This is a genomic window from Streptomyces sp. NPDC005151 (assembly GCF_053599875.1).
Genome location: NZ_JBSFYR010000060.1, coordinates 1 through 46,533, shown reverse-complemented (window position 1 = coordinate 46,533; position 46,533 = coordinate 1). Strand labels below are relative to the sequence as shown.

General features: G+C 69.7%; 38 protein-coding genes and 8 pseudogenes. 18 read left to right on the top strand and 28 right to left on the bottom strand.

What is annotated here, in order from left to right; translation table 11 throughout:
• Window positions 1–235 precede the first annotated feature (235 nt).
• The 12 genes from ACWD6R_RS27110 to ACWD6R_RS27055 form a co-directional block, all read right to left on the bottom strand.
• Complete coding sequence (locus ACWD6R_RS27110) at window positions 236–1,597, bottom strand: aldehyde dehydrogenase family protein (protein WP_451821098.1); 1,362 nt, start codon at window positions 1,595–1,597, stop codon at window positions 236–238.
• A gap of 37 nt (window positions 1,598–1,634) precedes the next feature.
• A complete protein-coding gene (locus ACWD6R_RS27105) occupies window positions 1,635–3,410 on the bottom strand; it encodes an asparagine synthetase B family protein (protein ID WP_451821097.1) in 1,776 nt (591 codons plus the stop codon).
• A gap of 75 nt (window positions 3,411–3,485) precedes the next feature.
• A complete protein-coding gene (locus ACWD6R_RS27100; protein WP_451821096.1) occupies window positions 3,486–4,022 on the bottom strand; it encodes a hypothetical protein in 537 nt (178 codons plus the stop codon).
• 99 nt (window positions 4,023–4,121) lie between these two features.
• Entirely contained in the window at window positions 4,122–5,033 is a 912-nt protein-coding gene (locus tag ACWD6R_RS27095; protein WP_451821095.1) for a hypothetical protein, read from the bottom strand.
• The gene (locus tag ACWD6R_RS27090) at window positions 5,030–6,223 is read right to left on the bottom strand and encodes a hypothetical protein (protein WP_451821094.1); all 1,194 of its coding nucleotides are present in this window, start codon (window positions 6,221–6,223) and stop codon (window positions 5,030–5,032) included. The genes ACWD6R_RS27095 and ACWD6R_RS27090 overlap by 4 nt, the downstream gene beginning before the upstream one ends.
• Window positions 6,220–7,284, bottom strand: coding sequence for a hypothetical protein (locus tag ACWD6R_RS27085; RefSeq protein ID WP_451821093.1), 1,065 nt, complete (start codon window positions 7,282–7,284; stop codon window positions 6,220–6,222). Before ACWD6R_RS27085 ends, ACWD6R_RS27090 begins: the two co-directional genes overlap by 4 nt.
• The gene (locus ACWD6R_RS27080) at window positions 7,281–7,964 is read right to left on the bottom strand and encodes a cupin domain-containing protein (RefSeq protein WP_451821092.1); all 684 of its coding nucleotides are present in this window, start codon (window positions 7,962–7,964) and stop codon (window positions 7,281–7,283) included. The genes ACWD6R_RS27085 and ACWD6R_RS27080 overlap by 4 nt, the downstream gene beginning before the upstream one ends.
• A gap of 292 nt (window positions 7,965–8,256) precedes the next feature.
• The gene (locus ACWD6R_RS27075; protein WP_451821091.1) at window positions 8,257–9,069 is read right to left on the bottom strand and encodes an ABC transporter ATP-binding protein; all 813 of its coding nucleotides are present in this window, start codon (window positions 9,067–9,069) and stop codon (window positions 8,257–8,259) included.
• A complete protein-coding gene (locus tag ACWD6R_RS27070) occupies window positions 9,066–10,073 on the bottom strand; it encodes an ABC transporter ATP-binding protein (protein ID WP_451821090.1) in 1,008 nt (335 codons plus the stop codon). The genes ACWD6R_RS27075 and ACWD6R_RS27070 overlap by 4 nt, the downstream gene beginning before the upstream one ends.
• A 5-nt stretch (window positions 10,074–10,078) precedes the next feature.
• The gene (locus ACWD6R_RS27065) at window positions 10,079–10,966 is read right to left on the bottom strand and encodes an ABC transporter permease (RefSeq protein WP_451821089.1); all 888 of its coding nucleotides are present in this window, start codon (window positions 10,964–10,966) and stop codon (window positions 10,079–10,081) included.
• The gene (locus tag ACWD6R_RS27060; RefSeq protein ID WP_451821088.1) at window positions 10,963–11,916 is read right to left on the bottom strand and encodes an ABC transporter permease; all 954 of its coding nucleotides are present in this window, start codon (window positions 11,914–11,916) and stop codon (window positions 10,963–10,965) included. The genes ACWD6R_RS27065 and ACWD6R_RS27060 overlap by 4 nt, the downstream gene beginning before the upstream one ends.
• Complete coding sequence (locus ACWD6R_RS27055; RefSeq protein ID WP_451821087.1) at window positions 11,913–13,556, bottom strand: ABC transporter substrate-binding protein; 1,644 nt, start codon at window positions 13,554–13,556, stop codon at window positions 11,913–11,915. Before ACWD6R_RS27055 ends, ACWD6R_RS27060 begins: the two co-directional genes overlap by 4 nt.
• A 131-nt stretch (window positions 13,557–13,687) precedes the next feature.
• On the opposite strand from ACWD6R_RS27055, the gene ACWD6R_RS27050 reads away from it, so the two are divergent.
• On the top strand, window positions 13,688–14,755 hold the full coding sequence (locus tag ACWD6R_RS27050) for a LacI family DNA-binding transcriptional regulator (protein WP_451821086.1): 1,068 nt from the start codon (window positions 13,688–13,690) through the stop codon (window positions 14,753–14,755).
• Window positions 14,756–14,786: 31 nt separating this feature from the next.
• Here the strand turns inward: ACWD6R_RS27050 and ACWD6R_RS27045 are convergent, their stop codons facing one another.
• Complete coding sequence (locus ACWD6R_RS27045; protein WP_451821085.1) at window positions 14,787–16,421, bottom strand: amidohydrolase; 1,635 nt, start codon at window positions 16,419–16,421, stop codon at window positions 14,787–14,789.
• 196 nt (window positions 16,422–16,617) lie between these two features.
• Window positions 16,618–18,339, bottom strand: a complete 1,722-nt coding sequence (locus tag ACWD6R_RS27040) for an IclR family transcriptional regulator domain-containing protein (RefSeq protein WP_451821084.1) — start codon at window positions 18,337–18,339, stop codon at window positions 16,618–16,620.
• A 168-nt stretch (window positions 18,340–18,507) separates the two neighbouring features.
• Between ACWD6R_RS27040 and ACWD6R_RS27035 the strand changes: the two genes are divergently transcribed.
• The 3 genes from ACWD6R_RS27035 to ACWD6R_RS27025 all read left to right on the top strand — a co-directional run bounded on the left by ACWD6R_RS27035 (window position 18,508) and on the right by ACWD6R_RS27025 (window position 21,250).
• Window positions 18,508–19,266 (top strand): CoA transferase subunit A, encoded by a 759-nt coding sequence (locus ACWD6R_RS27035; protein ID WP_451821083.1) that lies wholly within the window; start codon window positions 18,508–18,510, stop codon window positions 19,264–19,266.
• Window positions 19,263–19,904: a CoA transferase subunit B gene (locus ACWD6R_RS27030; protein WP_451821082.1), complete on the top strand. Its 642-nt coding sequence runs from the start codon at window positions 19,263–19,265 to the stop codon at window positions 19,902–19,904. The genes ACWD6R_RS27035 and ACWD6R_RS27030 overlap by 4 nt, the downstream gene beginning before the upstream one ends.
• A gap of 167 nt (window positions 19,905–20,071) precedes the next feature.
• Window positions 20,072–21,250: a 4-hydroxybenzoate 3-monooxygenase gene (locus ACWD6R_RS27025; protein ID WP_451821100.1), complete on the top strand. Its 1,179-nt coding sequence runs from the start codon at window positions 20,072–20,074 to the stop codon at window positions 21,248–21,250.
• A gap of 10 nt (window positions 21,251–21,260) precedes the next feature.
• On the opposite strand, the pseudogene ACWD6R_RS27020 reads toward ACWD6R_RS27025, so the two are convergent.
• Window positions 21,261–21,371 (bottom strand): annotated as a pseudogene (locus tag ACWD6R_RS27020) (MaoC/PaaZ C-terminal domain-containing protein); the annotation flags it as partial.
• Window positions 21,372–21,685: 314 nt separating this feature from the next.
• On the opposite strand from ACWD6R_RS27020, the gene ACWD6R_RS27015 reads away from it, so the two are divergent.
• Together ACWD6R_RS27015 and ACWD6R_RS27010 are read left to right on the top strand one after the other, a co-directional pair.
• Window positions 21,686–21,919 carry a hypothetical protein gene (locus ACWD6R_RS27015; RefSeq protein ID WP_451821081.1) on the top strand — a complete coding sequence of 78 codons (234 nt, stop codon included), beginning with the start codon at window positions 21,686–21,688 and terminating at the stop codon, window positions 21,917–21,919.
• 105 nt (window positions 21,920–22,024) lie between these two features.
• On the top strand, window positions 22,025–22,099 hold the full coding sequence (locus tag ACWD6R_RS27010; RefSeq protein ID WP_100661309.1) for a 50S ribosomal protein bL37: 75 nt from the start codon (window positions 22,025–22,027) through the stop codon (window positions 22,097–22,099).
• A gap of 165 nt (window positions 22,100–22,264) precedes the next feature.
• Here ACWD6R_RS27010 and ACWD6R_RS27005 read toward each other — a convergent pair whose 3' ends face one another.
• The 8 genes and pseudogenes from ACWD6R_RS27005 to ACWD6R_RS26970 form a co-directional block, all read right to left on the bottom strand.
• Window positions 22,265–22,771: a TetR/AcrR family transcriptional regulator gene (locus ACWD6R_RS27005; RefSeq protein WP_451821080.1), complete on the bottom strand. Its 507-nt coding sequence runs from the start codon at window positions 22,769–22,771 to the stop codon at window positions 22,265–22,267.
• 113 nt (window positions 22,772–22,884) lie between these two features.
• Window positions 22,885–23,328, bottom strand: a pseudogene (locus ACWD6R_RS27000) (site-specific integrase); the annotation flags it as partial.
• Window positions 23,329–23,508: 180 nt separating this feature from the next.
• Window positions 23,509–23,913 (bottom strand): annotated as a pseudogene (locus ACWD6R_RS26995) (type 1 glutamine amidotransferase domain-containing protein); the annotation flags it as partial.
• Window positions 23,909–24,109, bottom strand: a pseudogene (locus ACWD6R_RS26990) (PadR family transcriptional regulator); the annotation flags it as partial. The pseudogenes ACWD6R_RS26990 and ACWD6R_RS26995, both read right to left, overlap by 5 nt.
• Before the next feature lie 115 nt (window positions 24,110–24,224).
• On the bottom strand, window positions 24,225–24,680 hold the full coding sequence (locus ACWD6R_RS26985; protein ID WP_451821079.1) for a MaoC family dehydratase: 456 nt from the start codon (window positions 24,678–24,680) through the stop codon (window positions 24,225–24,227).
• A gap of 74 nt (window positions 24,681–24,754) precedes the next feature.
• Window positions 24,755–26,275, bottom strand: a complete 1,521-nt coding sequence (locus ACWD6R_RS26980) for an acyl-CoA synthetase (protein ID WP_451821078.1) — start codon at window positions 26,273–26,275, stop codon at window positions 24,755–24,757.
• A gap of 9 nt (window positions 26,276–26,284) precedes the next feature.
• A complete protein-coding gene (locus ACWD6R_RS26975) occupies window positions 26,285–27,154 on the bottom strand; it encodes an amidohydrolase family protein (RefSeq protein WP_451821077.1) in 870 nt (289 codons plus the stop codon).
• A gap of 14 nt (window positions 27,155–27,168) precedes the next feature.
• Entirely contained in the window at window positions 27,169–28,071 is a 903-nt protein-coding gene (locus tag ACWD6R_RS26970) for an SDR family NAD(P)-dependent oxidoreductase (RefSeq protein ID WP_451821076.1), read from the bottom strand.
• A gap of 164 nt (window positions 28,072–28,235) precedes the next feature.
• Here ACWD6R_RS26970 and ACWD6R_RS26965 point away from each other — a divergent pair, with 164 nt between their 5' ends.
• The 4 genes from ACWD6R_RS26965 to ltrA all read left to right on the top strand — a co-directional run bounded on the left by ACWD6R_RS26965 (window position 28,236) and on the right by ltrA (window position 33,408).
• Window positions 28,236–29,093: a PaaX family transcriptional regulator gene (locus ACWD6R_RS26965; protein ID WP_451821075.1), complete on the top strand. Its 858-nt coding sequence runs from the start codon at window positions 28,236–28,238 to the stop codon at window positions 29,091–29,093.
• A 137-nt stretch (window positions 29,094–29,230) separates the two neighbouring features.
• Window positions 29,231–30,625, top strand: coding sequence for an NAD(P)/FAD-dependent oxidoreductase (locus ACWD6R_RS26960; RefSeq protein ID WP_451821074.1), 1,395 nt, complete (start codon window positions 29,231–29,233; stop codon window positions 30,623–30,625).
• Window positions 30,626–30,750: 125 nt separating this feature from the next.
• The gene (locus ACWD6R_RS26955; protein ID WP_451821099.1) at window positions 30,751–31,680 is read left to right on the top strand and encodes a transposase; all 930 of its coding nucleotides are present in this window, start codon (window positions 30,751–30,753) and stop codon (window positions 31,678–31,680) included.
• Between the two features lie 360 nt (window positions 31,681–32,040).
• A complete protein-coding gene (gene ltrA / locus ACWD6R_RS26950; RefSeq protein ID WP_451821073.1) occupies window positions 32,041–33,408 on the top strand; it encodes a group II intron reverse transcriptase/maturase in 1,368 nt (455 codons plus the stop codon).
• Window positions 33,409–33,706: 298 nt separating this feature from the next.
• On the opposite strand, the gene ACWD6R_RS26945 is transcribed toward ltrA, so the two are convergent.
• Window positions 33,707–33,862, bottom strand: a complete 156-nt coding sequence (locus tag ACWD6R_RS26945; protein WP_451821072.1) for a hypothetical protein — start codon at window positions 33,860–33,862, stop codon at window positions 33,707–33,709.
• Window positions 33,863–34,459: 597 nt separating this feature from the next.
• Between ACWD6R_RS26945 and ACWD6R_RS26940 the strand changes: the two genes are divergently transcribed.
• Both ACWD6R_RS26940 and ACWD6R_RS26935 read left to right on the top strand, forming a co-directional pair.
• On the top strand, window positions 34,460–35,014 hold the full coding sequence (locus ACWD6R_RS26940) for a TetR/AcrR family transcriptional regulator (RefSeq protein WP_451821071.1): 555 nt from the start codon (window positions 34,460–34,462) through the stop codon (window positions 35,012–35,014).
• Window positions 35,015–35,486: 472 nt separating this feature from the next.
• Window positions 35,487–35,621 (top strand): annotated as a pseudogene (locus ACWD6R_RS26935) (transposase); the annotation flags it as partial.
• 60 nt (window positions 35,622–35,681) lie between these two features.
• On the opposite strand, the pseudogene ACWD6R_RS26930 reads toward ACWD6R_RS26935, so the two are convergent.
• Window positions 35,682–35,879: pseudogene (locus ACWD6R_RS26930) on the bottom strand (hypothetical protein); the annotation flags it as partial.
• A 324-nt stretch (window positions 35,880–36,203) separates the two neighbouring features.
• Entirely contained in the window at window positions 36,204–37,499 is a 1,296-nt protein-coding gene (locus tag ACWD6R_RS26925) for a PIG-L family deacetylase (protein WP_451821070.1), read from the bottom strand.
• A gap of 762 nt (window positions 37,500–38,261) precedes the next feature.
• Between ACWD6R_RS26925 and ACWD6R_RS26920 the strand changes: the two are divergent.
• Window positions 38,262–38,843, top strand: a pseudogene (locus tag ACWD6R_RS26920) (amino acid permease); the annotation flags it as partial.
• 146 nt (window positions 38,844–38,989) lie between these two features.
• Here the strand turns inward: ACWD6R_RS26920 and ACWD6R_RS26915 are convergent.
• Window positions 38,990–40,273, bottom strand: a complete 1,284-nt coding sequence (locus ACWD6R_RS26915; RefSeq protein ID WP_451821069.1) for a DUF6056 family protein — start codon at window positions 40,271–40,273, stop codon at window positions 38,990–38,992.
• A 762-nt stretch (window positions 40,274–41,035) separates the two neighbouring features.
• Between ACWD6R_RS26915 and ACWD6R_RS26910 the strand changes: the two genes are divergently transcribed.
• From ACWD6R_RS26910 to ACWD6R_RS26890, 5 genes and pseudogenes are all read left to right on the top strand, one after another.
• Window positions 41,036–42,451 carry a glycosyltransferase gene (locus ACWD6R_RS26910; protein WP_451821068.1) on the top strand — a complete coding sequence of 472 codons (1,416 nt, stop codon included), beginning with the start codon at window positions 41,036–41,038 and terminating at the stop codon, window positions 42,449–42,451.
• Window positions 42,452–42,511: 60 nt separating this feature from the next.
• A complete protein-coding gene (locus ACWD6R_RS26905) occupies window positions 42,512–44,011 on the top strand; it encodes a DUF6056 family protein (protein ID WP_451821067.1) in 1,500 nt (499 codons plus the stop codon).
• Between the two features lie 578 nt (window positions 44,012–44,589).
• Window positions 44,590–44,931, top strand: a complete 342-nt coding sequence (locus ACWD6R_RS26900; protein ID WP_451821066.1) for a hypothetical protein — start codon at window positions 44,590–44,592, stop codon at window positions 44,929–44,931.
• Window positions 44,932–45,344: 413 nt separating this feature from the next.
• Window positions 45,345–45,836 (top strand): SMI1/KNR4 family protein, encoded by a 492-nt coding sequence (locus ACWD6R_RS26895; protein ID WP_451821065.1) that lies wholly within the window; start codon window positions 45,345–45,347, stop codon window positions 45,834–45,836.
• A 165-nt stretch (window positions 45,837–46,001) separates the two neighbouring features.
• Window positions 46,002–46,181 (top strand): annotated as a pseudogene (locus tag ACWD6R_RS26890) (transposase); the annotation flags it as partial.
• Between the two features lie 24 nt (window positions 46,182–46,205).
• On the opposite strand, the gene ACWD6R_RS26885 reads toward ACWD6R_RS26890, so the two are convergent.
• Complete coding sequence (locus ACWD6R_RS26885) at window positions 46,206–46,424, bottom strand: DUF4326 domain-containing protein (RefSeq protein WP_451821064.1); 219 nt, start codon at window positions 46,422–46,424, stop codon at window positions 46,206–46,208.
• Window positions 46,425–46,533 lie beyond the last annotated feature (109 nt).

Below are 46,533 nucleotides of genomic sequence, written 5' to 3'. Positions count from 1 at the left end.
GCAGGGGAGACCCCATCCGAGGGCCTTCCGGCGCCTTGGAATCGCACGCACCAGACCGCGTCCGCTTTCCGATCGAAGGTCACCCGACAGGCTCTTAGCCTTGCGGTGGGGCAGGCATGCCGCAGCCTGATGCGTTCAGTCGCCACGTGTACTACCCGGCCGCAGGCTGGGGAGCAGCGTCACATGCTCGAGCGCGTGGCGGGTGCCGCCCGCCGTCGTCCGGTGGCCCTCTGCCTCAGCTCTCGCGCAGGCCGGGCGTCAGCCGCACCGTCACCGTCTTGGGCCGTTGGTACTCCTGGAGCGCCAGCGTGCTCAGGTCCGTGCCGTGGCCGGACGAGCCACGCCCGCCGTGCGGGAGCTCCGCCGTCTGCACCAGATGGCAGTTGAGCCAGGCCTCGCCCGCGTCGAGGCGGGCCGCGAGATCGAGCCCCGTGCCGAGGTCGGTCGTCCAGACGCTGGCCGCCAGGGCCTGGGGGACACAGTTTGCCAGGCCCAGGGCCGCCTCCACCGTGTCCGCGTGCTGGACTGTGAGGAGCGGGCCGAAGACTTCCTCGGTGACCGTCGGGTCGTCGTGCGGGAGATCCGCCAGGAGAAGGGCCGCGCGCCAGTGGCCGTGCTCCTCGCCGGGCGGGGTGGCGATGTCCGCCGCCAGCAGTCGCTTCGCGGACGAGGAAGCGACCAGGGCGTCGTAACGCGCCACCTGGTCCGGGTTGTTCAGCGGGCCGAAGTCACGGCCTGCCAGCCGGGCCCCCATCGCCTCCGTCAGGCGGGCGACCGTCGACTCGTAGTTCTCCGTGAGCGTGATGACCCGGGCCGGCGCCGCGCAGCTCTGGCCCGCGTTGTACGTGGCTGCTTCCGCGAGCGACGCATACGTGTCCACCGGGGCGTCCGGGAGAACGACGGCCGGGGCGTTGCCGCCCAGCTCCAGGCTGATCCGGCGCGTCCCCGCCCGCGCCGCCACATCCAGGCCCGCCCGCCCGCTGCCCGTGAACGCGACCATGTCCACCGGGGACTCGACCAGCAGCCGACCTGTCCGCCGGTCTCCCGGAAGGGACTGGAGCACGCCCTCGCCCAGGGTCCGCTCGGCGTGCTCCGCCAGCAGTTCCAGCGTGTCCGGGGTGGTCTCCGCCGGCTTCACCACCACCGTGTTGCCTGCGGCGAGTGCCGGGGCGCAGCGCCAGGCCGCCATCATCAGCGGGTAGTTCCAGGGGACGATCACCCCGACCACGCCCATCGGCTCCCAGCGCACCCAGCTCTCGTGCCCGGTCACCAGTCGGCCCGCCGCCGGGGCTGTCCGGGTCCGTGCCGCCGTCGCGTAGAAGCGGAACAGATCCGCCACCTGTTCGATCTCGCCCGCCGTCTCCGGATCCGGCTTGCCCGTACCGGCCCGCTCACGAGCCGCGTACTCCGCCGCGCTGTCCTCGATCAGCGTCGCCAGCCGGTCCAGACGTCGCGCCCGGTCCTTGGGGGTCAGGGCGCTCCATGCGCCGAGCGCCGTACGGGCCGCCGCCACGGCCGCAGCCACCTCGGGCTCGCGGGAGGCGGGAGCGGTGCCGCGGGGACGTCCCGTGCGAGGGTCGGTGAGTTCAGTGTTCATCGTTGCTTCCCGCTCGTCGCTTCCTGCTGCTCGTTTCTCACAACGCGTACGACCGCAGCCACAGTTCCAATGTCAGCACCAGCCACAGCTTGCCGCCCTGACGGGGCAGGAGCGTGCCCTCGCCCTTCATCCAGGCGCGGATCGTGTCCGGGCGGAACAGGCCCCGGTGGGCCGACTGCCGGCTCAGCAGCAGATCGTTTCCGAGGTCGCGCAGCGGACCCGTCAGCCACTGCTGCACCGGCACCCGCATCCCGCTCTTCGGGCGGTCGACGACCGTGTCGGGGAGGAGGTCGCGCACGGCCTCCTTGAGGATCCACTTCTCCGCAGAGCCACGGAGTTTGTACGTCGGCGGCGTCGCGAACGCGTGGTCGACGACCCGGCGGTCGAAGAGCGGGGCCCGGCCCTCGACGCCCTGCGACGCCGTCAGGCGCTCCACCTTGGTCAGGATGTGGTGTGCGCCCTTGGTCCGCAGATTGCAGTGCAGGAGCTGGTTGAGGAGGTGGCCCATGCGGTGCGGGCTGTCGACGCCCGGTGCCAGATACGGCTCCACGAACCGCTGGGGGCGCGGGGCGTCCCGCAGTGCGTCCAGCGTCTGCGGGGTCAGGAGCGTGGGGAGGTCCGTCCAGCACTTGCGGTACGAGCGAAGATACGCCGTCGCCCGGTCCTCGTCCCAGGGCGCCCCCGCTTCTCGGTGCATCTCCTGCACCAGCATCGGGAGGTTTTTCGGGCCGCCGAACACGGGGTCACCGCCCTCGCCGTTGAGCACCACCGACGCGCCGTCCGCGGCCACGGTCTCCGCGAGCAACAGGTTCGGGACTGTCAACGGATCGCCCACCGGGCTGTCCAGGAGGGCAGCCGCCTCCGCGAGCCGTGAGGCGACCGTCTTCCCCGACACGTTCAGGACCCGGTGGCGGGTATGGCAGTGGGCAGCCACCAGGCCCGAGTAGCCCAGCTCGTTGGGGAGTTCGTCGCCGAAGCTGATCGAGTACGTGTGCACCGGATGGCTGTGGAGCTTCGTCGCCAGCGCGGTGACGAGGGAGCTGTCGATCCCGCCGGAGAGAAGGACTGCTGCCGGCTCCGCCTCCGGGAGCCTTTCGGCCGTCGCCTGCTCCAGGAGCGCCCGCAGGGCCAGGACATGCTCCGTCGGATCCTGCGGCACCGGCTCCGCGATGTGCTCGTGGGGCTCCCAGTGCACGGTCTCGGTGACCGCGCCGTCCTCCGCCAGCCGCAGCACCCGTCCGGGCAGGACTTCCCGCACGCCGGTCAGGAGCGTCTCCTCGCCCGGCAGATAGGCGAAGGTGAGGAACGAACGGACCGCGGACAGATTCATCGAGGTGCCGAGCGCGGGCCAGCGCCGCAGCGCCCTCAGCGAGGTCGAGGCCGCCCAGGCCCCTTCGGCGCGGGCGTAGAAGACCGTCCGGGCGCCCACGTGGTCGCGGATCAGGATCAGGTCCGTGCCGTCCAGCACGGCCAGCACGAACATGCCTTCGGCCAGCGCCACTCCCGCGTCGCCGAGCCGCGCCCAGCAGCGCAGCAGCAGTTCACCGTCGGAGCAGCGGGCGGGTACGGGGGTCCCCTCGGCGTGCAGCGCGGACAGGAGGGCCGGGCGGTTGTGGAGGGTGACCTCACCCACCGCCGTCAGGCCGAATGCCGTGAACGGGCCGTCGGCGCGGCCGGGTTCGTCCGCGATCAGCCCCAGGGCAGCCCCGGGGACGTCCACGGATGCCCGGCCGGTCCCGGCCGCACCCATCGCCTCGACATGGGCCCGGGCCTGCCGGGTGGTCGGGGACAGGCAGACGCAGAAGCGTGCCATGGATGGCTCCTCTCCTCGGTGTTCCGTACTGCTACCGCCGCTCCTACGGCTTCTGGTGGCGCCGACGCGGCCGGCTCAGCCGAAGTCGTCGTCGCTCCAGGTGTCCCCGCCGTCGTCCCAGCCCGCGTCCCAGTCGTCCGTCCCGCCGCCACCGGAATCGCCGCTCCCGCCCGAGTCGCCCGAGGACGACGACTGGCTCTGCGCCTGCTGCCGGCGGAGCTCCTCTTCGTCTTCCGGGCTCATGCTCAGCGGCGGCAGCTGGGCGGCGGTGATGGCGAGGCCCGCTGCGCCCAGGCCCGCGAGCATGACGCCCATCCTGCCGCCGAACGACGTCCGGTTGACCATCACCGTCTCGCCGCGGCCCCACAGGGTGCGGCCGTATCCGATGTCCCGGGCGTATGTCACCGTGTCGTCGGCGAGGACCCGCTTGATGATGTGGTTGCCGAGGAGTTCGTCGATGCCGGAGGCATTCCGGTTGTCGTGCCAGCGCACGAGGTGACGGGAGGAGCTCTCGCGGTGGCGCCACTCCTCCCGGCCGTCCTCGTAACGCCGGTGGACGCTGCCGTCGGCGAGCAGCTCGTCGGAGTAGCCGATCTCTTGAGGTCGGATCATCGTGTGCGTTCCTCGGGTCTGTGGGGCGGTCGTGGCCGCGGGAAGAGGGGCTCGCTGGGACGGGTCACCCCGCGGATCACGGGCGGGTGACGCGGCGGATCACAAGGCGGGCCAGGTCAGGAAACCCGTGGTGCGCAGCCCGCGCAGTTCGGACCACATGGAGTTCCGGGGCGCTCGCGGTCCCCGCGTGAGGCGCAGCACCGTACGCACCAGGCGGGGCGGTGAAACGGCCGCGACCTGCGTGAACCGTCCCCGCGCCAGCCATGCGGCCTCCTCGGGCCGCAGCCCGGGCGGCCAGGGCTCCAGCGGCGGAGCCGGTGCCGGGCCGCGGCCGGTCGGAAGGCGCAGGGCTGCCGCATGCCGGGGCACGAGCCCGATCGACGTGACCCGCATGCCGGGGACCGGGCCGAGAGCGGCCCTGACCCGTGCCGGGAGCCCGATGCCCTCCGGGCTCGCGTCGTGCAGCACATGGACCGTCGCGCCCTCGGCCCGCTCCAGCGCCGCGACGAGGCGCGGGTCGAGTGGCAGGGCGTCGGGCGCCGCGAGGACGGGGCAGGCCGCCTCCAGGTGCACATGGTTGGCGAGCAGCATCCGGGCGATCGAGCGGTCCTGGCAGACGAGAAGGCGGGGGAGCCCGTAGGCGTAGAGGTCGGGTTCGGCGGCATCGGGTGCGGACAGAGGCTGTGACGGCGCGGACGGGACCGGCGGGAGGAGGCCGTCCACGGTCTCCCGGCCCCGTGCCTCCAGCGCACGTGTGAACGTGGGCAGCCGCAGGGGAGGGGCCGGGGTGCGCGGGATGCGGCGGAGCAGGGTCGCGGCCGGGCTCAGGACACGGCAGGTCTCGTAATAGAGCTGCCGTTCCGTGAACGTGATGCCGCCCGGGCCCGCGGCGCGCGCGGCGGCGCCGGTGATCGCGAGGTCGAGGAGTCGGGCGCCCGGCCCGCGGCCGGTACGGGGGTCCCGGGCCATGGAGGTCCCGATTCCGGGAGCCTGGAGGCGTCGCGGCGTCATGCGGAGCTGGTGCCCTTCTTCTTGTACGTGCCGGTGCCGGTGCCGGTGCCGGATGCCCGCGAGGTCCTCGGGGTCCGCGGCGCCTGCGGCCAGGTGAGGAAGCCGTGCGAGAGGGCCTCACGGGGGGTGGGCCGCGGGGCGGCCAGCGCCCGTTCCACCGCCCGTACGGCGATCGATTCGAGGACACGCGGCGGCACGGCGGCGAGCGGACTCCAGAAGCCCTCGCCGAGCCACTCCGCGTCGGCCTCGGGCAGGCCCGCGACCGTGCGGAGCTGTTCCGCGTCGGCGAGCGGATCGTGCCGGGCGAGCCGCACGACGCCCTGTCTGCCCCTGGCCGCGGAGACGGGGAGGCCCGCGTCCACCACGACCCGGTCGGGCTGGGCGCCACGGATGAGCGGCGCCAACAGGACACCCTGCGGATCGGCGTCGTGCAGGACCACCACCGGGAGCCCGCTGCGATACTGCGCGAGCGCGCTGAGCGCCGCCGCCAGGACGGTGGGGCGCCCCTCGGTTCCGTCGGCTTCGGCGACCTTCACGAGGACGGCCTCCAGACGGGCGGGGATGCCGTTGGCCGTGAGGAAGAGGGCGACCACGCGGTCCGTGCAGAGGATCGCGGCCTTGGGCCGGGACACCGGAACGGACGCACCGGAACGGTTCGCCCCGCGCGGCCGGGGCACGGGGCCCGCGTCGTCGACGACGCCTTCCGGCAGTCCCCCGTACACCGCCGACCAGGAGCCGTTCATCAGGGCACGGAAGGTCTGTTCGGCGGGAATGATCTGCGCATGAGGCAACTGACCGGGGCGGCGCCGCATGGACGACGCGACGACGAGGGCGGCGCACGCGGCGGCGCCGGCGAGGAACGCGAGCAGTCCGCCGGTCAGGACGGCGCACGCGACGAGGGCGGCGGCCACCGGCAGGGCCACGAGCCAGCGGATCTTCGCCGGCACACCCTCCGGATCCCGCCCGGCCCAGGCGTAGTTACGGCTGCGGGACAGGTACCAGAGCTGGGTGAGGGTGATCTTCAGGCGGCCGTGGTCGGTGGCGCGTTCCGCGATGCCCCGGATGCGGATGTCGTGCATGCCCTTGCCGTGCACCGCGGGGTCGAGCGCGAAGCGCTTCCCGCAGTGCGCGCATATTCTGCCGTTGCGCTGCTTGCCCGTCAGCGAGGCGGCGCAGCGGGGGCAGATCATCGCTCACCCGCGTGGTCCTGAGCCCCTGAACCCGGCCAGGTCATGAACCCCACGGACGCGGCGCGACGCCGCTCCGGATCGACGCTCCGCACGACCTGTTCGGCGACCCGGGTGACGGCGGCGAGCAGCCGGGCGGGGGGCATGCCGACGAGCGGGAAGCGCCAGCCCTTTCCCAGCCACCTCAGCTCCGCCTTGGTGAACTCGCCCAGCTCGGTGAGGAGCGCCATGGTCTCCCTGTCGGGCTTCCCCTGCTCGTCGCGGTAGGGCACGGCCTGCGCCAGACCGCGGACGGTGCGCAGCGGCAACCCGGCGTCGATCACCGTGCGTTGCCCCAGACTCGCGCGGACGCGCCGGACGAGAAGCTCCCCGTGCGCGTCGGCGTCGTGGAGCACGATCACCGGGCCCCGCGTGGGCAGGGCGCGGACCGCGTCGAGATCCTCGGCGAGCGCGATCCCGTAACGGGCGGGCAGGCCGTCGGCGTTGAGGAAGGCCGTGATGGAGCGGTCGGGGCACAGGAGTACGGCCCCGGGCTCAGCGCCGGAAGGCGCACGAGTCCTGGCCCGAGAGGGAACGGGAGGGGCGTCGTCGACCACCCCGGGCGGCAGCCCGCCGTACACGTTCCGCCAGGGCGCGAGCGCCTCCGAACGGAACGCCGCACGGCTCATGACCGGGAAGCCCCGGCCCGCACCGGCGGCTCGTGCGAGGGCGAAGCCCGCGGAGACGAGCAGCAGGCCGCCCGAGATGAGGGCCAGGTACACGCTCCCGGTGAAGATGCCGACGACGCCGACGACCAGGCCCGCGAAGAGTGAGGTAACCGCACACCCCGGCGCGAACGTGCCCTTTTTGAGGCGCCTGCGCGAGAGCGCGTACCACAACTGGTCCGGCGTCACCGCGATTCTGCCCTCCTCCGTCACCTTGGCGACGATCCTGTGCACCCACAGGTCGCTGAGGCCGAGGGAGTTGGTCTTGGGGTCGAGCGCGTACGTGCGCCGGCAGTGGGAGCAGGTGTTGTTGGGGCGCTCCTTGCGGAGCAGGTTCTTCTCGCAGTGCGGACAGATCACCGGCGGACCTCCAGTGCGGTCGCCACACGGCGCAGTCGTGCGGCCAGGCGCTCGCGGACGGTGGCGGTGGCGATGCCGCGGTCCTGCTGATGGCGCTCGATGTCGCGCAGGGCGGCGGCGAGGGCGCGATAGTCGGTGGCGGCGGCTACGGCCACCTGGCCGGCTGTCGGGGTGTCGCCCGCGGCGCGGCGCTCGGCCTCCCCGGCGGTGATCGCGTAGTCCTCGTGGTCGATCCCGTAACCGGTGTTGGCCGCGAGGATCGTCAGCGGATCGGTGCCCCTGTTCGCGAAGGAGTGGGGCATCATCTCCGGAATCCGTATCAACATCCCGGGAGCCAGCGGGACTTCGGTAACCAGGTCGCGGTCCGCGTCGTAGAGGCCGCACGTCGCGTGGCCGAGGCTGAGGACGAAGTGTTCACCGCCATGGGCATGCGGGGTGAAGGCGCTGCGCGGCCCCACGACACCGAGTTTGACCGTGGCGTTCGAGGGGCGCTCGGGGGAGGTCGCCGCGTCGCCCACCAGGTAGTGGGCGAACTGCCCGTCATCGATGAAGCGGAGAAACTCCCGCTCGGGTCCCAGCTCGCGGGCGCCCTCGCGGTCGGCCAGCCCGATGCCTCCGTCCGGCCTCAGGTGGTACAGCTCCACAGCGCCGGGGAGCGTGCCCCATGCTCCGCCCGGCATGGCGTCGGATATACCGTCATGCGGTCTCCCGGACATCGCGCCTCCCCCGTCTTCCTGTGCGCGGCGCGCGCTTCGCAGGCGCATCGTATGGCCTTGATCCACAACAAGGGGAGCCTTTGGACCGACTCTCGGGCAAAGCGCGAGGGAACGGCGGGCGAACGCGCGTGGCAAGGAGGGGACGGATGACGGCCGTCATCGCGGCGATCCGGCCCGAACGCGATGCCCGGCGCCTCGGTCCGGAAGCGGGCGGGCACGCCTGACCGCCGCGAGGCGGCGGTCAGGCCGGTGTCCGTCAGTCGAGGGCGCGGCGGCCGGCCGTCGCCAGGCTCGGGTCCCAGCCGCGACGCGGTACGGAGTCGAGGAGCAGACGGGTATACGGATGCTCCGGGGTGTCCAGTACGCGATGCGTCGGGCCCGCCTCGACGACTCGGCCCGACCTGAGCACCATGACGTCGTCGGCGATGTGCCGGACCACCGCGAGGTCGTGGGTGACGAAGAGGTAGCCGATGCCCGACTCGCGCCGGATCGTGGCGAGCAGGTCGAGGATCTGTGCCTGGATGGACACGTCGAGCGCCGCGACCGCCTCGTCGAGGATGAGGACGCGGGGTTCGACCGCCAGGGCCCGGGCGATGGCGACGCGCTGGCGCTGTCCGCCGGAGAGCCGCCGGGGCAGGGCCCCGGCCTCCCGTTCGCCGAGGCCCACCTGGTCCAGGAGTTCGGCGACCCGCGAGCGACGGGCGGCCGCGTCCAGCCGGGTGTGAAGGCGGAGCACCTCGTCGACGCAGTCGGAGACCGTCACCCGTGGGTCCAGCGAGAGATACGGATCCTGGAAGACCATCTGGATCTCGCGGGCGCGCGCGAGCCGTTCGGCCCGGCTCCGGGCGCGGGCGGAGCGGTCCCGGCCGTCCAGGCGGACGGTGCCGCCGTCCGGTCGTGCCAGGCCCACCAGCATCCGTACGGTCGTCGTCTTCCCGCTGCCGGACTCGCCGACGATTGCCAGCGAAGCCCCCGGTGCCAGGATGAACGACACGTCGTCGACCGCCGTGTGGTCCCCGTACCGCTTGCACAGCCCCTCGACCACGAGCCCCTTCGTCGTGCCGGTCACAGCGTGATCCCTTCGTCGGCGCGGTGGCACGCGGCGAGTCCGTCGCCGTACCGCGCCAGTACGGGGGGCTCCTCGGAGCAGCGCGGTTGTGCGTGGGTGCAGCGGGCCGTGAAGGCACACCCCGGAGGTGCCTCGGCGAGGGAGACGGGGCGGCCCGGGATGGGCCGGGGGGCCGGTGCGCCCGGTTCGATGCGGGGGGTGCAGGCGAGGAGTCCCGCCGTGTACGGATGGCGGGGCCGGTCGAACAGCTCGTCGGTGCCCCGGGTCTCGACGATCCGGCCCGCGTACATCACGTACACGCGGTCGCAGATGGCCGAGGCCAGTTCGAGGTCGTGGGTGACGAAGAGAAGCCCGGTGCCCTGCTCGGCCCGCAGTCGGGTGAGGATCGCGATGATCTCCGCCTGGGTCGTGACGTCCAGGGCGGTGGTCGGCTCGTCGGCGACCAGCAGGGCGGGCTCGGCCGCGAGGGCCGCGGCGATGACCACCCGCTGGAGCATTCCGCCGGAGAACTGGTGCGGATAGCGGCGCAGCGCGCCCCGCGGATCGCGGATGCCCACGGTGTCGAGGAGTTCCTCGGCCCGTGCGGTGGCCGCGGCGGCGGGGCTGCCGGCCGCGCGCAGCCCTTCGGTGAGGAAGTCGCCGACGCGGCGCAGCGGATTGAGGGAGGCGCGCGGGTCCTGGAAGACCATGGCCACCTGCCGGGCCCGGAGCGCGGCCAGCTCCGTACGGCTCATGCTCAGCACGTCACGGCCGGCGACGCGTACCTCTCCGCTGGTCCGCGCGCCTTCGGGCAGCAGCCCGAGAACGCTGCGGCAGGCCACCGACTTGCCCGAGCCGGACTCGCCGACCAGCCCGACCGTCTCCCCGGGGAGGACCCGGAGGCTGACCTCGTCCAGGATCGGCCGGGCAGCCTGCCCGGCCGGCAGGCGTACGCCGAGGCCGTGCATCTCGAGCACGGGGGAGTCGTCCCCGGTGCCACGCACCGAAGTGCTGGTTTCGGTCATGGCGCTCACCGTTCCCGCTTCGCGATCCGGTCGGCGAGTCCCTCGCCGACGATGCCGAACGCCACCACGGCGAGGACGATGCACGCCGACGGCGCGAGGGCGGGCAGCATCGCCCCCTGCTGGAGGGCCGACTGACCCTCGTTGATCATGGCGCCCCAGTCGGCGGTGGGCGGCTGCACACCGAAGCCGAGGAAGGAGAGGGCCGCCAGGTCCATCAGGGCGTACCCGAAGTTCATTGCGGACTGCGCGAAGACCGTCGGAGCGATGTTGGGCAGCAGGTGCCGCAGGCAGATCGTCCAGCCCGACCAGCCCTGCACCCGATACGACTCGATGTACGGGCGGGCCTTCTCCTGCTGCGCGATGCCGCGCACCAGCCGTCCCACGTACGGGGTGTAGGCCACGGCCATCGCGATCACCGGTGCGGTCATGCCGGAGCCGACGACGGCCACCAGGAGGATCGCCAGGAGCAGCCCCGGGATCGCGAACGCCATGTCCATCGACCGGGACAGGACCGCGTCCGCCCAGCCGCCCCGCCAGGCGGCGACCACGCCGAGCAGGGCACCGAGGAGGGTGGAGACGCCGACGACGAGCAGCGGTCCGAGCAGACCGGTCCGCGCGCCGTGGATCAGCCGGGACAGGATGTCCCGGCCCGACTGGTCTGTGCCCAGCAGGTGGTCTCCCGTGGTCCCGACCAGGCTCGCCGAGAGGTCGAGCGACTCGGGATCGTACGGTGCGAGGACGGGGGCCAGGACGGCGACCAGGACGAGCGCGAACAGGACCGCGACGGCCGCCGTGAACAGCGGGCCCTGGCCGAGGACTTGGAGGCCCCCCAGACCGGGGCGGCGGCGCAGCGCACCGGGTGCGGCGGCCGGGGGAGGTGCGGTGGTGGTCATGAGGAGCCTTCCCCGTGGAGGGACAACCGGGGGTCGATGAGCGGGGCGACCAGGTCGACGGCAAGGTTCACCACGACGAAGGCCGCCACGCTGAGCAGCGTGATCGCCTGGACGACGGCGAAGTCCTTGGCCGTCACCGACTGCACGAGCAGGGAGCCGATTCCGGACACGTCGAAGGCGGTCTCGACGATCGAGGTGCTGATGAGCAGACCGGCGAGCATGGTGCCGCCGACGGTGACGACGGGGCCGAGCGCGTTGCGCAGCACGTGCCGGCGGACCACGGCCCGCCGTGCGACACCGCGGGCGCGCGCCACCTCGACGTGATCGCGCCGCAGTTCGTCGAGCATCGCCGAGCGGGTCACCCGGGCGAGCAGACCGGCGAAGGTCAGCGCCAGCGCGAAGGCCGGCAGCGTCAGGTGGTACAGCCGGTCCGTCAACCCCTCCGGGGTGCCGCCCGGCCCCGGGAACCAGCCCAGTTGGACGGAGAACAGCGAGACGAGCGCCATGGCGCTGACGAACGAGGGCGTCGCCGTGGCCACGCCCGTGCCGAGAAGCACGACGCGGTCCACCGCGCCGGGGCGCAGCGCGGCGAGGATGCCGGCCGCCACCCCGAGGACGGCGACCAGCAGGGCCGCGTACCCGACCAGCAGGGCGGTGCCCGGAAGCCGGGAGCCGATGAGGCTCCCGACGTCCTGGTGGAACTGGGCGGACCGGCCGAAGTCGCCCTGCAGCACGGCGCCGAGCCACTTCGCGTACTGCGCGGGCAGCGGGTCGTCCAGGTGGTACTGGGCGCGCAGCGCCGCCGTGGTCTCCGGCGTCGCGGGGCGGCCGTGGAGCAGGAAGGACACCGGGTCGCCGGGGGCCAGGTGGACCGTGCCGAAGACCACGAGCGAGGTCACGAACAGTACGGTCACCAGGCCGAGGAACCGTCCGACGAGGTAGCGGGTCATGGCTTCGCGGCCCCGATCGTCGCGGCCCACGGGTAGTACAGCTGCGCGATGCCGGTGGGGGCGCCGGTGATCCGGTTGCCGAAGAAGACCGAGTAGGGCGCCTCGTACAGCGGGATGATCGGGAGCTGGTCCATCGCGATCCGCTGGAGCTTGGCGGTCAGGTCCGCCCGGGCGGCCGGGTCGGGCTCCGCGTTGGCCCGGTCGAACACGGCGTCGTACGCGGCGTCGGACCAGTTGCCGTAGTTCCCGAAGTCGCCGGTGCGCAGGTACTGGTAGAACTCCAGCGGGTCGGGGGTGTTGTCGTATCCGTTGGTGATGACCAGGTCGAGGCCGTGGCGCGCGTTGGGGTCGACGAAGATGCTGCTGTACGCGTCGGGGCTGACGGCCTTCAGCTGGACGTCGAGGCCGATCTGCCGGCCGGCTGCCTGGACGGCGTTGGCGACGACACTGACCTCCGGCGCGAGCGAGCTCGTGGCGATGGTGACCTTCCGGCCCTTGGCGCCGGCTTCGGCGACGAGCTTCTTCGCGGCCGCCAGGTCGTACACCGGCTCGGGGAGGGCGTCGAAGTAGCCGGCGGTCTTCTCCGGGGCCAGTCCCCATGCGCCGCGCGCGGCGGGGGCCTTGGCGGGGACGCCGATGCCGCCGGCGGCGGCCTTGATGATGTTCTTCCGGTCGAGCGCCATGGACAGGGCCCTGCGGACCTTGAGGTCCCCGAGGGTGCCCTTGAAGTCGAGGACAGCGAGGTCCGCCGCGGCGGTGTTGGGGCCGAACAGCACGGTTCCCTTGCCGCTGGAGCGCAGCTGCGCGAGCGAGGACGAGGGCACCATGTACCCGCCGTCGGCCGTGCCCGAGAGGAAGGCGTTGGACCGGGCGGCCGGGTCCTCGATGAAGGTGAACGTCACCTTGTCCGTTTTCGGGGCCAGTGACGTGTCCCAGTAGGCGGCATGCTTCTTGAGGGTGATGGAGTCGCCCTGGGCCCAGTCGGCGAGGGCGTACGGGCCGGTGCAGTCGACCTTCCCCTTGGGGCCGCCGTAGTCCTTGCCGGCCTTGGCCAGGAAGGCGGCGCTCTCGACGGTGCCGGGGGAGGCGGCCATGAGTTCGTTGAAGAGGACGTCGGGGTTGCCCAGCCGGATCGTCACCTCCAGGGGGCCGGTCTTCTCGATGGCGTCGACGTTCTTGAACGCCGACGCCCAGGGGGATCCGGTGGCCGGGTTCATGTGGCGCTTGAGGGAGGCGACCACGTCGTTCGCGGTCATGGTCGTTCCGTCGTGGAACTTCACCCCCGGACGCAGCGTGTACACGAGCGTCTTGGGATTCGGCTGGGCGTACTTGACCGCGAGGCCGGGTTCGATCTTCATGTCGGGAGTGACCCGCAGCAGCTGCTCGCACACGTTCGCGAGCACGGTGTTCGGCGGGTAGTCGTACGCCAGGGCGTAGTCGAGCGTGTAGGGCTCGGCGTAGAGGGACCACGTGAACGAGTCCAGGCGGCCCTTCGCCGGCGGCGAGGTCGGGGTGACCTGGTAGGCGGGGCCGGTGCCCTTCCCGGAGGACCGAGGAGTGGTGGCGCCGGAACAGGCGGTGGCGGTGGTTGCGACGGCGACGGTACAGACGAGCAGCGCGATGGCTCTGGGCATGCGCATGGAGACCCACCCCTTTACGGGTGTAGTGACGGGCGCTGAGGGATGGAGTGAGTATTGATGCGGGAACGTTCCCGCACAAGGCTTTGCGGGAACGGTTTTGCCGAGGTCGCGAGGGTGGCAGCATCAGCCCCATGACGAATGCTGCTCCAAGGCGTGGCGGACCTGCCTCGCCGCCCACCCCACCGCGCGTCCGGCTCGTCGACGTGGCCCGCGAAGCGGGACTGTCCAAGACCACCGTCTCGGCGGCCCTCAACGGCACCGGGCGGCTCTCCCCGGCCGTACGGGAGATGGCCAGGGAGACCGCGCGGAGGATGGGCTACCGGCCCAACGCCACCGCGCGCCAACTGCGCGCGGGACGGGCCCGGTTGATCGGATACGTGGTGGGCGAATTCGCCGGCGCCCCCTGGACGTTCCTGGAGTCGCCGTACTTCGCCCAGCTGACGAGCGCCACCGCGGCGGCGGCACTCAAGCGCGGCTACGCGCTGGTGCTGCTGCCCGCGGGTTCGTTGCACAGCGAGTGGGCCGAGCTGCCGCTCGACGCGGTGATCGTCGCCGACCCGGTCGGCGGCGACCGGATCATCGACGACCTGATCGCCGCCCGGATCCCGGTGTTCACCGACCGCTCCGCCGAGGGGCGGCCGGGGGCACACTGGGTGGACGTCGACGTCGTGGCGGCCGTGCGGGAGACGCTCGACCACCTCGAGGCGGAGGGCGCCCGGCGGCCCGCGCTGGTGCTGCCCGACAGCACGACACGGTTCCACGCGGGAGCGCTCGCCGCCTACCGCGACTGGTGCGCCGAGCACGGCGTGCCCGAGCAGGTCGTGCTCGCTGCCGAGGCCGGCAACGGACCGGTCGTACGAGCCGTCGAGGAGGCCCTGACCGGGGCCGACCGGCCCGACGCGCTGTTCGTCGTGGCCGAGGCGAGCCCGCCCCTCGTCCTGGAGGCGGCGCGCCGCCACGGATGCGACGTACCCGGCGACCTGCTCGTGGTGTGCGTCAGCGAGGACACGACGGCCACCCACACCCGGCCTCCGATGACGACGCTGAGCCTGGGACCCCGGGAGGTCGCGGAGGCCGGGATCCAACTCCTCGTCGCCGCACTGGAGCAGGGAGGCGGCCCGTCGGCCGGGGTGCTGGTGCCGACCCGGCTCGAGGTACGGGCGTCCTCGCTGCGTACGAGCACGGCCCGGGCGGACTGAGCGCGGTCCGGGCGCGGTTCGGGCGGCTCGCTCATGCGGAGTGCACAAGCGAGCCCCCGACATACGTCCGCAGGACCCGTGCCTCGGCGATCTCCTCCGGCGGCGCGGTGAAGATGTCGCGGTCCATGACCACCAGGTCGGCCAGGTTACCGGGGAGCAGACTGCCGGCGTCGTCCAGGCCGTTCACATGAGCGGTGCCGGCCGTGTACGCGGCGACGGCCGTCGCCAGGTCCAGGCGCTGCTCGGGGAGGAAGACCCGGCCGTCGGTGGCCCCGGGCTCCCTCCGGTTGACCGCCACGTGGATGCCCTCGATCGGGTCCGGGCTGCTGACAGGCCAGTCGCTGCCCGCGGCGAAGGTGGCGCCCGCGCGCAGCAGGTCGCCGAACGGGTACTGCCAGGCGGCGCGTTCGGGCCCGAGGAAAGGGATGGTCAGCTCGTCCATCTGGGGTTCGTGGGCGGCCCACAGCGGTTGGATGTTGGCGATGGCGCCGAGCCGGGCGAAGCGCCTGATGTCGTCGGGGTGCACGACCTGGAGGTGGGCCAGGTGGTGGCGGTTGCCGCGCCGGCCGTTGGCCTCGATCGCGGCTTCTATCGCGTCGAGTGCCTCGCGGACGGCCCGGTCGCCGAGCGCGTGGAAGTGGACCTGGAAGTCGAGGGCGTCGAGCCGGGTGACATGGCCGCGCAGGGCGTACGGGTCGACGAAGCTCAGACCGCTGTTGGCGGTGGCGCAGCCGCAGCCGTCGAGGTACGGGGAGGTCATCGCGGCGGTGAAATTCTCGGCGATGCCGTCCTGCATGATCTTCACCGAGCCGGCCCGAAACCGTCCGTGGCTCAACTTCTCGCGCAGCGCGACCAGTTCGTCGATCTGCTCGGCGCCACGCTCGCGGTCCCACCACAGCGCGCCGGTGACCCGGGCGGTGAGCGAGCCGTTGCGGGCGGCGGTCAGATAGGCATCCGACGGATCAGCCTTGCCGTTGAACACACCGAGCAGGGCGTCCTGCCAGCCGGTGATGCCGAGGGAGTGCAGCAGCTCCTGCGCGCGCAGCAGACCCGCGAGCCGGTCCGCGGAGGTGCTCGCCGGCACCAGCCGGGAGACCAGCGCCGTGGCGCCTTCCTGGAGCATCCCGCTGGGCGAACCGTCCGGCTCGCGCTCGATGCGGCCGTCGACGGGGTCGGGGGTGGCGGCGGTGATCCCGGCCAGTTCGAGCGCCCGGGTGTTGGCCCAGGCGCCGTGGTGGTCGCGGTTCGCCAGCAGGACCGGGCGGTCCGGGACCACGGAGTCGAGCAGTTGCCGGGTGGGCAGTCCGCCGTCGAAGCTCTCCATCGACCACCCGCCACCGGTGATCCACGCGTGGTCGGGGTGGGCGTCCGCGTAGGTCCGGATCAGGGCCAGGTACTCCTCGACGCCGACGGTGCCGGTCAGATCGCACTCGGCCAGCTCCACCCCGGCGTACACCGGGTGGATGTGGGCGTCCTGGAAGCCGGGGAGCAGCAACTTCCCCGTGAGGTCGACGACTTCGGTGCCGGGGCCGATGAGCTCGCGCACGTCGTCGTGCCCGACGGCGGCGATCCGGTCGCCGACGACAGCGAGTGAGGTGGCCCGGGAGCGGGCCGGATCGGCGGTGAAGACGGGTCCGCGTGTGAAGACCAGATCGGCCGTGGTCATACGGGTCCTCCAGGACATGAGGGAACGTGAGGTGGGCGCCATGGAAGCGGCTCCAGCGTTACGCGTCAACGGTGTTGTCATAAGGCCGGCGCGTGGTCAGCCGCGTGGTTCCCGAAAGCGAGCGGCGGCGCCGTCCACGAGCGTCCCGGCGGACGGCTCCCGGGACCGTCGCGCCCGGGCCCGGCGGCCGTGAGGATCAGCCGGTGGGCACGGGGGAGAAGCGGCCCACCGCGGCGAGGTCGGCGCTGATCCGCGCGGCGGTCTCCAGCAGATGGGGGAGGAGCGTCGCCAGGCTCTCCTCGCCGGGGGCGCGGCCGGCGTGGAGCGCCACGTTGACCGCGGCCACCACCTGGCCGCTGCCGTTCGTGACCGGCGCCGCGATCGAACGCAGCCCCTCCTCCAACTCCTGTTCCACCCACGCGTAGCCGCGCCGGGCGGTGGCCGCCACCGCGTCGGCGAGGGCCTCGGGGGTGGCCACTGTGCGGGGCGTCAGCGCCTCGGGCGTCACCTGGGCCAGCCGCGCCGCGCGCCGGTCGTCGGGGAGGGCCGCGAGCAGCACCCGGCCCATCGAGGTGGCGTACGCGGGCAGCCGGGTGCCCACTGTGATGTCGATGTGCATGATCCGGGTGCTCGCGACCCGGGCGACGTAGCGGATGTCGTCGTCGTCGAGCACGGCCAGGGAGGCGGACTCGTGGACCCGGCCGACCAGTTCGGCGAGGTGCGGGGTGGCGATCCCGGCGAGCGTCAGGCCCGAGAGCCGGGCGTAGCCGAGCTCCATGACCCGCGGCAGCACCCGGAAACCGTCCGCGTCCTCCCGTACGTACCCCAGGTGGCACAGCGTGATGAGCGACCGTCGGGCGGTGGCGCGGGGGAGCCCCGTGAGGCGGGCGAGGTCGGCCAGGCGGGCCGGGCCGTCGACCGAGCCGAAGGCGCACAGCACGTCGAGACCCCGGGCGAGCGACTGGAGGAAGCCGGCGCCGAGTTCCTCCTTGAGCGCGCTGCCCGGGTGGGGCGGGCGGACCGCCGCGGCGGTGGCCGGCGTCCCGGTGGCCGACGGGGTGCGCAGGGCAGCCTCCATGGCGGCGGCGGCCGCGCGCAGCGGGGGCAGAACCCGCGCCGTCAGGGACTCGGTGCTGTGCCGGCTGGTGTGGCTGACCACGCTGACGGCGCAGACCACCGCGCCCGCCGGGGCGCGGACCGGCAGCGAGACGGCGATCAGCCCGGGCTCGATCAGCCGGCTGTCGACGGCGAATTCGTCCTCACGTGCCTGCCGAACCCGGGCGAGGAAGTCGGCCTCGACCTGCTCGGACGCGGACTCCGCCCCGGCCGGCCGGGGCGGCAGGGCCGGGAAGCCGGTGTCCAGCGGGTCGTGCAGGCGCCGAGCCCGCCACCGCTCCCGCTGTACGTCGTCCCAGTCGGCGGCGAACAAGGCACCGGGCGCGCAGCGTTCGGCGGGCAGCAGATCGCCGACCCGGAACGAGATCGCCATGGCCCGGCGGCGGGCCGCCTGGGCGATGAAGCGGACCCCGTCGCCGTCGGGAACGGCCACCGACACCGACTCGTCCAGCTCGTCGGCGAGGGCCTCGGCGTGCGGGCCGAGGGCTTCGAGGAGGGCGCAGCCGGCCAGATAGGCGTTGCCCAGCTCCGCCGAGCGCGGGGCCAGCAGCAGATCGCGGTCCTCGGTCCGCAGGAACCCGAGGCGGACGAGCGTGGTGGCGACCCGGTCGACCGTCGAGCGGGCGAGCCCAGTGGTGCGGACGAGATCTCCGGGGCGGTGGCGCGTCCCCGGTCCCGCGGCCACGGTGCGGAGCACGGCCAGTCCGCGCTCCAGCGGTCCGACCAGCTCGTCGGGCGCCGTCGTGGCCTCGGGTGCCGCCGGCGCCTCGGGCGCCGTCGTCACCTCGGTGAGCTGGGACATCGTCCGGCCTCCTCGGGGCGTCGCGGGCTGATCACCGTGCAGAAACCGTACCCGCTGCCGTTGACACGGCCCGAAGTGTGGGCGGACACTCAGCCCGCCGTCAATTATGAACGAAAGTTCACCAGGCGAACACCCTCACGATGAACCCCGATTGAAAAGGGTCGTTATATGGACAAAGTCATAGCGACGGCTGCCGAAGCGGTGGCGGACATCGGAGACGGCGCCTCGCTCGCCGTCGGAGGTTTCGGGCTGAGCGGGGTACCGGACGTCCTGATCCGCGCGCTGCACGCCCATGGCTCCGGCCGGCTGAGCGTCGTCTCCAACAACTGCGGCGTCGACGGCGGCGGACTGGGTATCCTGCTCGCGGCCAGCCGGATCAGCCGTGTCACCGGCTCCTACATCGGCGACAACAAGGAGTTCGCCCGCCGCTACCTGGGCGGCGAACTGGAGCTGGAACTCACCCCGCAGGGCACCCTCGCCGAGCGCCTGCGGGCCGGCGGCTGCGGCATCCCGGCCTTCTTCACCCCGGCGGGCGTCGGCACCCAGGCCGCCGAGGGCGGACTGCCCTGGCGGTACGCGCCGGACGGCGGCGTGGCGGTCGCCTCCCCGCCCAAGGAGTCACGCGAGTACGACGGCAGGGCGTACGTCCTCGAACACGGCATCACCACCGACTTCGCCCTGGTGCGCGCCGCCCGGGGCGACCGCCACGGCAACCTCGTCTTCGCCCGCGCGGCTCGCAACTTCAACCCGCTCGCCGCCATGGCGGGCCGGATCACCGTCGCCGAGGTCGAGGAGCTGGTGGAACCCGGCGAGCTGGACCCCGACCAGGTCCACCTCCCCGGCGTGTTCGTGCAGCGGGTGCTGGCACTGACCCCCGAACAGGCCGCCGACAAGGGCATCGAGCGAAGGACGGTACGCACCCGATGAGCTGGACCAGGGACGAGATGGCGGCCCGCGCCGCCCGGGAACTCACCGACGGCTCGTACGTCAACCTCGGGATCGGACTGCCCACTCGCGTGCCGAGCTTCCTCCCCGAGGGCGTCGACGTCGTCCTCCACTCGGAGAACGGACTCCTCGGCGTCGGCCCGTACCCGTACGAGGACGAGGTCGACCCCGACCTGATCAACGCGGGCAAGGAGACGGTGACCGTCGTACCGGGCGCCGCCTTCTTCGACTCCGCGCTCTCCTTCGGCATGATCCGCGGCGGTCACATCGACACCGCGATCCTGGGCGCCATGCAGGTCTCCGCCCGCGGTGACCTTGCCAACTGGGCAGTCCCCGGCAGGATGGTCAAGGGTATGGGCGGGGCGATGGACCTCGTCCACGGCGCCCGCCGGGTGATCGTTCTCATGGAGCACACCGCCAAGGACGGAGCCCCCAAGATCGTCGACACCTGCACGCTGCCGCTCACCGGCCGGGCCTGCGTCCACCGCGTCATCACCGACCTGGCCGTCCTCGACATCACCGACGACGGACTGCGACTCGTCGAGACCGCCCCCGGCGTGACCGCCGACGAGGTCGCGCGCCGGACGGCCGCCCCGGTGAAGCCGAAGGAGACCCGGTGACCGGCACCCCGGCGCCAGCCACGACCAGGGACGTCTACACCGTCGACGCCGTACGGACTCCCGTCGGCAAGTACGGCGGCGCGCTGTCCGGCACCCGCCCCGACGACCTCGCCGCACACGTCGTCAAGGCCGCGCCCAGCACCCCTCTTCCCTCTCTTGGAGTCCTCATGCCCCGTACCACCGTAGGAATCATCGGCGCCGGCCCCGCCGGACTCCTGCTCTCCCACCTGCTCCACCGGCAGGGCATCGACAACGTCGTCCTCGAACTGCGCAGCCGCGACTACGTCGAACGCCGCCAGCGCGCCGGCATCCTCGAACAGGACACCGTCGACGTGCTGCGCGACTCCGGGGCCGGCGAGCGGATGGACCGCCAGGGCCTGGAGCACCACGGCATCGAACTGCGCTTCGACCGGCGCTCCCACCGCATCGACTTCCCGTCCCTCACCTGTGGCCGGTCGGTCATGGTCTACGCGCAGACCGAAGTGGTCAAGGACCTCATCGACCGGCGCCAACAGGACGGCGGAACCGTCCTGTTCGAGGCGGAAGCGCTGTCCGTCGACGGCATCGAGACCGACCGCCCGAGCATCCGCTACCGCCACGAAGGCGCCGAACACACCCTGGACTGCGAGATCGTCGTCGCCTGCGACGGCTTCCACGGCATCGGCCGCCGCTCCGTGCCGGACGGCCTGCTCACCGTGACGGAACGGACGTATCCCTTCTCCTGGCTCGGCATCCTCGCCGACGTCCCGCCCTCGTGCGAGGAACTGATCTACGCCCACCACGAGCGCGGCTTCGCCCTGCACAGCATGCGCTCGCCCGAGGTCAGCCGGCTCTACCTCCAGGTCGACCCGGACGACAGCACCGACAACTGGCCGGACGAGCGCATCTGGGACGAGCTGGAGACCCGCTTCGCGGTCGACGGTGACTGGACGCTGCGGCGGGGACCGATCACCGAGAAGAGCATCACCCCGATGCGCAGCTTCGTCGCCGAGCCCATGCGCCACGGGCGCCTCTTCCTGGCCGGCGACGCGGCTCACATCGTGCCGCCCACCGGGGCCAAGGGCCTCAACCTCGCCGTCGCCGACGTCACCCTGCTCGCCCAGGCCCTCACCCGCTACCACGCCCACCAGGACGAGTCGCTGCTCGACGCCTACTCGGAGACCGCGCTGCGCCGCATCTGGCGGGCCGAGCACTTCTCGTACACGATGACGACCCTGCTGCACGGCGACCCCGCCGACTCCGACTTCGACCGCGCGCTGCGCCTCTCGCACCTGCGCTACGTCGCCCGCTCCGAGGCCGCTTCAGCCTCCCTCGCGGAGAACTACGTGGGGTTCAAGGAGAGCTGACGTTGCAACACCACACGGGAGACAGCGTGAGGTAGCCGTGGGCGATGGTGCCGCCGAGCGGCCCCGCCTTGGCGCGCTCCACGTCGACGTGGATCCACTGGTGGTCGTCGGTGGCGTCGGCGTCGGCGTAGGCGAGCACGGCAAGGTCACCAACATCGAGGTGGTCACGGCCGAGGGTGACACCGTCCGGTCGAACCAGGACCAGGCGCGTATCGGCGTCGAGAAGAAGTCGTGGCACAGCACGCACTGCTCAAAGCCGAAGCCGTGCCACGACAGGAACCTTTGCCACTCGACGTGACGCGACCTGCTCGCAGGTGACCGGCGAACCATGGGCACCCGCCACGACCCGGTGGCGGGTGCCCATCCGCATTCGGTGCGGGGGATGGTTGGTCCGCTCGACATGTGCGCGGCGCGCCCCTGCCACACGCTGTAAGCATGACCAACGATGCTGGAGAGGCGTTCCACCCCACCCCCGTCGTCGTCCTCGGCGTCGTGCCGGGCGACCCGCCGTACCGCATGGTGGAGGTCAACGGAGTGTTGGCCGGGCCTGCCTACGACATGGTGGATGTGATCAGGCTGGCGCACCAAGCGGGGGTGCCCGAGATCGACTTCGACGATCCCGCGGTCGTGAGATGGGTCGGCGGAGACAAGTACAAGTGGGTGCCCTGAGCGGGCGGGTTTCTGACGTACTCGCAATGCTCCTGATGCAGACGCGTCCGGCTGGACCTAGACTGACGATCGCCCGAAATGCACCGAATCTGGTAGAAATGGACTATGGCCAAGCGAGGAAACAAGCGACGCGCCCGCAAGAAGAAGAAGGCCAATCACGGCAAGCGCCCCAACGCCTGAGCTCACCGAACACACGACGGCGCGGGGCGACGGGTCATCCGGACCACACGCGCCGGTCACTCACTCGGCGCCGACCACGCTGCGGACGTATCACCGACGTGGGCGGCACGACCCGCCGGAACAGCACCGATAACTCATCCGGCACCAACCGCACAACCATCTCCGTCATGCACGGGCCGTCGTCGCGACGGGCGTGTCGAGCAGTCCGGCCATGAGCGCGTCCGACGCCCGCGGCAGCAGCTCCCGGGCGTCCACCGCTTGTTCGAGGGCGATGACGAGGGCGATGCAGATGTCGGCTGCCTGCTCGGGCTCGACGCCTGCCGCGGTGCCGGTCTCGGTGAACAGGTCGGTCAGGAGCCGGCGCAGGGCGTCGGTGAAGGCGGTGCAGATCCCGCCGGACAACCGGGCCTTGTTGTCGAGGAGTTCGGCAGTGTGCGGGGAGTCCCCGGACAGTTCCAGGACCAGGTCGAGCTTGGCGGCCAGGACGCCCCGCACGCGGTCCGGGTATGTGGCGCCGGTGTCGGCCGCCGCCCGCCGGGCCCGCGCGAGCGCCTGATCGTGCAGCGTGCGGCGAGCCGGCGGAAGGCGTCGTCCTTGTTGCGGACGTACCGGGACGCCGGACCGGGACACGCCCATGGTGCTGGCGATGTCGTCCATCGTGGTGCGTCGCACGCCTGAGGTGACCCCTGCGGTGTGGACACTCCGATGGCGGATCTTGATGGTCCGGGAAGATGGTTCACATGGCAGGGCGGATATATACCCCGGAGTTCCGGGGGTCACCTCAGCGGGATCCGAAGCCCGAAGTCCCCACGGTGCCGAGGCCGGTTGAACAGATCGATCGGCGACTCCACGGCAGCACCGAACCGGCGCATGATCTCGCCGGCATACCGCTGCTCAAGGAATGCAAAGTACGCGTCGATCTTGTTGATCTTCGCGCGCAGAGTCGATGACGCCCGCTTCCCCGGCCCTGCGAAGTACCGGTCGACCTCCCTCGGCGACAGCTGCCACGGGACGGTGCCGTAGTACTCGCACACCTCGATTACTGGCTTGACCAGACCATCCAGCGTGGCCGGCGCCAGTCCTGCCGCGTCCCAGGCCCACTGGTACTCCGAGAGCGTGTCGAGGAAGAAGCTCTCCTCGTCATGCGCCGACATTCGGGCTTGCCGCCGTCGCTGCAGCGTCACGACGTCCGCCAGTCCGGACTCCACCGACACGACAGCCGGGTCCACCGCAGCGGCGATGTCCGGCTCCGGGCGGAGGAGCGTCAGCAGGCGACTTTCGGAATCTGACACGATCCAGGAAATTACAAGGACCACTCGTGGAATCTGCGAGTTACTGAGGAGATCTCACACCAACGAGTGAAGGGCCGCTACGCCGGGATCTACCTGCTGAGATGCAGCTTCCCCGAGTCACACGGCGCCGAAGGAACCCGCACGTACTCCACTAAGCGGCGTGGAGGAGGCCGGGTTCTGGCCGGTGACCAGGTTGCGGTCGACCACGACGTTCGGGGCCCAAGGCTCGCCGACCTTGACGGTGACGCCGGCGTCGGTGAGGCGGTCCTGGAGCAGCCACTTCGCCTTGTCGGCGAAGCCGCCCTGGGTCTCCTCCTCGTTGGTGAACGCGGCCACGTCGTAGCCCTTGAAGCTGTTGGTGCCGTCGTCCTTGGTGGCGGCGAGCAGCGCGGCCGGGCCGTGGCAGACCACGCCGAGCGGCTTGCTGGAGTCCAGGGTGAGGGTGAGTACCTTGCCGGAGGCGGCGTCGACGGCGAGGTCCTCCATCGGGCCGTGGCCACCGGGGTAGAAGACGGCGGCGTACTGCGGGGAGGCCGACGTCGGTCAGGCTGAAGAGGCGCTTGTTGGGGCGTCGCTCCTGCTGGATGACGCGGGCGGTGATGAGCCCCTCGGCCTCCATGCGCTCCAGCTCGCGATAGAGCTGTTGGGGAGTCGCCATCCAAAAATTGGCGACCGAAGCGTCGAAGCCCTTGGAGAGGTCGTACCCCGGAGGCTTCAACCCCCCTCGCGGAGAACTACGTCGGCTTCAAGGAGAACTGACACTGCGACAGCACACGAAAAGGGGGCGGCTGCTCGAAGCAGCCGCCCCCTCCCGTATTGGTGGTTCAGGCGGATCAGGCGTAGAAGCGGTACACCGCCTGGGCGACACACGCCGGCTTGTCCGAGCCGTCGATCTCCACGGTCAGGTCGACGACGACCTCGACACCGCCCCTGACGTCCTCGACGGACACCACGCGGCCGTGCGCCCGGACCTTCGAGCCGACGCGGACGGGGGACGGGAAACGCACCTTGTTCAGGCCGTAGTTGACCGCCATCGACACGCCCTCGACCTGGAGAAGCTCGCTCCACATCGGGATGAGCAGGGACAGCGTGAGGTAGCCGTGGGCGATGGTGCCGCCGAACGGCCCCTCCTTGGCGCGCTCCACGTCGACGTGGATCCACTGGTGGTCGTCGGTGGCGTCGGCGAAGGTGTCGACCCGCGGCTGGGCGATCTCCAGCCAGGAGCTGTGCCCGAGGTCGGCGCCCGCCTGAGCCTTGATCTCGTCGATTCCGTTGACGGTGAGAGACATGGGGTTGTTCCAATCGGGAAGGGATGGTCCGGCGTCGGCGCCGGTGCTCGACGCCCGGCGGCGCCGGTGGTGCTTCAGCTGTCGGAGCCGTAACGCGCCCGGATGGGGGCCTTGAGCAGCTTTCCGGCGGCGTTGCGCGGGAGTTCGGGGACGAGGACGACACTGCGGGGGATCTTGTAGCGGGCGAGCCGGCCCTCCAGGTGGGCGAACAGCTGCTCCGGCGTGGCGGCCGCCCCCGGGCGCAGCACGACGACCGCCCGGCCCACCTCGCCCCACTGCGGGTCGGGTACGCCGATGACGGCCGCCTCGGCGACGGCGGAGTGTCCGAGCAGGGCGTCCTCGACCTCGGCGGGGTAGATGTTCTCCCCGCCCGAGATGATCACGTCCTTGAGCCGGTCGACCAGATACACATAGCCGTCGGCGTCGACGGTGGCCACGTCGCCCGAGCGGAAGCGCCCCCCGTCGCGGAAGGCCGCGGTGGTCGCTTCCGGCAGGTTCCAGTAGCCCGGCGTCACGTTCGGCCCGGCGACGACCACCTCGCCCTTTTCGCCCGGCGCCGCCTCCTCGCCCGAGGGCAGGAGCACGCGCACCTCGGTGAAGAAGTGCGGCACACCCGCGGAACCGGCGTGGCCGAGCGAGTCGGCCCGGTCCAGGACCAGGGCCCCGGGCGCGGTCTCCGTCATGCCGTAGCCCTGGACGAAGGCGAGCCCCCGGTCCAGATAGGCGCGGGCGGTACGGGCCGGGACCGGGGCGCCACCGCACAGCAGGGTGCGCAGACTGGTCAGGTCCGCACCCTCCCATCCGGGCGCCGCCGCCATCGTGTCGTACATCGTGGGAACACCGAACATGCAAGTGACCCGGTGCTGTTGGATCAGCTCCAGGCTGCGGCCCGGGTCGAAGGAGGACTCCAGGAGGACGGTGCCGCCCTTGAGCAAGGTGGGCAGACAGCTCATGTTCAGGGCGGCGGTGTGGAACAGCGGCGCGCCGACCAGGGCCACCTCGTCGCCGGCGAGGTCGGTGTCGACCAGCACGTTGAGGCTGTTCCAGACGATGTTGCCGTGGGTGAGGACGGCGCCCTTCGCCCGGCCCGTGGTGCCCGAGGTGTACATGATGAGACAGATGTCCTCGTGTCCCACCTCCTCGTCGACCGGGTCCGTCCCGGCCGCCGCGAGCAGCTCCTCGTACGAAAGCCCGGGCCCGTCCTCGACCGCGAGGACCGGGGAGATCCCGGATCCCGCCGTCAGCTCCGCGACCCGGCTCTCCAGCTGCCGGGCGTGCACCAGGACCCGGCTGCCGGAATCGGCAAGCTGGTGGAGCAGTTCCGGCACCGCGAGACGGGTGTTCAGCGGGACGAACACCGCGCCCAGGAGCCCGGTGGCGAAGAGCGTCTCCAGAAAGGCGGGGTGGTTGGGGCCGAGGAAGGCCACCCGGTCCCCGCGGCCGACGCCGGCGTCCCGCAGGACGTGGGCGAGACGGGTGCAGCGGTCGTGCAGTTCGGCATAGCCGATGGCGCGGCCCTCGTGCAGGAGGGCGGTGCGCCGTGGCGTCTTGCGGTTCCGGCGGGCGGTCCATGAACCGATACCCTGGTTGCGCATGGGAACCCCTCAGCGGTGGGTGAGACCGAGCAGCCGGGCCGCGTTCTCCTTGAGGATCTTCGGACGTACCTCGTCCTTGATCGGGAGTTCGGCGAAGTCGGCCAGCCAGCGGTCCGGCGAGAGCAGCGGATAGTCGGAGCCGAACAACACCTTGTCCTGGAGAAGGCTGTTGGCGTACTGCACGAGCTGCGGCGGGAAGTACTTGGGCGACCAGCCGGACAGGTCGATGTACACCTGCGGCTTGTGCGTGGCCACCGCGAGCGCCTCGTCCTGCCACGGGAAGGACGGGTGAGCGAGGATGATCGGCATGCCGGGAAAGTCGGCGGCGACGTCGTCCACGTCCATCGGGTTGGAGTACTTCAGCCGGATGCCACCGCCGCCGGGGGTGCCCGCGCCGATGCCGGTCTGGCCGGTATGGAAGAGGGCGATCGCGCCGGCCTCCTCGATGGCCTCGTACAGCGGGTACGCCATCCGGTCGTTGGGGTGGAACGCCTGGAGGCTGGGGTGGAACTTGAAGCCCCGGACACCGAACTCCTCGACCAGGCACCGGATCTGACGGACCGCCGCCTTTCCTTTGTACGGGTCGACGCCGGCGAAGGGGATGATCACGTCCGGGTTCTGCTCGGCCGCCTCGGCGATCTCCTCGTTCGGCACCGGCGGGGTGCCGGTCGCCGACTCCGCGTCGACGGTGAAGACGACGCACGCCATCCGCCGCTCCCGGTAGTGGGCGGCGATCTCCGCAAGCGTGGGGTGACGGTGTTCGGCCTTGAAGTACGCGCCGGCGGCGCTGTCCAGCTCGGCCGAGAGCGAGGCGCCGCCCTTCGCCGAGACCTCGGCGTGCGTGTGGACGTCGATGGCGACGAGGTCGTCCAGGTTCATCACCGTCCCGCCCTTCACAGCTGCGGGGCGGGGATGCCGAAGGTCTGCGGAGTACGGCCGATCGTCAGTGGCCAGGCCGCGGCGATCGCGTCGGCGCTCCACCCGCCGTCGGCGTAGGCCACCGACACCTCCTGCGGGTGCGACCACAGGGCGAGCTTGTCCCCGCCGATGCCGATGCACTGGCCGGTGACCTCGGCCGAGGCGTCCGACGCGAGGAAGGCCACCAATCCCGCGACGTCCTCGGGCGTGCCGAAGCCCTCGCCCTTGCGCAGCGTGTCGGGGAAGGGCGTGCCGTCCTGCTCCAGCGCCTCGATGTGCGAGGCGAAGGCGGGAATCGTCTTGGTCATCGCGGTCGCGGCGACCGGGATGACGGCGTTGGCCGTGATGCCGGCCCGCGCCAGCTCCATCGCCCAGGTGCGCACCATGGCGGCGATGCCGGCCTTGGCGGCGGCGTAGTTGGTCTGGCCGAAGTTGCCGCGCTGCCCGGCGGGGGAGCCGGCGACGATGATGCGACCGCCCTCGCCCTGCTCGCGCATTCGCTCGACAGCGGCGCGCGCACACGTGAACGTGCCGCGCAGATGCACCTCGACGACGGTGTCGAAGTCGTCGTCGGTCATCTTCCACAGCACCTTGTCCCGCAGCACACCGGCGTTGGTGACCATGACGTCGAGGCGGCCGAAGGTGTCGACCGCGCGGGAGACCAGAGCCTCCGCGGCCTTGGTGGAGCCGACCGGCGCCACCTCGGCGACGGCGCGGCCGCCGGCCGCGGTGATCCGCCGCACGGCCTCGTCGGCCGCGGCGGCGTCCACGTCGTTGATCACCACGGCGGCGCCCGCGGCGGCGAGGGCCTGGGCGTAGGCGAGGCCGAGGCCGCGGCCACTGCCCGTGACGACGGCGACCTTGTCGGAGAGATCCATGAACGGGGTCCTTTCCAGGGGGGCGGTGTGCGAGGCGCGAGGCGCGGGGAGCTGCAACCGGAGGTGCGCACCAGTCGCGCCAAAGCTAGGCACATTTCTGCCTGCGGTCAATGAAGTGCCGAATAAAGACTCCGGCGGCGGTGCTCCGCGCCTACGCTGTCTCCGTGACGCACCCTGATCCGACGCTCGAAACGGACCCCGCAGCCGAGCGCGGCGGCCCGCCCCGACCGCAGTCCCTGATGCTGAGCTTCTTCGGCATCCACGTCCTCGGCACGGACACCGCCCTGTCCTCGGCGAGCGTCATCGATGCCTTCGCCCGCGTTCAGGTCGGCGAGGACGCCGTCCGCTCGACCCTCACCCGCATGGTCGGCCGCGGCCTGCTGGAGCGGCACCGGCGGGGCCGCAGGATGTACTTCTCGCTCACCGGCCGTGCCGCCGCCGTGCTCGCCGACGGGCAGGAGCGGATCTGGCGGACCGGCGCCGTCAACCGTGCCTGGGACGGTACCTGGACCCTGGTCGCCTTCTCGCTGCCCGAATCCTGGCGCCGCGAGCGGCACGACCTGCGCTCACGGCTCGTCTGGGCCGGATTCGGCCTGCTGCAGAGCGGCCTGTGGGTGGCCCCCGGTCGAGTCGACGTCGCCCCCCTGGCCGCGGAACTCGGGCTGGAGGACCGTATCAAGGCCTTCCACGGCGAGGCTGCCGCACCCACCGAGGCCGGCCCCCTGCTGCGTACCGCCTTCGACGTCGACGTCATCGCCGAGGGCTACCGCGCCTTCCTGGCCCGGTGGGACGACGGCCACGCGCCGGCCGAGGCGCGCGACAACCTGGGGCGCCAGCTCCTGCTCCACACCGACTGGCTCGACCTGGTGCGCCGCGACCCCCACCTGCCTGCCGAACACCTTCCCGAGGAGTGGCCCGCCGCGCGCGCGGAGGCGCTTTTCCGCGAGCTGGCGGAGCGGTTCGAGCCCGAGGCCAAGCGGATTGCCGAGGAGATCCTGGACCGCTGGGAGCCGGCGGGATAACGGGTCGGCCGAGCACGACGGCGGAGGCGGCGTCCGGGAGGCCTTATGTCAACACCATTGACCTTAAGGTCCCCCGGGCGGTCTCATGGCGGCACTTCGGAGGCCCGTACCTCCGCGATCCGAAGGAGCCCCGCCCCATGGACCACCTCACCTCGCTCCGGGATGCCTCGCCGACCCCGTTCTGGCTCGACGACCCCGACCGGCCGCAGGCCGCCCCCGCACTCGTCGGCGGCACCACCTGCGACCTGCTCGTGGTCGGCGGCGGATACACCGGACTGTGGACCGCCCTCGTCGCCAAGGAGCGCGATCCGTCCATGGATGTGGTGCTCATCGAAGCGGACGAGGCCGGCGGAGCCGCCTCCGGCCGCAACGGCGGATTCTGCGAGTCCAGCCTCACCCACGGCCTGCACAACGGACTCCAGCGCTGGCCCGAGGAGATCGGCCTCCTGGAACGACTCGGCCGCGAGAACCTCCAGGCCATCGAGGACACGGTTGAACGCCACGGCATCGACTGCTCCTGGGAGCGCACAGGCTCCCTGGTGGTGGCCACCGAGCCGTACCAGGTCGAGGGACTGAAGGAGGAGGCCGAGGCCCTCGCCCGGTTCGGTGGCAAGCCACTGCTGCTCGACGCCGAGGCGGTACGTGCCGAGATCGACTCCCCGACGTTCCGCGGCGGCGTGTGGAACAAGGACGACGTGGCCATGGTCAACCCGGCCCGGCTCGCCTGGGGGCTCAAGCGCGCCTGTCTCGACCTCGGCGTCCGCATCCACGAGCACACGCCCGCCACCTCGCTCACCGAGCACGGCTCCGTGATCGCGGTCGGTACCCCCTACGGGCGGATCACCGCCCGGCGTGCCGCCCTGGCCACCAACGCCTATCCCTCCCTGCTGCGCCGCCACCGCCCGTACACCGTCCCCGTGTACGACTACGCGCTCATGACCGAGCCGCTGACCGAGCAGCAGCTCGCCTCGGTCGGCTGGCGGAACCGGCAAGGCTTCGCCGACTGCTCCAACCAGTTCCACTACGTCAGGCTCTCCGCGGACAACCGCATCCTGTGGGGCGGCTACGACGCCGTCTACCATCACGACGGCAAGGTTCGCGCCGAACACGACCAGCGGCCCGAGACCTTCGCCACCCTCGCCCGGCACTTCTTGACGACCTTCCCGCAGTTGGAAGGCATCCGGTTCACCCACGCCTGGGGCGGTGCCATCGACACCTCCACCCGTTTCTGCGTGTTCTTCGACACGAGTCATCACGGGAAGGTCGCCTACGCGGCCGGATTCACCGGCCTCGGCGTCGGCGCCACGCGCTTCGGTGCCGAGGTCATGCTCGACCTCCTGGCGGGCGAACGCACCGAGCGGACCCAGCTGGAACTCGTCCGCCGCAAACCGTTCCCGTTCCCGCCCGACCCGATCCGCTCTGCCGGGATCGGCATCACCAAGTGGTCGATGGCGCGCGCCGACCGCAACGAGGGCCGGCGCAACCTCTGGCTCAAAACGCTCGACCGCTTCGGCCTCGGCTTCGACAGCTGACGACGGGTAGCCCGAGTGACGAGATCACGCGGGTAACGGGGAACTCGCTGGACATGACCGCCGATTGTTCCCCGAAGTGCCACCGGCGCCACGACACGGTCGGGTAACGAGCAGGGCGCCGCGGCCTGCTGCCCGCTGAACACCTCGTCGACGGCGGCTACACCTCCCTGGTCCACCTGGAACAAGCCGCCCGAGAACACCAGGTCACGGTCGCCCGGCCGCTGCCGGGCAACCCCACCCGCCAGCACCGCAGGAACGAAGGCTTCGGCCAGGACGACTTCCACATCGACTTCGACCGCCGGCAGGTCACCTGCCCCCAAGGCCAGGTCAGCAGGGGCTGGCACGGCCCCTACCCGACCTCCTCGCCCACCGCGGCCCCGCTGATCGTGGCGCGGTTCACCAAGGGCCAGTGCCAGCCGTGTCCGGACCGCGCCCAGTGCACCACCTCCCGCGACAGCGCCCGGAACGTGGGCTTTCCCCCACGAGGACTCCGCGACTTGCAAGTCCGCGTCCGCGCAGAGCAGCAGACGCCCGACTGGCGAGCCCGCTATGCGGTCCGCTCCGGAGTGGAGGGCACCGTCAACGAATTCGCTCACGGACACGGCATGCGCCGCTGCCGCTACCGAGGGCAGTCGAAGGCCCACCTACAGCACGTGTTCACGGCCATCGCCGTGAACATCGAACGCCTCAGCGGCCTGCCGCCGACCGGAGAAGCACCCCCGCCCCGGCCGCCAACCGCCTTCCAGGACTTCCTGGACCAGGCACGGGATCCCCCGGCTGAAGTCCTGGCGGGCCGTCAGCGGCTGACCTCGACACCTACAAGATCCCCGACAGAGTCAAGCGTACGTCCAGCAGTCCGGGCGTCACCGCAGCTCAGAAGGGATGTGAACGATGCAACCGGACGTCAAGCTCAGGGTAGCCAGCCGGTGGAAGTCCGGTCCGGGGAGACGCCAGGGTCCCCGGTAGCTGACTCCCGGCGTCACTCGAAATGGTGGCGTCGAAGTGGAGTGACAAGCGCCCTTCGGGGGTGTGCAACCGGCCAGTCCGCAACATGAAGTGAAGCCTGCAACGTCGTCATTTAAGCCCGCCGGAAGGCGGGGCCAAGGAGGAGCCGAGCCTGTGCTTGTTCGGCGAAGGCCACGGAAGGCGATCTTGGACCTGGAGCGGTCGCCGAAGAACCTCCCGGCGTAAGGGGCGTGGAATGGTCGGACGGTTGTTCTGGGAACTGGAGAGGGCCTCCTCGGCCCCGTGCGGGAAGCGTGGCTCGCCTATAACCGGCGGAACCGGGAAGTGGCGGGCTGCCGAGAGGCAGTCGGAGGGGGTCGTAGTAGTGCCGATCGGCGGGACAACACAACCCGCTGGGAGCGAAGGGCTCCTGCTTCATCGATGCGTTCCGTGAACAGGGAGGGGCCCGGATGAGTGCCGTTTCGGCTAGTTCCATCCGCCGGGAGGAAGGCGCCGCAGGACCGGGCCGCCGTCCTTTGGACAAGGTCCGAGCCTTGCAGCGGACGCTCTACCGCTGTGCCAAGCAAGAACCCGAACGCCGGTTTCATGCCCTGTATAGCCATGTCCACCGCATGGACGTTCTTCGGCGGGCGTGGGCCGGTGTGTGTGCAAACCGAGGAGCCCCTGGCGTCGACGGCGTGACCGTCGACGCGGTGGCGGCCTCGGGAGTGGATGCGTTCCTCCGGGACCTGTCGGAGAAGCTGCGGGCGTATACGTATCGTCCGTCGGTGCTGCGGCGGGTCCAGATTCCCAAGCCGGGGCGGCCGGGGGAGTTCCGGCCGCTGTCGATTCCCACCGTGGCGGACCGGGTGGTGATGACGGCCGCGAAACTGGTTCTGGAACCGGTCTTCGAGGCCCAGTTCACCGAGGCGAGCTACGGATTCCGGCCCAAGCGGTCCGCGATCGACGCGTGCGAAGCCGTGCGCGTCTCCGCGAACCAGGGCCGGGAGGAGTGGGTCTTCGAGGCCGATATCCGGGACTGCTTCGGCACGATCGACCACGAGGCGCTGATGGCCCAGGTGGCCCGGCGCGTGGTGGACCGGCCGATGCTGAAGCTGGTCCGGGCCTGGCTGCGGATGGGAGTCCTGGAGGGTGGGGTGACCTCCCCGACCGGGGCGGGAACCCCACAGGGCTCACCGATTTCACCATTGCTGGCGAACATCGCCCTGCACGTCCTCGACGAGGTATGGCAGGACGAGGGCCGCCGGCTGGGAGTGTTGGTGAGGTACTGTGATGATTTCGTGGTCCTGTCGCCGACCAGCCAACGGGCCGAACAGGCCCGGGAGTTGGCGGCGAGGGTACTGGACCGGCTCGGGATGCGTCTGCATCCCGAGAAGTCCGGGATCACCTGCCTCAGCCGGGGCGGGCGGGGCTTCGACTTCCTCGGCTTCCACCACCGGAAGGTGGAGTCGTGGAAATGGCGGGGCAAGTTCTACTTGCAGCGGTGGCCCTCGGCCAGAGCGATGCGGTTGCTGCGGGACAAAGTCCGTGCAGCCACTGCTATCTCGAAGGCCGAGAGACCGGTATCCGCCGTGGTCGCCGACCTCAACCCCGTGCTGCGAGGCTGGGGTGCGTACTTCCGCAACGGGAACTCCGGGCGGAAGTTCAACGCGGTCGACGGCTATGTCCACGAACGGCTGGCCATCCTCGCCAGTCGGAAACACGGCCTACGGGGCCGGAACTGGGCCACCCGTTTCACCTACGGGTGGATCACCCGGCTCGGGGTCTACCGCCTCACCGGAACCGTACGCAGGGCGACGGCGCATGCAAGCCGGTGATCATTGCAGTGGAGGACGTCCAGCAGGTCGTCCCAGTGCCCGACACCCCAGCCGTAGATGGCCGCGGGTGGGGCGCGCCCCGGCACGGTGATCTCTTGCCCGGCACCGCGTAACTTGGCCAAGATCGCGAAATACAATCCCGCAGGCCCCGCACCGACGCACACGATCCTCACCGCTGGCACACCCATCCGGGCTACGGAACGGATGAGACGCCTGCCGCTCCAGACGCGTCCGGATGCCCGAGTAGCTCGGGCATCCGGACGCGGCACTCACAAACTGCCGCGAGTTGATCGCAAACTCACCGCGCTGGAGCCTCAGCGACCACGGTCACCGCCGCCGTGGTCACCACCGCCGCCGCCGTGGTCACCACCACCGCGACCGTGGTCACCACCGAAGCCGTGGTCACCGCCGAAGCCATGGTCACCGCCGAAGCCATGGTCGAAACCGAAGCCATGGTCGAAACCCTCGTGACAGCGGAATCCCCAGTCCCAGCCGTCACCAAACTGGCAACCCCAACCCGAGCCGCCGTACTGAGACGGGACGGAGGCGACGGCGGACGACGGGGGAGAAGCGGCCGCGCTGACAGCGCCGGCTCCGGCCGCGATAGCGAGGAGGGGCGCCGTGCAGACCGCGGCGGCTATTCGCCGCATCCTGGTCGTATTCGCGCGCATGATGATGTCCCCCTTCTGGGGGTCGAGAAAGAGATCTCGGGCGTTCGCAGGGGACGCCCATCCGCACCAGATCCTGCGCGCGGGTCTGGTGCGCGGTGATCCACCCACCGGAACCGCTGGCAGCGATTCCCTGGCGGGCTTCAGGATCTTACTATTGAGTACAAGAGGGGTTATATGGTACGAAACGCCTCGTATCGCCAAGATAGGGCCACTCATAGGGCAAAGTCAAAGGGTGCACCAGTGGCTCACAAAGGAGGCATACGGTGGTTACTCCCAGGCAGCAGAACGGCCGTCAGGACCCTTTGGCTCCTGAGTACGCCGCCCAGCACAACCGCATCATGCCTCGCTCCAGGCGGAGGCGCCGGGAGTCTCACGAAGCCGTGCTCCGAGCCACGAAAGCCCTGCTCAGCGAGGTCGGATATCAGCGGCTTTCCTTCGAAGGCGTCGCACGGCGAGCCGGGGTCGGCAAGGCGACGATCTATCGGTGGTGGCCGAACAAGGCCGCGCTGGTAATCGAGGCCCTCAGCGGGGACGTCCCACTTCCTCCCATCCATGAGACCGGCGACCTGGAGGCCGACCTGCGAACCGCCGTCCGGCTGACCATCGAGCTCGTCTCCGCCATGCCCACGTGCTTGATCCTCCCGGCGCTGCTCGCCGATGTGATCGAGGATCCCACCGGTACCGGAGCCTTCGCCGAGCTCATTGAACCCCGCCGCGCGTCGGTCGTGGAAATGCTGGAGCGAGCCCGACTCGAAGGCCGGTTGCAGCCCGACACCGATACCTCACTGATGGTCGACATCTACTCCGGAACCGTCGTCTACCTGGCCGCGGTGAGCCGTGAACCGCCGGGCGAGGCGGTGATAGACCAGATCGTCAGTCTCCTCCTGCACGGCCGCCTCCCAGCCCGGACCCCTCCGACGACAACGACGGGCTGAGCACGCGGGTGCGGCGGCACCAATCGCCCGCGCCCCCGGGCGCCGGCCTCGGAGGCAGGCGCCTGGCCGAGGAACGGCGCGCCCGCTCATGCCCCGAGGAATCGGCGGGTATCAGGTGCGCCTCCTGACAGCCCGCCGCCCCGGAGGAACCACCACCAGCATGCCTATCAGGCTCAGGTTGCCCGCGTGGACCTTCGTCCCGTTGCTCACTTTCCCGCACCTCGCTTCTCATGCCGAACGCCATGATCGGTACCCAAGACGATCAAGGCGGAGGAATCGCTCCCGCCGCTGCAGGACATACGGCTACGGCCGAAAACCGCGTTCGCCCAGGCCCTCCGGCTCCGAGTCCTGCCGGCTTCCACCGTCGGGCTATGGGGACCCGTCGCCTACGCGGGGGTTGAGGAGGAGCGTCGGAGTTCTCTTCGTCGCTGTCGGTGACGGTTAGACAGACACGGTCTGCATATTGTGCGTTGTGACTGTGGCGCGGAAGGTTCGCCGGTATTCCGGTGGCGTGTACGACTTGGGGCTGCACGTGGTGTGGTGCCCGAAGTACCGCCGCCGGGTCCTCGGCGGACGTGTCGCGGTACGTCTGCGGGAGCTGGAAGAAGCGGCAGTGCGCGTACCGTTCCTTCACATGCTCAAGCAGTGCCCGGCCGACGCCCTGCCGGTGGAACTTCGGGTTCACCAGCAGGTCCTGCACGTAGCAGATGCTCTCGTCGTCGGAGATCGTTTTCGCGAGCCCGAGAAGCACGCCCGACTCGTCTCGGGCAGCGATGGCCAGGTGCGAGTTCGCCAGGCCACGGCACAACTCCTCGACGTCGCAGGTATAGTCCACCCACTCGACGGAGTCGTAGAGCTCGCACATCTCCTCCGGATCGAACACATCCTCTTTCGTGATTCGCACTGATCTCCCACCCCGCCCAGTCACGTTCCGCCAGCTCCCCAGCGTCCGCAGGCCTCACCGGTGAGCACGGCTGACCGGGCAACACCCAGTTTCCGCCGCCTCCGCATCCTTTATTGATCTTGTCGGATACGCAACGTCCGATCCTCGGGAGCCGAAATAAGCCCGGCCTCACCGACAGAGGGGACCAGTCAACAGATCGCCGTATCGAGTCGAGCCACCAGCGGTACAAGACGCCACGCTTCAACCCGACACGTCGTCACGTCTGATTGCGTTGCGCTGGGTCACCTATGCGATGTTTGGGTCATTGTGAGCCGTTTCTGCTGTCCAGCGCCAGTAGAGCTCCGGCTCAGGCTGTTTGTTGCAGCTGACGAGACCGAGTCGGGGGTGCTGTGCCGTCCTTGAATTCCAGTAAGGGGGGAGCGAGCGGTCGTCCTGATAGAGGCACATGCCTTTCTCTCCCGCGATTCGCCATGCCGTGCGCTTCCAGGTGGTACTTTTCCAGGGCTTGTGTGCCCATTTCTGTTCCGGACGTGATGCGTCACACAGTGCCAGGCCGGCGCTGCTGGTCAGTTCGGTGAGGCAATATCTTCTATAAAGTCTTGTTCTGATCGTTCCGTCGTCCCTGATTTCCCATTTCTGTGCACTGGTTCCATTGCAGCTGTTGATCCGGACTGCGTCGTACTTCGGTTGCGTGCTCACCGCTTCGAGGCACTGCTCCGGATCCCTGCTGCTGAACTCGGTAGTTCTTCCAATGTCTCCAATGATTTCTCCGAGGCGTGGGTTCCGATGCTCTTGCTGGTACTGACGGTGAACCCAGTCCGAATCGTCGAGTTGGAGCGGCCCCTTATAGGTTTCTGTCATGGCGCAACTCTTCTTGGAATGGCAATCGGTATTCGCGATATAGCGTCTGACGGCCGCTTCCTTTTCGGCAACGTGCTCAGGGAGCAGGTTGGGTTCAAGTGACGACATGGTGTATCCGAGGTAGGACGCGACGGGGATGCCGGAGAGATATCCGGCTTTTCTGAAGTATCTGGCTCCGATGCCGTGGTCGCTGTGGTCGACCTTGCCGCGGAGACCGAAGGCGAAGGAAGCGTTGTCGTAGTCCAGCGTGAGAATACGTTGCGATCTTTCCTGCCGGGCGAGGTCGGACAGAGTTCGCAGGAGCTGGTCCTCGGTGTAGCTTTCCATGCTTTGGAACAGCTGAATCCGTTTGCGGGTCGCCAGGAACAGTTTGAGCATGCTCTCACTTTCCTGTCCGTGGGGAAGGCCGTCGTGCAGTCCCAGGAAGACCAGTTTGACGGGTGATTGCGAACCGCTTTCGAGGCTGAAGGATCTGATGCTGCGACCGTTGACCCGTGTGCTGTCCTCGGTCCAGCGATCTGGGACCCCGGCAAGCTCCGCATAGGCCGCGCGCACCCCGTTCTCTCTTCTCGCGACGTAGTCCCGGGCTGCCTGTGGCCTCTTCCCGTCGTCGCCCGCGGTGAGATAAACGGTGGTGACCGCGCATCCGGCATGGATGGTCTTCCTGATCTCCGGGTCGACAAAGTAGAGGTCGTCGTCCGGATGTGCGACACCGATCATGGTGCGTTGGCATCCGTGAGGTTCTTGCGCCCCCTTCGACGTCTGGTGCGACGTGGGGACCGCGACCCTGTTTGCGAGAGGGGAATCACTCGAAGAGCACGACGATCCCAGAATTGCGCACATCGCCAGCGCCGTAGCGGGAATCAGCCGGTGCGCCGAGCGGGTTTTATTGTTGTCTTTCGTGCACTCCACTCAACCATTCCGCCCTTCTCATCCTTTTGGCCCGCATCACGTCCATGCTCGGGGGTGGTCCGGGGCAGAGCATGGTCGCGAGTGTGGCACCTCCGGCGAGGTCCCTTGGGCTTCGCCGAAGCGCACAACCCATAGGCGTACCGGTAGTTGGACTGCGCAAAACGACCGACTCGCCGGGACGACCGAATATCCAGTGAGTGAAGGGGTTTTCACCGTTCCGGCGGGTGAGCCCACGAACTGATTGACACGGTCGAATGTTCGGTACCGGAGATCGCCGCGGCACCTCCGGCTCCGCGAGGAGACCCCCTGTCTCGGGAGGAGACACGGTCTTCCTGCAGCGGTCCAGGTCGAGCGTGTCCAGACGGGCAAGCTCCTGCTGCCTATGGTCCGGGCGGTGCCAGGAGCTCCGGTTCTCCGCACTGGCCCGGTGATGGACATGCGGGTCGCGGGCTCGTTGGCCGCAGAAGTGTTTCGGGCTGCCGTACCTCGCAGGAGCCATGTCGGTCCCGCCGGGCTGTCCTGCCGTCAACAACACTGGGTGTTGTGGCGGATACGCGCGGAAGTCGAGGTGTGGGGTCGGCCGGACCGCCGGGCCCCGGCGCCCAGGTGCCGGGGCTCACCAAGGAGCAGTTGCGTGTGCTGCGCCGGGTGGGGCGTGAGTGGGGGCGGGTGTCGGCCGCCCCTGAAGTCTGGCGCCGTGCTTTGCCCGTGGATCCCGATCTCGGGAGATTTCCGCCTCCGGTGGAGATCCGCCCTGCGCGGTTCGGGCGTCTGGTGGCGATCTCTCCGCTCGGGTCCCGTTCTGCGGGCGAACAGGTCGACACGGGAGACCTGCCCTCAGGGTGGCCGGGAGGTGCGCGGGCACGGGCCAGGCGGCTGGTGCTGGGAGCAGCGCTGAAGAGCTCTGCCGTGGTGCATGAGCGAATGCGCAAACTGGTGGCGCTTCCCGTGTTGTCCGCCGACGCCCTCTCGTCGGTCGCATACGGACCCGAGGCGATGCTCGCAGTCCTCGCACTGGCCGGTGCCGCAGGGCTCACTTACTCGTTCCCCGTCGCCGGCGCGATCATCTTTCTGATGCTCGCGGTCGGCCTGTCGTACCGGCAGACGATCCGGGCCTATCCGCACGGCGGCGGTGCGCCGTCCGTGTTCGGACCGTACCGGGCGACAACTCATCGGTGTGTCGTCGTGTGGGCCGCCGCGAGTGCGAAGAGGCTGCGGCGGGCGTTCGATGAGCTCGGAGCCCGCGCTGGGCCGGACCGGTCGCGGTGAATGATCGACTGAGTCTGCACGTGCCGAGCTCAGGGGAGTTCTGTCGCCAGGACCACGCGTTCCAGATGGTAGTAGTGGGCCACGCATGACGCGGGCCACGGCTTGCGCCCGTCGTCACCGAACGGTTCGGTCATTTTGCTGATGGGCAGCCGTGTGTAGGGGAGTACCTTCGCGCCGGCCGCGGACTGGCTGCGCAACCAGTGATCCTGGTGGTCCCATTTCCGAGCGCGTACCGCCATGTCGGCGTCGAGGTGCACGAGAGAGACCGCAAGCGCGAGGCAGACGAGGGCGTACACGGTTGCGGCGGCGGCCTTCGGCGGCCCGGTGGGGCGCCCGCTCTCTCTCCACGCGCGGCCGAGGAGTGCGCCCGCGAGGACAAGCAGCAGGATGTAGAGCAGCAGGTAGTCGTTCCAGAGTCGTGTGGACGTCGTGACGCTCGGCCCGAAGGCCGGGTAGGCGATGACCGTGCACAGATAGCCGGAGACGAGGAGGGCGCAGACGCCGGTCCGGGCGAGCAGCGTCCCTTGTCTCATCGGGGGAAGGCGGCCTTCGTGCTGCCGGGTCAGCAGACTCAGGAGGAGGCCGGCCACGAAGGCTCCCAGGTACTGCCATGTCGTGAGAAGGACGGCTGCGATATGCGCGAAACCGCGCAGCGAAGCGAGGAGCGATTCGGGAGTGAGTATCGACGCGGCATCGTGACGTTCACGCCGATGTCGTGAGCCCGGAGAACTGAGGAGGATCAGGCTTCCGATGACGATTCCGGTGATCCCTGCGGCGCACCAGCCGCGGAAGAAGGTACGTCGCTCCTGCAGGAAGCCCCGGCCGCTGATCAGCAGCAAGCAGCTCAGTACAACCACACCGACGACACCGGTCTCCTCCGACAGCGTGCCCATGAGGAACCCCGCCACGAAGACAGTGAGCAGGGCGAAACCTCTGCCCCGTCGTGATGTGGCCCGCAGGAGGGGAAGGGCCGCAGCGCAGGCAAACACGGGCGGCAGGGTGTGCGAGACGGACGCGGCCGGCCAGTAGAACGTCTTGTAGGTGTTGGGGGACCCGAACAGGAACATCGCCGTCACCATCGATGCCAGCAGGAGGGGGACCCCCCGTGGCACCGTCATCCCTGCCCTGGGCAGAGCGCCGGCGACAGCGGCCCAGAGGAGCCCGAGCATCAGCACACCGCTGATCAGACCGAACCATTGATGTCCGGCGACACCGAACCGCGCATAGCACCAGACCAGCACGGCGTTCATGACGCGCCCGTTGTCCAGGTAGTAGAACTTCCCGACGATCGCGGACAGCCCCCCGTCACGCACGACGGGCAGAAAGCACCAGTCATCACCGGATGGACGCACCCAACGGCCGAACCAGGCCGCGGCCGCCAGCAGGGCGATGGGGAGAATCGCGAGCGAACCGACCCACAGAGATGTCCACCACCGAGCTGTCCCGCGGTCCCGAACACCGTCCCTCCGTCGCTCCTGAACGGATTCACCTGGGGGACGTTCCACGACCGGTATTCCTTTCGCTCGGGTCCGACACCGCGTCGCGGCCCTCGCGTCCGGGCCCGCCCACAGGCTGGCGCAGTCGGGACCAGTTTGCTCCGGCGTGTCAGCCCTCGGGGCACCGAACCCAGGAGGAAACGCCGGTCCCCACGGCCCACGCCCCCTCGCTGTCCGGCCGGGCACGGCTGTTCACCGGCAGCGATCAGGGCAATCAGGGCCGGACAGGTCCGAACCGCCCCAGAAGATGGCTGAGTGCCACACAGTTCAGCAGAACATGAGCGCACGTGCCGTTGATCAGAGCCGAGTCTGCACAACTCTCTGTTCGAAGAACACTGCAACGCAGCAGGGAGGAATCAGGAGCCGACCGGTCAGGCGCATCGCCAAGGACCGTTCGGGCAGCGACGAGACGGATGCTTCACCCATTCGGTGCCATCCCGTGGCGTGATTCGGCCGGAAGGCATCGCGGAGAACGATGGGGCCTGCACAATTCGATTGACGATGCTTCGGGTCGAGACGCGTCAAGAGGACACAGACGCATGCTCCGAGATGCCGTGACCACACCTGCCAGGGATCCGAATGACAGAGTGCCAGGTTTCGATCGTAGTTCCCTGTTTCAATGAGGACGAGGTGATCGAGCGATTTCACCAAACACTGGTTGTCGTCCTCGAAACGACTCGACGCAGCTTCGAAGTCTGTTACGTCGACGACGGCAGCCGGGACGCGACCAGGGAGCAGCTGCGCGCTCTCGCTGCCGTGGATCCGCGGGTTCGCTACACCTCCTTCAGCCGGAATTTCGGCAAGGAGGCCGCGATGCTTGCGGGATTGCGTATGTCCCGGGGTGACGCCGTGATTCTCATGGACGCCGACCTTCAGCATCCGCCCTCACTCGTTCCCCGGATACTGGAGCTGCGACAGCAAGGCTACGACCAGGTCGTCGCGCGTCGGGACCGTTCGGGGGACGGCGTGCTGCGCAGCGCCGTCAGCACGGCCTACTACCGTGCGATGGGGCATTGCATGGATGTCGACATCACCGACGGAGAGGGAGATTTCCGGCTGCTGTCCCGTCCTGCCGTCGAAGCGGTGCTCGCCCTGCCCGAAGCCAACCGGTTCTCCAAGGGAATCTTCTCCTGGATCGGCTTCGACACCGTCAGCTTCACCTACCACAACGTCAGCCGCGCCGCCGGTACCTCGAAATGGGGCGGAAGACGCCTGCTCAACTATGGCATCGACGGACTGATCTCCTTCAACAGCCGACCGTTGCGTCTGGCTGTTTACATCGGTCTCACGCTCTTCTCCGCAGCGTTGGCGTACGCGCTATGGATTGTCATCGGCGTTGCCCTGCACGGTGTGCGCGTTCCCGGATTCGCCACCTTGCTGACCGCTGTCGTGGCACTCGGCGGGGTCCAGTTGGCCACGCTCGGCATTATCGGTGAATACGTCGGACGCATCTACCGCGAAACGAAGCACCGGCCGCTCTACGTGGTGCGCGAGACGGAGGTAAGCGTGCGGCAGGAGCGCCACACCATTGCGGACCGTCATCCGTCCGAAATGCTGTCAGCGACGGATGCGGGGGCCTCCGCGATCGGATCGTCCAAGGGGCGCACCTTGCGCCAGTTCTTCGTCTTCGCGTCGATCGGAATCGTCAATACGGCGGTCTATCTGGCGGTGTACGTCTCCCTGAACCGATGGATCCCCTATCTGATCGCCCACGTCATCGGTTTCGCGGTCAGTATTGTGGGGTCGTTCTTCCTCAATACGTACATCACCTGTCGTACGAAACCGACGTGGCACGGATTCTTCCGGTATCCCGTCTCGAGCCTCGTCAACCTCGTACTCACCGGCGTTCTCCTCTTTGCCGGTGTACATACCCTGGGCATGGGCAAGAACGTCGCCGCCGTGGCGGCAGGACTCCTTGCCACCCCGCTCTCGTTCCTGCTCGCCCGATGGGCCATCAACTCCGGCACCGCCCTCACCCAGCAACGGGCCCGCTGATCGGGAATCCACGCCGGCCGGACCCGAACGGCGCCTCCATCATGAAGGGCACCAGGACACATGACGGCAGACGAATCGAAGGCCCCTGAACTCTCCCACCCGGAAGACGGATCCGGTACGGGGAGCAACAAGTGGCTCGCGTCACGGTGGACGACCGTCTGGACCACCGTTCTCGTACTGCTGCCACTCGGCCTTCTGAGCGCGGCGGTCTGGATCGGCCGCCTGGTCCGCCCGGGAGCGGACGACTGGTGCTTCCTCCCGGTAGTCCGGGACGACGGCGCATCCGGTCTGATCGACAAGTTCTACTTCCAGGACAACGGACGTGTCGCCAACGCGCTGCTCGTCGTCGCCTACGCCGCGTTCGGGGTCCCGGGCCACAGGTGGTTCGCACTGATCACCGGCATTCTCATCCTGGGCATTCTCTGGGCAGTGACCGCCTCAGCGCTCCGCAGCACCGGGATGCGCGCGCCCGGCGCGATCCCGCCGCTGGTGGCGGCGATGATGACAGTCGTCTTCCTTTTCGCCACGCAGAACACCTACAAGACGTTCTACTGGCCGGCCTCCTCGGTCTCGCACACCCTCGCGCCAGTTCTGGCCGCCGGCTCCGTCATCCCGCTGCTACGCGCGCGCACCCGGAGGGGCCGCGTCTTCGCCCTCGGCACCGTGCTCGTGGCCGGAGTCTTCATCGGCACACTGTCGGAGGAGACGGCGGTCGTGGTGTTCGTCGTCCTCGCCCTTGCACTGCTGACGAGTTACTGGGCCTTGCCGGGCCCCGGCCGGACTCTGGCCCGCTCGTGGTCCGCGGTCGCCTTCGTCGGTACCGCGATCGGAACTGTCATCCTCTACACGTCGCCCGGCGCGCGCACTCGGCGCGAGCGGTTCGACGCCGACGCCACGTCAATGTTCAGCCCGGACACGCTCATGACATGTCTGCGCGCGTTCATGGACATCCTGGGGACGATCCTTTCGACGTGGCAGTACGCCGGGGCCTTCGCGGCCGGCCTCCTCCTGGGACTGCTGGTGCGCGGAGACGGCCCGTATACGCATGGGCTCCTATGGCGTCGGCCTCTCATTCCGGTCGTGGTCGGGGTAATCGCGTTCCTGCTCTCCGGATATCTCTGCACTGTCGTCGCCCATCCGGCATTCGGCGCGAGCGTGGCCACCGCCTCCCGCACCTGGAACGACTATCTGCTGCTCTACGTCATGCTCCTGGTCACCGTTGGTGCCATGGTGGGCCGCGTCCTGCGCACACGGCAGTGGTTGCCCGGCCTCGCGATGGTGGCCGCGGCAGCGGTCTGCGTCATGGCCTGCGTCGGACTTGCCGTCCCTCTGGCCCACCTGGAGCGGAAGATGGAGGTACGGGCCCAGCACTGGGACCGCCAGGACCGGTGGCTGCGCACCCACGCGGCACGCGGCGACCAGGTGCTGCCCTACACACCGGTCTCGGTCAGCGGACTGGGCGAACCGTTCGGCCGGCACGGTCAGAAGCCATGGCCGGCCAAGTGCGTTGCCCGGTGGTACCACCTCAAGCGCATCACCTACTCACCCCGGTTTCCCTGAACGGAGCCGGGCCATCCGACGACACCGATGGGCTGAGGGTTGTCCCGTAGGTGACCGTTCGGCGCACGCTGGAAATGATGACATCCCAGCTGAGCGCGGCGATTTTCCCGGGGCCGGGGCGCGGTCGGTCTTAATTCCGCAGCGTAATGATGAGAGAGTCGGTGATCGATAATGGTGGAACTGTTCGAATAAATTCGGGAGAGAATCTACTTGTTGCGTGGCTACGACTGGGCCTATGTACTCTGAATGGGGTCCGGGGAATCTCCTTGATTCAGTGAAAATGAGATGAGTGCTCCTGTCGGAACTTCTTCATCGATTGCGAGTCAATCGTGTACCGCTGCTTCAAAAGCGTCGAACGGTTTTGTGCCGACGAGAGTCGTCACGTTTAGCTGATGGGCGGATGGATTTGTTTCGGAGTAGCGTTGACGAAAGGGGAAAGACTTGTCGTTTTCGCTGAGTCCCTGGCGTGTGCTTGACGTAGTCGGCAAAGGTACCTGTCGCCCGGAGTGACGAGGTGTACGCGTATGGAATCAGATCGTGCAGATCGGATGGTGTCGAGACTCCGTGCTCGCGGAGTCATGGCGCATGTGGTCGAGGCAGGTGTTTACGAGTTCGGTATCAGGGTCGTGCTCGACGAAGATCTTGAAGCTCTGTGGGACCTTGACGGGGCTGCCGGTCTTGACGCGGAGATCGTCAGCGAAGGCGTGCTCGTCGGCTTCATCCCACATGTTCCCGGTTCGGAGAATTTCACCGAAGACCAGCTCGTCAACAGCATTGCAACGACGGATTACGCCGTACGTAACCTTAGCGTCTCGACGGACCGTCCCGCTACGGAAGCCCGGGAATCCGGCGAGGTTGCATCAAATTCAGTTGCGCGTCGTCAACGCCGGGCCCACTGGATCCGGCGAAGCGAAAAATGAGACATAACTCAAGGCGCGCCCCGCAGGAAGCCGGACAGTCTCGCGGCCGACAAGACATAGGGTGATTGTCAAGAGTTGTGGATGTGTGGTGCCTGATCAGATAACTGGGGATATCAGCCGCGACGTCCCGGTGAAGACGACGAGAGCGACTGTTGCTCCAGCTGCTGTCGCCAACGCGTCCGCGGTCCCAGAACCAACGCCCCAGGAGTATCACGACGGGGGCGGCGACGTGCAGCTGCTTTATGTCGAGGAGGCTGAGAACGGCGTACGCCAGCACGCAGACCACCCAGCAAAGGGCCGCGACCTGAGCGGCTTCGCGCCAAGGGACTCCTCGCACGCCACCCATCGAGCCCCGCCTCCCACGCTCCGTGTTTCCAGGGAGTGGAGAATGTGGGCCCGGGGTGTTGTCAAACGTGGCTGATCGACTACTGAGGGAAGCGCTCGGTACGTCGGCCCCTGCGGCGTTGAAGGCGCTGTGGCGGCAGTGCGCGGGCGTGTACGACGTACGCGGGGGCGAGTTCTTGCCGGACAGCCGGGCCTTGATGGATCCGGACTGGGTAGTGCGGTTCTACCAGGACCGGATGCGCTACCAGGAACAGCACGGGGATGAGGAGTTCCCGAGCTGGAAGCGGTCGTGGATTCCGGTGTGCGCGTTCAACGCGCACGATGCGGCTTTCGGCCTGTGCCTGGACACGGTGACTGGGGGACTGTGGCACTGGTCGCGGTACGGGGATCAGCGGCCGGAGGCCGAGTCGCTGACGGTGTTCCTGGAGGAGATGGCGGACGCCCTGGTGGCGCCGTCGCTTGCGGGTCTGCCCAAGCCGGGTCTGGTGGAGGGGGGCCTGTCGTGGGGGCCGCCGTCCGATCCGGACCGTGAGGCGTTGTGGACGCCCGTCGCAGGGTGAGACGGGTGGGGCCCGGCCGGTCGGCCGGGCTCTACGTCGTGAATGCTCACCGGCGATACCCGCATGCTCCGGCGGCTGCTGTGCCCGGCCTGCGGGCAACCGGGCCTCCCCGGCGGCCAGCGCCGACGGGACACGGTCTCCTGCTCCAGGAAGCGCCGGGCCGGCGGCCGTGCTCTGCCCGGCCTGGTCCTGGACCTCGACGCGACGCTGGTCGCCCGCCACTCGGAGAAGGAACAGGCCGCCGCCACCTACAAAGGCGGATTCGGCTATCACCCGCTGCTGTGCTTCCTGGCCAACACCGGCGAGGCCCTGTCCGGACGACTACGACCGGGCAACGCCGGAGCCGGCATGCCCACACAACGAGAAACGTCACGGCCACCACTGCCAGTTGGTGCGACTGCCGCGCAGCCACGGGCGGAACTCGGCGATGGCGGTCTGCCGAGCTTCCGGCTCCTTGTAACCGATGTCCACCAGCTGCGCGATGGTGAACGGGTTGCCGAAGTCGGACGTCCTGTCCACGATCATGCAGCGCGCGGGCTTGCGCCAGCCGCGGTCACGGCGGCGCTGAATACGGGTGGTGGCCCTCACGGGAGGTCCTTTCTGGCTCTCCTGCTGCATGAGTGGGTCACTCTGTGGCGGGTTGGCGACCGGGGAGGGTGGGACGTTCCCCGGCGAGGGTGAGCATGACGAGGGCGAT

Excerpts from the sequence above, each read along its gene's own strand:
- ACWD6R_RS27110 (WP_451821098.1), bottom strand. The coding sequence starts at position 1,597 with ATGAACACTGAACTCACCGACCCTCGCACGGGACGTCCCCGCGGCACC.
- ACWD6R_RS27105 (WP_451821097.1), bottom strand. The coding sequence starts at position 3,410 with ATGGCACGCTTCTGCGTCTGCCTGTCCCCGACCACCCGGCAGGCCCGG.
- ACWD6R_RS27100 (WP_451821096.1), bottom strand. The coding sequence starts at position 4,022 with ATGATCCGACCTCAAGAGATCGGCTACTCCGACGAGCTGCTCGCCGAC.
- ACWD6R_RS27095 (WP_451821095.1), bottom strand. The coding sequence starts at position 5,033 with ATGACGCCGCGACGCCTCCAGGCTCCCGGAATCGGGACCTCCATGGCC.
- ACWD6R_RS27090 (WP_451821094.1), bottom strand. The coding sequence starts at position 6,223 with ATGATCTGCCCCCGCTGCGCCGCCTCGCTGACGGGCAAGCAGCGCAAC.
- ACWD6R_RS27080 (WP_451821092.1), bottom strand. The coding sequence starts at position 7,964 with ATGCCGGGCGGAGCATGGGGCACGCTCCCCGGCGCTGTGGAGCTGTAC.
- ACWD6R_RS27070 (WP_451821090.1), bottom strand. The coding sequence starts at position 10,073 with ATGACCGAAACCAGCACTTCGGTGCGTGGCACCGGGGACGACTCCCCC.
- ACWD6R_RS27065 (WP_451821089.1), bottom strand. The coding sequence starts at position 10,966 with ATGACCACCACCGCACCTCCCCCGGCCGCCGCACCCGGTGCGCTGCGC.
- ACWD6R_RS27060 (WP_451821088.1), bottom strand. The coding sequence starts at position 11,916 with ATGACCCGCTACCTCGTCGGACGGTTCCTCGGCCTGGTGACCGTACTG.
- ACWD6R_RS27055 (WP_451821087.1), bottom strand. The coding sequence starts at position 13,556 with ATGCGCATGCCCAGAGCCATCGCGCTGCTCGTCTGTACCGTCGCCGTC.
- ACWD6R_RS27050 (WP_451821086.1), top strand. The coding sequence starts at position 13,688 with ATGACGAATGCTGCTCCAAGGCGTGGCGGACCTGCCTCGCCGCCCACC.
- ACWD6R_RS27045 (WP_451821085.1), bottom strand. The coding sequence starts at position 16,421 with ATGACCACGGCCGATCTGGTCTTCACACGCGGACCCGTCTTCACCGCC.
- ACWD6R_RS27040 (WP_451821084.1), bottom strand. The coding sequence starts at position 18,339 with ATGTCCCAGCTCACCGAGGTGACGACGGCGCCCGAGGCGCCGGCGGCA.
- ACWD6R_RS27035 (WP_451821083.1), top strand. The coding sequence starts at position 18,508 with ATGGACAAAGTCATAGCGACGGCTGCCGAAGCGGTGGCGGACATCGGA.
- ACWD6R_RS27030 (WP_451821082.1), top strand. The coding sequence starts at position 19,263 with ATGAGCTGGACCAGGGACGAGATGGCGGCCCGCGCCGCCCGGGAACTC.
- ACWD6R_RS27025 (WP_451821100.1), top strand. The coding sequence starts at position 20,072 with ATGCCCCGTACCACCGTAGGAATCATCGGCGCCGGCCCCGCCGGACTC.
- ACWD6R_RS27015 (WP_451821081.1), top strand. The coding sequence starts at position 21,686 with ATGACCAACGATGCTGGAGAGGCGTTCCACCCCACCCCCGTCGTCGTC.
- ACWD6R_RS26985 (WP_451821079.1), bottom strand. The coding sequence starts at position 24,680 with ATGTCTCTCACCGTCAACGGAATCGACGAGATCAAGGCTCAGGCGGGC.
- ACWD6R_RS26980 (WP_451821078.1), bottom strand. The coding sequence starts at position 26,275 with ATGCGCAACCAGGGTATCGGTTCATGGACCGCCCGCCGGAACCGCAAG.
- ACWD6R_RS26975 (WP_451821077.1), bottom strand. The coding sequence starts at position 27,154 with ATGAACCTGGACGACCTCGTCGCCATCGACGTCCACACGCACGCCGAG.
- ACWD6R_RS26970 (WP_451821076.1), bottom strand. The coding sequence starts at position 28,071 with ATGGATCTCTCCGACAAGGTCGCCGTCGTCACGGGCAGTGGCCGCGGC.
- ACWD6R_RS26960 (WP_451821074.1), top strand. The coding sequence starts at position 29,231 with ATGGACCACCTCACCTCGCTCCGGGATGCCTCGCCGACCCCGTTCTGG.
- ltrA (WP_451821073.1), top strand. The coding sequence starts at position 32,041 with ATGAGTGCCGTTTCGGCTAGTTCCATCCGCCGGGAGGAAGGCGCCGCA.
- ACWD6R_RS26945 (WP_451821072.1), bottom strand. The coding sequence starts at position 33,862 with ATGGCTTCGGTTTCGACCATGGCTTCGGCGGTGACCATGGCTTCGGCG.
- ACWD6R_RS26925 (WP_451821070.1), bottom strand. The coding sequence starts at position 37,499 with ATGATCGGTGTCGCACATCCGGACGACGACCTCTACTTTGTCGACCCG.
- ACWD6R_RS26910 (WP_451821068.1), top strand. The coding sequence starts at position 41,036 with ATGACAGAGTGCCAGGTTTCGATCGTAGTTCCCTGTTTCAATGAGGAC.
- ACWD6R_RS26905 (WP_451821067.1), top strand. The coding sequence starts at position 42,512 with ATGACGGCAGACGAATCGAAGGCCCCTGAACTCTCCCACCCGGAAGAC.
- ACWD6R_RS26900 (WP_451821066.1), top strand. The coding sequence starts at position 44,590 with ATGGCGCATGTGGTCGAGGCAGGTGTTTACGAGTTCGGTATCAGGGTC.